42 protein-coding genes and 2 pseudogenes (1 of these 44 running past the window's edge) are annotated in these 57,671 nt (G+C 68.9%); 24 read left to right on the top strand and 20 right to left on the bottom strand.

Features of this window, described 5'->3' with window-relative positions:
• The 7 genes from P3L18_RS14500 to P3L18_RS14470 all read left to right on the top strand — a co-directional run.
• Nucleotides 1-1,224, top strand: the 3' portion of a protein-coding gene (locus P3L18_RS14500; RefSeq protein WP_276114446.1) for a hypothetical protein. 324 nt of this gene lie to the left of the window's left edge; 1,224 of the gene's 1,548 nt are visible here — the last part of the coding sequence; the start codon falls outside the window, past its left edge; the stop codon is at nucleotides 1,222-1,224.
• Nucleotides 1,224-1,625 carry a DUF6802 family protein gene (locus tag P3L18_RS14495; RefSeq protein WP_276114445.1) on the top strand — a complete coding sequence of 134 codons (402 nt, stop codon included), beginning with the start codon at nucleotides 1,224-1,226 and terminating at the stop codon, nucleotides 1,623-1,625. The genes P3L18_RS14500 and P3L18_RS14495 overlap by 1 nt, the downstream gene beginning before the upstream one ends.
• A 310-nt stretch (nucleotides 1,626-1,935) precedes the next feature.
• A complete protein-coding gene (locus tag P3L18_RS14490) occupies nucleotides 1,936-3,762 on the top strand; it encodes a phosphoenolpyruvate carboxykinase (GTP) (protein ID WP_276114444.1) in 1,827 nt (608 codons plus the stop codon).
• A 55-nt stretch (nucleotides 3,763-3,817) separates the two neighbouring features.
• Nucleotides 3,818-4,846: an esterase-like activity of phytase family protein gene (locus P3L18_RS14485; protein WP_276114443.1), complete on the top strand. Its 1,029-nt coding sequence runs from the start codon at nucleotides 3,818-3,820 to the stop codon at nucleotides 4,844-4,846.
• 94 nt (nucleotides 4,847-4,940) lie between these two features.
• Complete coding sequence (locus P3L18_RS14480) at nucleotides 4,941-5,879, top strand: ABC transporter ATP-binding protein (protein WP_276114442.1); 939 nt, start codon at nucleotides 4,941-4,943, stop codon at nucleotides 5,877-5,879.
• A gap of 3 nt (nucleotides 5,880-5,882) precedes the next feature.
• A complete protein-coding gene (locus P3L18_RS14475; protein ID WP_276114441.1) occupies nucleotides 5,883-8,435 on the top strand; it encodes an ABC transporter permease in 2,553 nt (850 codons plus the stop codon).
• Between the two features lie 49 nt (nucleotides 8,436-8,484).
• A complete protein-coding gene (locus P3L18_RS14470) occupies nucleotides 8,485-9,210 on the top strand; it encodes a hypothetical protein (protein ID WP_276114440.1) in 726 nt (241 codons plus the stop codon).
• A gap of 290 nt (nucleotides 9,211-9,500) precedes the next feature.
• On the opposite strand, the pseudogene P3L18_RS14465 reads toward P3L18_RS14470, so the two are convergent.
• Nucleotides 9,501-10,774: pseudogene (locus P3L18_RS14465) on the bottom strand (DUF222 domain-containing protein).
• Nucleotides 10,775-11,048: 274 nt separating this feature from the next.
• The gene (locus tag P3L18_RS14460) at nucleotides 11,049-11,777 is read right to left on the bottom strand and encodes a class I SAM-dependent methyltransferase (protein ID WP_276114518.1); all 729 of its coding nucleotides are present in this window, start codon (nucleotides 11,775-11,777) and stop codon (nucleotides 11,049-11,051) included.
• A gap of 73 nt (nucleotides 11,778-11,850) precedes the next feature.
• Between P3L18_RS14460 and P3L18_RS14455 the strand changes: the two genes are divergently transcribed.
• Complete coding sequence (locus P3L18_RS14455) at nucleotides 11,851-12,984, top strand: glycosyltransferase family 4 protein (RefSeq protein WP_276114439.1); 1,134 nt, start codon at nucleotides 11,851-11,853, stop codon at nucleotides 12,982-12,984.
• Here P3L18_RS14455 and P3L18_RS14450 read toward each other — a convergent pair.
• Nucleotides 12,924-14,696 carry a hypothetical protein gene (locus P3L18_RS14450; RefSeq protein WP_276114438.1) on the bottom strand — a complete coding sequence of 591 codons (1,773 nt, stop codon included), beginning with the start codon at nucleotides 14,694-14,696 and terminating at the stop codon, nucleotides 12,924-12,926. The two genes, P3L18_RS14455 and P3L18_RS14450, sit on opposite strands and share 61 nt — an antisense overlap.
• Nucleotides 14,697-14,724: 28 nt before the next feature.
• On the bottom strand, nucleotides 14,725-15,666 hold the full coding sequence (locus P3L18_RS14445; protein WP_276114517.1) for a CoA ester lyase: 942 nt from the start codon (nucleotides 15,664-15,666) through the stop codon (nucleotides 14,725-14,727).
• 146 nt (nucleotides 15,667-15,812) lie between these two features.
• On the opposite strand from P3L18_RS14445, the gene P3L18_RS14440 reads away from it, so the two are divergent.
• The gene (locus tag P3L18_RS14440; RefSeq protein WP_276114437.1) at nucleotides 15,813-17,075 is read left to right on the top strand and encodes a polysaccharide biosynthesis protein; all 1,263 of its coding nucleotides are present in this window, start codon (nucleotides 15,813-15,815) and stop codon (nucleotides 17,073-17,075) included.
• 29 nt (nucleotides 17,076-17,104) lie between these two features.
• Here P3L18_RS14440 and P3L18_RS14435 read toward each other — a convergent pair whose 3' ends face one another.
• The gene (locus P3L18_RS14435) at nucleotides 17,105-18,301 is read right to left on the bottom strand and encodes a DUF3068 domain-containing protein (protein ID WP_276114436.1); all 1,197 of its coding nucleotides are present in this window, start codon (nucleotides 18,299-18,301) and stop codon (nucleotides 17,105-17,107) included.
• Between P3L18_RS14435 and P3L18_RS14430 the strand changes: the two are divergent.
• A pseudogene (locus tag P3L18_RS14430) lies at nucleotides 18,225-19,490 on the top strand (acyltransferase); the annotation flags it as partial. The gene P3L18_RS14435 and the pseudogene P3L18_RS14430 sit on opposite strands and share 77 nt — an antisense overlap.
• Before the next feature lie 11 nt (nucleotides 19,491-19,501).
• Here the strand turns inward: P3L18_RS14430 and P3L18_RS28435 are convergent.
• From P3L18_RS28435 to P3L18_RS14405, 5 genes are all read right to left on the bottom strand, one after another.
• Nucleotides 19,502-23,824 (bottom strand): alpha-(1->3)-arabinofuranosyltransferase, encoded by a 4,323-nt coding sequence (locus tag P3L18_RS28435; RefSeq protein WP_346348432.1) that lies wholly within the window; start codon nucleotides 23,822-23,824, stop codon nucleotides 19,502-19,504.
• A 44-nt stretch (nucleotides 23,825-23,868) separates the two neighbouring features.
• Complete coding sequence (locus P3L18_RS14420; protein WP_006369416.1) at nucleotides 23,869-24,069, bottom strand: DUF2613 domain-containing protein; 201 nt, start codon at nucleotides 24,067-24,069, stop codon at nucleotides 23,869-23,871.
• A 69-nt stretch (nucleotides 24,070-24,138) separates the two neighbouring features.
• A complete protein-coding gene (locus P3L18_RS14415) occupies nucleotides 24,139-24,642 on the bottom strand; it encodes a hypothetical protein (RefSeq protein ID WP_276114434.1) in 504 nt (167 codons plus the stop codon).
• Nucleotides 24,643-24,707: 65 nt separating this feature from the next.
• Nucleotides 24,708-25,973, bottom strand: coding sequence for a DUF6745 domain-containing protein (locus tag P3L18_RS14410; RefSeq protein WP_276114433.1), 1,266 nt, complete (start codon nucleotides 25,971-25,973; stop codon nucleotides 24,708-24,710).
• Nucleotides 25,974-26,058: 85 nt separating this feature from the next.
• The gene (locus P3L18_RS14405) at nucleotides 26,059-26,655 is read right to left on the bottom strand and encodes a universal stress protein (RefSeq protein ID WP_276114432.1); all 597 of its coding nucleotides are present in this window, start codon (nucleotides 26,653-26,655) and stop codon (nucleotides 26,059-26,061) included.
• A gap of 29 nt (nucleotides 26,656-26,684) precedes the next feature.
• Between P3L18_RS14405 and P3L18_RS14400 the strand changes: the two genes are divergently transcribed.
• Both P3L18_RS14400 and P3L18_RS14395 read left to right on the top strand, forming a co-directional pair.
• Nucleotides 26,685-27,893, top strand: coding sequence for a glycoside hydrolase family 3 protein (locus P3L18_RS14400; protein WP_276114431.1), 1,209 nt, complete (start codon nucleotides 26,685-26,687; stop codon nucleotides 27,891-27,893).
• A 32-nt stretch (nucleotides 27,894-27,925) separates the two neighbouring features.
• On the top strand, nucleotides 27,926-28,480 hold the full coding sequence (locus tag P3L18_RS14395; RefSeq protein ID WP_276114430.1) for a hypothetical protein: 555 nt from the start codon (nucleotides 27,926-27,928) through the stop codon (nucleotides 28,478-28,480).
• On the opposite strand, the gene P3L18_RS14390 is transcribed toward P3L18_RS14395, so the two are convergent.
• The 3 genes from P3L18_RS14390 to P3L18_RS14380 form a co-directional block, all read right to left on the bottom strand.
• Nucleotides 28,449-30,002, bottom strand: a complete 1,554-nt coding sequence (locus tag P3L18_RS14390) for a dynamin family protein (protein WP_079931369.1) — start codon at nucleotides 30,000-30,002, stop codon at nucleotides 28,449-28,451. The genes P3L18_RS14395 and P3L18_RS14390 overlap by 32 nt on opposite strands.
• Nucleotides 30,002-31,918 carry a dynamin family protein gene (locus P3L18_RS14385; RefSeq protein WP_276114429.1) on the bottom strand — a complete coding sequence of 639 codons (1,917 nt, stop codon included), beginning with the start codon at nucleotides 31,916-31,918 and terminating at the stop codon, nucleotides 30,002-30,004. Before P3L18_RS14385 ends, P3L18_RS14390 begins: the two co-directional genes overlap by 1 nt.
• 204 nt (nucleotides 31,919-32,122) lie before the next feature.
• Entirely contained in the window at nucleotides 32,123-35,299 is a 3,177-nt protein-coding gene (locus P3L18_RS14380; protein WP_276114428.1) for an IniB N-terminal domain-containing protein, read from the bottom strand.
• Between the two features lie 281 nt (nucleotides 35,300-35,580).
• Between P3L18_RS14380 and P3L18_RS14375 the strand changes: the two genes are divergently transcribed.
• The 3 genes from P3L18_RS14375 (at nucleotide 35,581) to P3L18_RS14365 (ending at nucleotide 40,527) form a co-directional block, all read left to right on the top strand.
• The gene (locus tag P3L18_RS14375; RefSeq protein WP_276114427.1) at nucleotides 35,581-37,416 is read left to right on the top strand and encodes an Hsp70 family protein; all 1,836 of its coding nucleotides are present in this window, start codon (nucleotides 35,581-35,583) and stop codon (nucleotides 37,414-37,416) included.
• Nucleotides 37,413-39,848 (top strand): helix-turn-helix transcriptional regulator, encoded by a 2,436-nt coding sequence (locus P3L18_RS14370; protein ID WP_276114426.1) that lies wholly within the window; start codon nucleotides 37,413-37,415, stop codon nucleotides 39,846-39,848. The genes P3L18_RS14375 and P3L18_RS14370 overlap by 4 nt, the downstream gene beginning before the upstream one ends.
• A gap of 70 nt (nucleotides 39,849-39,918) precedes the next feature.
• A complete protein-coding gene (locus tag P3L18_RS14365; RefSeq protein ID WP_006369428.1) occupies nucleotides 39,919-40,527 on the top strand; it encodes a TetR/AcrR family transcriptional regulator in 609 nt (202 codons plus the stop codon).
• 7 nt (nucleotides 40,528-40,534) lie between these two features.
• Here P3L18_RS14365 and P3L18_RS14360 read toward each other — a convergent pair whose 3' ends face one another.
• The 3 genes from P3L18_RS14360 to P3L18_RS14350 all read right to left on the bottom strand — a co-directional run bounded on the left by P3L18_RS14360 (nucleotide 40,535) and on the right by P3L18_RS14350 (nucleotide 43,203).
• Nucleotides 40,535-40,759, bottom strand: coding sequence for a hypothetical protein (locus P3L18_RS14360; protein ID WP_276114425.1), 225 nt, complete (start codon nucleotides 40,757-40,759; stop codon nucleotides 40,535-40,537).
• Between the two features lie 153 nt (nucleotides 40,760-40,912).
• The gene (locus P3L18_RS14355; protein ID WP_276114424.1) at nucleotides 40,913-41,836 is read right to left on the bottom strand and encodes a MaoC/PaaZ C-terminal domain-containing protein; all 924 of its coding nucleotides are present in this window, start codon (nucleotides 41,834-41,836) and stop codon (nucleotides 40,913-40,915) included.
• Entirely contained in the window at nucleotides 41,836-43,203 is a 1,368-nt protein-coding gene (locus tag P3L18_RS14350) for a 3-oxoacyl-ACP reductase (protein ID WP_276114423.1), read from the bottom strand. The genes P3L18_RS14355 and P3L18_RS14350 overlap by 1 nt, the downstream gene beginning before the upstream one ends.
• 132 nt (nucleotides 43,204-43,335) lie before the next feature.
• Here P3L18_RS14350 and P3L18_RS14345 point away from each other — a divergent pair, with 132 nt between their 5' ends.
• The 6 genes from P3L18_RS14345 (at nucleotide 43,336) to P3L18_RS14320 (ending at nucleotide 50,838) form a co-directional block, all read left to right on the top strand.
• The gene (locus P3L18_RS14345) at nucleotides 43,336-44,631 is read left to right on the top strand and encodes an acetyl-CoA C-acetyltransferase (protein WP_006369432.1); all 1,296 of its coding nucleotides are present in this window, start codon (nucleotides 43,336-43,338) and stop codon (nucleotides 44,629-44,631) included.
• A gap of 330 nt (nucleotides 44,632-44,961) precedes the next feature.
• Nucleotides 44,962-46,560, top strand: a complete 1,599-nt coding sequence (locus P3L18_RS14340; protein ID WP_276114516.1) for a VanW family protein — start codon at nucleotides 44,962-44,964, stop codon at nucleotides 46,558-46,560.
• Between the two features lie 63 nt (nucleotides 46,561-46,623).
• Nucleotides 46,624-47,235, top strand: a complete 612-nt coding sequence (locus P3L18_RS14335) for a GntR family transcriptional regulator (protein WP_079931361.1) — start codon at nucleotides 46,624-46,626, stop codon at nucleotides 47,233-47,235.
• 147 nt (nucleotides 47,236-47,382) lie between these two features.
• A complete protein-coding gene (locus tag P3L18_RS14330) occupies nucleotides 47,383-48,864 on the top strand; it encodes an MFS transporter (RefSeq protein WP_253194128.1) in 1,482 nt (493 codons plus the stop codon).
• Nucleotides 48,865-48,916: 52 nt separating this feature from the next.
• Complete coding sequence (locus tag P3L18_RS14325) at nucleotides 48,917-49,834, top strand: ABC transporter substrate-binding protein (RefSeq protein ID WP_276114422.1); 918 nt, start codon at nucleotides 48,917-48,919, stop codon at nucleotides 49,832-49,834.
• A complete protein-coding gene (locus P3L18_RS14320) occupies nucleotides 49,834-50,838 on the top strand; it encodes a Gfo/Idh/MocA family oxidoreductase (RefSeq protein WP_276114420.1) in 1,005 nt (334 codons plus the stop codon). Before P3L18_RS14325 ends, P3L18_RS14320 begins: the two co-directional genes overlap by 1 nt.
• On the opposite strand, the gene P3L18_RS14315 is transcribed toward P3L18_RS14320, so the two are convergent.
• Nucleotides 50,810-51,202, bottom strand: a complete 393-nt coding sequence (locus tag P3L18_RS14315; protein ID WP_276114418.1) for a DUF4267 domain-containing protein — start codon at nucleotides 51,200-51,202, stop codon at nucleotides 50,810-50,812. The genes P3L18_RS14320 and P3L18_RS14315 overlap by 29 nt on opposite strands.
• A 113-nt stretch (nucleotides 51,203-51,315) precedes the next feature.
• On the opposite strand from P3L18_RS14315, the gene P3L18_RS14310 reads away from it, so the two are divergent.
• Both P3L18_RS14310 and P3L18_RS14305 read left to right on the top strand, forming a co-directional pair.
• Nucleotides 51,316-51,903, top strand: coding sequence for a TetR/AcrR family transcriptional regulator (locus P3L18_RS14310; protein WP_276114417.1), 588 nt, complete (start codon nucleotides 51,316-51,318; stop codon nucleotides 51,901-51,903).
• Between the two features lie 52 nt (nucleotides 51,904-51,955).
• The gene (locus P3L18_RS14305) at nucleotides 51,956-52,732 is read left to right on the top strand and encodes an SDR family NAD(P)-dependent oxidoreductase (RefSeq protein WP_014358650.1); all 777 of its coding nucleotides are present in this window, start codon (nucleotides 51,956-51,958) and stop codon (nucleotides 52,730-52,732) included.
• 80 nt (nucleotides 52,733-52,812) lie between these two features.
• Here the strand turns inward: P3L18_RS14305 and P3L18_RS14300 are convergent, their stop codons facing one another.
• The 3 genes from P3L18_RS14300 to P3L18_RS14290 all read right to left on the bottom strand — a co-directional run bounded on the left by P3L18_RS14300 (nucleotide 52,813) and on the right by P3L18_RS14290 (nucleotide 56,369).
• Nucleotides 52,813-53,868: a zinc-dependent alcohol dehydrogenase family protein gene (locus tag P3L18_RS14300; protein ID WP_006369437.1), complete on the bottom strand. Its 1,056-nt coding sequence runs from the start codon at nucleotides 53,866-53,868 to the stop codon at nucleotides 52,813-52,815.
• A gap of 105 nt (nucleotides 53,869-53,973) precedes the next feature.
• Complete coding sequence (locus P3L18_RS14295) at nucleotides 53,974-54,450, bottom strand: SRPBCC family protein (protein ID WP_271354796.1); 477 nt, start codon at nucleotides 54,448-54,450, stop codon at nucleotides 53,974-53,976.
• An 83-nt stretch (nucleotides 54,451-54,533) separates the two neighbouring features.
• Entirely contained in the window at nucleotides 54,534-56,369 is a 1,836-nt protein-coding gene (locus tag P3L18_RS14290; protein ID WP_006369439.1) for an acyl-CoA dehydrogenase, read from the bottom strand.
• Between the two features lie 268 nt (nucleotides 56,370-56,637).
• Between P3L18_RS14290 and P3L18_RS14285 the strand changes: the two genes are divergently transcribed.
• Nucleotides 56,638-57,579, top strand: coding sequence for an aldo/keto reductase (locus P3L18_RS14285; RefSeq protein WP_079931354.1), 942 nt, complete (start codon nucleotides 56,638-56,640; stop codon nucleotides 57,577-57,579).
• Nucleotides 57,580-57,671: the final 92 nt, after the last annotated feature.

Here is a 57,671-nt window from a genome sequence, read left to right as displayed (position 1 = left end):
CGGACCGAGGTGGGCACGGTTGCCCTGGTGTGCACCGGAATCGACGCATTCTGGGAATGGCCGCGACGGTTGCGCGCACAGCGCGCCGTTCTCGATCCCGCCGAGGAACTCCCGGTGTTCGCGGTATCGGCGGCGGCTGCGCTGGCCGGCGCGGTCGACGAGTCCGGCCTGACCGACCTGGTGGCCTGGATGCACGAGGGTCAGATGCGCCCGATCGAGCAACGCATCGAGCAGGCCCGGCTCGCGGCGTGTGTGACGGCTCTGGACCGGCGTATCCGCGACGACCATCTCTCGTCGGCCGCCACTGCGCACACCGACCCGGACGACCTGATGCGTCGCCGACGGACTCTGGTGGCCACCCGCGACCGCGGACGTACCGACCGGCTCGCGGCGGTCCGCGCGGGCGTCGCCGGGGTCCGCACGGCCACGATCGCCGACGCACAGACCGGGTTCCGGGCGCTGCTCGCCGCGGCGAACCGTCGCTGTGCGCACGCCACACCCGGCGAGCTGGCGACCCATCTGACCTGGCTCGACGCCGAGATCGCACAGGTCAATGCACGGGTGGACGCCGTTCTCGACGACCGGCTCGAGGCCGTCGGGGCCACCGCGTTGCTCGGCGTCGACGGCGACGAGCCGGGTCGCGGAGCCGGTCCGGCGGGACAGGCGGTGTCGGCGGTGCGTCGTGCCCCGCCGACCGGTCGTCGCGGCGCCGAGGACGCGCTGATGGTGCTCATCGGGGCGTCCACCGGAGTCGGCGTCGGCCGCCTGATCGTCTCGCCGATGGAGACGGTGCACACGCTGCAGTGGATCTCGATGCCGTTGACCCTGGTGATCGGCGTGGCCGTGGCGTTCTGGGTGATCCGGATTCGCCGGGCGGCTGCGCGACGCACCGATCTGCGGTCCTTCTCGGCCGAGGTCCTTACGGAGGCTCGTGGTCGGCTCGAACAACGCATCGCCTCACGGAGCACCGAGGCCGAATCACGTCTGGCCGGGCAGATCACCCGGCATCATGAACGACGGGTCCGCCAAGTCGCCGCCGACGTCGCCGACATCGACGCGTCCCTGCGCCGCTTGCGCGCCGGGCCACCGTCCGGGGCCACCGCGGAGTCGGCCCGGTTGGCCGGGTTGCGGCACACCGTTGCGGCACGGCTGGCCGAGGCGTCGCGGGCGAAGGTATGGGCCGAGACGACCACCGCACCCGCGGTCACGAGGAGTGAGCAGTGATGGAACCGTTCGTACTGGGCGAGGGTGGCGACCCGGACGACGCGGCGGCCGGGCTGTGGCACGGCGATGCGGAGATCGAGGACGCCGCCCATCTCGCCGGACTCCCCGACACCCCGCTGCCCGGTGAGGAACCCGACACCGGCGCCGACGACCACCTGTGGATGTATGAGGACGGTCGGGTGTGGGATCTCGGTCCCGCCGACGTCGACACCGACGCCGACGGCGTCGCCGACTCGTTGACCCGGACCGGCCCCGACGGCATGACCGTCTACACCGACCGCGATCACGACGGGCGGGTCGACACCGTCACCCATATCGGGTCCGACGGCGACTACGAGGCGCACCGGCTGGCCGCCGACGGGCGCACCTGGGTACCGACCGATTCGGGCAGGCTCGACTGACTCCGTGGCCGTACAACGGGTTCTTCGGAAGCCGTACAACGGACCGGCAGATGGGCTCCACAGGGGCCGCCGGAGGCGTCCACAGGGGCGGTGAATCGACTTTCGTGAGCATCTCAAGCCGCCTTTCCGGGGCGACTTCCCAGGTCACGGCGGTTTCGGGTTTGTCGGCTGTCGTAAGTGGACCTATGGAAATGTGGCATATACCGCATCTGTTAACCCCGCCACCTAGCGGACGTTCGGTGACCGTATCCTTGGGATAAGCCGCCGTACCCCGGTCACCATCGATGGTGACCAACTCCGAGGAGGAGATATGACCTCAGCAACCATTCCCGGATTGGATCCCGACAGCGCCCCGACCACACATGCGGGTTTGCTGGCATGGGTTGCCGAAGTCGCCGAGTTGACCCAGCCCGACCGGGTGGTGTGGTCCGACGGCAGCGACGAGGAGTGGGAGCGGCTGACCGCAGATCTGGTCGAGGCCGGGACGCTGGTCAAACTCAACGAGGAGCGCAAGCCCAACTCGTATCTCGCCAAGTCGGACCCCGCCGACGTAGCGCGCGTCGAGTCCCGGACCTTCATCTGCGCCAAGACCGCCGAAGAGGCGGGCCCCACCAACAACTGGGTCGATCCCGACGAGATGCGCGCAACGATGACCGAGCTGTACCGGGGCAGCATGCGCGGCCGCACCATGTTCGTGATCCCCTTCTGCATGGGGCCCCTCGGCTCCGACGACCCGAAGCTCGGTGTCGAGCTGACCGACTCCGAGTACGTCGTGCTGTCGATGCGCATCATGACCCGCGTCGGCCCGAAGGTTCTCGAGGCGCTGGGCGACGACGGCTTCTTCGTCAAGGGTCTGCACTCGGTGGGTGCCCCGCTCGAGCCCGGTCAGGCCGACGTGCCCTGGCCATGCAACCCCGAGAAGTACATCACCCACTTCCCCGAGGATCGTGAGATCTGGTCCTACGGTTCGGGTTACGGCGGTAACGCGTTGCTGGGCAAGAAGTGCTACGCGCTGCGTATCGCGTCGGTCATCGCCCGCGACGAGGGCTGGATGGCCGAGCACATGCTGATCCTGAAGCTGACCAGCCCGGAGAGCAAGGTGTATTTCGTCGCCGCGGCCTTCCCGAGCGCGTGCGGCAAGACCAACCTCGCGATGATCCAGCCCACCATCCCCGGATGGAAGGCCGAGACCGTCGGCGACGACATCGCATGGATGCGCTTCGGTGACGACGGCCGTCTCTACGCGATCAACCCCGAATTCGGGTTCTTCGGGGTCGCCCCCGGCACCAGCGAGGACTCCAACCCGAACGCGATGAAGACCATCGAGGCCGGTAACACGCTCTACACCAACGTCGCACTGACCGACGACGGTGACATCTGGTGGGAGGGCATCGGCGGCGAGACCCCTGCGCACCTGACCGACTGGCTCGGCAACGACTGGACGCCCGCGTCCGATCACAAGGCCGCACACCCGAATTCGCGATACTGCACCCCGATTTCACAGTGCCCGTCGTTGGCGCAGGAGTGGGACGATCCGCAGGGTGTGCCGATCTCGGCGATCCTGTTCGGTGGTCGTCGCAAGACCACGGTGCCGCTGGTGACCGAGGCCCGCGACTGGCAGAACGGCGTGTTCATGGGCGCCACCGTCGGTTCCGAGCAGACCGCCGCCGCCGAGGGCAAGGTCGGCACCGTCCGTCGCGACCCGATGGCGATGCTCCCGTTCATGGGCTACCACGTGGGCGACTACTTCGCGCACTGGATCAACCTCGGCAAGAACGCCGATGCGTCGAAGCTCCCGAAGGTCTTCTACGTCAACTGGTTCCGTCGTGGTGACGACGGTCGCTTCCTGTGGCCGGGCTTCGGCGAGAACAGCCGCGTGCTCAAGTGGATCATCGGGCGCATCGAAGGTGAGAACGAGGGCGTCAACACCCCGATCGGCATCGTCGCCAAGCCCGACGAGATCGACGTCGAGGGCCTCGATCTGCCTGCCGAAGACCTCGCTGCCGCACTCGATTTCGACCCCGAGGAATGGCGCCGCGAGTTGCCGCTCATCGAGGAGCTGTTCGACTTCGTCGGCGAGAAGCTGCCGACGAGCCTGTCCGATGAGCTCGACCAGCTCAAACAGCGCCTCGCGTGAAAGCCTCGATCATCCGTTGAGATGACACGGGACTCCTGAGGTATCGTTGCCCCCTATGAGACTTCGCTCGTGGGGGGCAGCGTTCGTTTCGGCGCTCGCCGTCACGCTGACCATCGGACCCGGCGTGGCGACGGCGGTGCCCGGTTCGCCGGTTCCCGACCAATCCATGGTCACCTCGCGATATGTCGACACCGAGATAGTGCCCGGCATACCGTCTTTCGGCGCTATTTCGGGAATCGACCAGACCGCCAACGGCGACTACGCGATGATCTCGACCGATGTCGGGCGTGCCGGTCCCGCCCGGTTCTACACCACCCACATCGACTACTACCCATCGGTCGGCCAGCTCGGCGTCCCGCGCTTCACCGGCGGCGGCACTGTGCTCAGCCCGCTCAATCTGCCGCTGCTGCCCGGTGATGCACAGTTCGAGGGCATCCGGTCGGTCGGTGGCGGCTACGTCGTCGTGAGCGGCGGGGCGCATCAGTTCGTTCGCCAGATCGGCCCGTTCGGTACGTTCGTCCGAGATCTCCCGTTGCCTGCTGCGTGGCGCCCGACCCGGACCGCAGGCGTCAACGGGCAGAACGGTCTCACCGGGGTGGCCGTCGGGCCGCGCGGACAGATCAGCGTGATCACCGCCGGCGGGCTGCGCCAGGACCCCGGTAACGCGGCCCGGCTGCTGACCTTCGGATCGGGTCGCGGGCAGAGCGAGTACGTCTACCGCACCGACCCGGGCAAGGTCGCCGCCGACGTCATCGCCGTCAACAACACCGATTTCCTGGTCCTCGAACGCGGTCGCGGACGCGTGACGAGCATCTACTGGGCCACCACCCGCGGCGCCGACGCGGTGACCGGCAAGGCCAAGCTCTCCGGCTCCGAGAAGGCGATGCCCAAAACCGAGGTCTTCTCGGCCAACCCGCTGCCGCAGCTGGTGACCGGCAACATGTCCGGAATGGCATGGGGCAATTGGCTTCCCGACGTCCGCGGACAGAACTATCGGGCGCGGATGCTCTACGTCGTCACCAACAACATGTTCGCCGGCCTTACCCGGGTGCACGCGATCGAGGTGCGCTTCCCGCGTCGCTGACCTAGTCGGCGGATACGGGCGGCGCCCGCTACCGGGGTGAGTTCAGGGACAACCCCGATGGCCATTCGGGCGCCGACCTGGCACCGTGGTGGCCATGACATCAGCGCACGCAGAGATGACGCAGCCGAGCGGCACGGCCGCCGCGGCCGGATCCGAGGGTCTGACCAAGGTCTACGGGTCAGGTGACACCGCCGTCCACGCGCTGCGAGGCGTGACGATCGAATTCGCGGCCGGACAGTTCACCGCGATCATGGGTCCGTCGGGGTCGGGGAAATCGACCCTGATGCACTGTCTCGCCGGCCTCGATGACGCCACCGGGGGTCGCGCCTACATCGGTGACGTCGCCCTCACCGGGCTCTCCGACAAGGAGATGACCAAGCTCCGACGCGACCGCATCGGATTCGTGTTCCAGTCGTTCAATCTGGTGCCCACCCTCACCGCGGCCGAGAACATCACCCTGCCCCTCGACATCGCCGGCCGGCCGGTGGACAAGGAATGGTTCGACACCGTCATCGGTCGCCTCGGCATCGGGGATCGGCTCGATCACCTGCCGACCGAGCTGTCCGGTGGCCAACAGCAGCGTGTTGCGTGTGCCCGCGCACTGGTGGGCAAGCCCGAGATCATCTTCGGTGACGAGCCGACCGGCAACCTCGATTCCCGCTCCTCCGGAGAGGTTCTCGCGATCCTGCGCGCGGCCACCGACGAGTTCGGGCAGACCGTCGTCATCGTCACCCACGATCCGCGCGCCGCGTCCTACGCCGACCGTGTGGTCTTTCTCGCCGACGGCAACATCGTGCGGGAGCTGACCCGACCGACTGCCGACGACGTCTTCGAGGTGATGCGCCACCTCGATGACAAGCCGGGGGATGACAAGCCCGGGGACGACAAGCCGGGGGACGACGAGACGGGGGATGCGACACCGGTCGACGGGCTCACCGGCACTACGGATTCCGGTGCAGCTGCTGCTGGGCAGACCACCGCCCCGGTCGACCCGACCGACGGAACGCCCCGTGGGCGCCACGAGGCACGCTGACTCATGGCCGCATCATCGGTGATGCGCAAGGTCTCGCTGCGAAACCTGCGTGCGCACAAGCTCCGATTGTTCCTGACCGTCTTCTCGATCGTCCTCGGCACCTCGTTCGTCGCCGGTTCGATCGTGTTCACCTCCACCATCTCCCACGCGTTCAACTCGATCTTCGAAGGTGCGGCGCAAGGCGTGGCCGTCGAGATCACGCCGCAACGATCGACCTCCGACGGGGTGCCCGACAGCGTCGTCGACCAACTCCGGGAGCGTAAGCAGGAGTTGGGGATCGACAAGATCGTCACCAACCAGCAGGGGCCGGTGACGATCGCCGGCGCCGACGGCAAGGCGCTGCAGACCGGTGGCGCCCCGAGTATCGCCACCGCCTACATCCCACCGGATCAGGCGATTTCCTCCGAGAGACTGCTGCCCGGTGGCCGGGCGCCCAATGGGCAGAACGAGATCGTCCTCAACTCCTCGGCCGCCGACAAGGGCGGCCTGAAGGTCGGATCGAAGACGAAACTCGTGATCGGACAAGGCAGTACGCAGCCGTTGGAGGTGACTGTCGTCGGCCTCGTCGACCTGCCCACCTCGACCGGCGGGTACGTCAACGTCCAGTTCGACCAGCAAACCGCGTCCGACATCTTCTCCGACGGTTCGCATGTCGCGGTGGTCGACATGTCTGCGGTGTCCGGGGTGTCCGCCGACGAACTCGCCAAGCGGGTGTCGGCTCTCGTCGACACCGATCAGTTCAAGGTCCGCACCGGCGACCAGGTGCGCGCGGACGAGAAGGCCCAGGTCAACCAGTTCCTGACCATCTTCACCGGAATCCTGTTGGCATTCGCGGCAATCGGGCTCATCGTCGGTACCTTCATCATCTACAACACCTTCTCGATGATCGTCGCGCAACGCAATCGTGAGCTCGCCCTGCTGCGCGCCATCGGTGCCAGCCGGCGTCAGGTGTCGCGTTCGGTGCTCTTCGAGGCGTTCGTGGTCGGCGTCATCGGCGGGCTGGTCGGGCTCGGTGTCGGTGTCGGGTTGGCCGCGGTGTTGAAGGCGGTGGTCGGCTCCGCCTCGGGTCTGCCGAGTGGCTCCCTGCAGGTCGGTGTGTGGGCGGTGCTCGCCGCGCTGTTCGTCGGCATCGTCGTCACGATGGTCAGCGCCTGGGTACCCGCGGTCCGGGCCGCACGGGTGTCCCCGGTGGAGGCGATGCGCGCCGGGGTCACCGAAGGTGCTGCGCCGCTGCGGAATCGGACGCTGGTCGGCGTCGTCTTCTTGCTGATCGCCATCGGTACGATCGCCTGGGGTGCGATGGGTGCAGGCCTGTTGCGCGCGGTGGTGGTCGGTATCGGCGCGGGTGCGGCGATCGTCGCGTCGGTGTTGGCCGGACCGGCATTGTCCAAACCCATCGTCGGTGGTCTCGGCCGGGTGATCGGCGCCCCGTTCGGCACGGTCGGACGGTTGGCCCGCACCAACGCGGTGCGCAATCCGCGGCGCAGCGCGGCAACCGCTTTCGCGCTGACCCTCGGTCTGATGCTGGTCGCCGTGATCGGCACGCTCGGAGCCTCGTTCAAGGGAACGGTGGATCAGGCTGTCGATGCGGGCATCCGAGCCGACTACATCGTTGCGGGCACCAACAATTCGCCGGTGCCCGAGTCGGTGGCCGGGGCGGTCACCAAGGTGCCGGGCATCTCCGACGCAGTGTCGTTCGGCATCGTGTCGGCGCGTATCGACGGTCAGGCGCGTACCGGGTTCGCCGCTCTCGGTGGCGATCTCAACGGTGTATCGGTACTGAACATGCTCGACGGCGCATCCGGCAAGCTGCCGGCCGACGGGATGTTCATCAGTGAACGCACCGCCAACGAGCGTGGCTGGAAACGCGGGCAGACCCTGACCTTCACCTCGGCGGACGGAACGCAAGTGCCGGTCACGATCGCCGGTGTGTACCAGGACAACGAGGCGCTGCAGCCGTGGATGGTCGGGTCGCAGGTGTATGAGAAGGTCATGCCGGAAACGAGCCGGATCACGTTCGGGCTGTTCGTCAAGGCGGCACCCGGTACCAACCTCGACACCCTGCGCACCGATCTCGAGAACGCGACGTCGGGGTATCTGACGGTACAGGTGGAGACCCGCGAGCAATACAAGAGCAGCATCTCCGAGCAGATCGATCAGATGCTCGCGACGTTGTACGCCATGCTCGGTCTCGCCCTGCTCATCGCGGTCCTCGGCATCATCAACACCCTCGCGCTGTCGGTGGTGGAGCGCAAACGCGAGATCGGCATGCTGCGCGCGATCGGAACCCTGCGCAGCCAGATCAGACGGACGATCTATCTGGAGTCGGTGCTGATCGCGATCTACGGGGCCGTCCTCGGCGTTGTCCTGGGTTCGGTGATCGGATGGGCTCTGGTGCGCACGCTCGCCCGGTGGGGGCTCGGTGATCCGGTGCTGCCGTGGAGCTTGATGGGCTGGACGCTGCTCGCCTCGGCCGTGGTCGGCGTGTTGGCCGCGTTGTGGCCCGCGGTGCGGGCTGCGAGGACGAAACCGCTCGAGGCGATCGCCGAAGGATGAGTTCTCCGGGTTGTCGGGGTCGGCGGCCCCGGTTTGGCACAATCGGCGCATGACTCAGCCACCGGAAGATCCGTGGGACCCGAATCGTCCGCCGCCGCACACGCGTGCGTTCGACCCTGATCAGAATCCGGCGGAGTACCCCGACTCGGGTTATCCCCAGACCGGGTATGGCCAGACGGGATATGACCAGTCGGGTTACCCGCAGGGGGCTTATACGCAGGGCTATGGTCAGGAGCCGGGCGGCCCGCCGCCCACCGGACCGTACGGTGAGCCGCCGTCCGGGGGCAGCGGAGGCGGCGGTCGGCGGACCCTGATCCTGGCGCTTGCGGTGATCGCGGCTCTGGTGTTGATCGTGGTCGTCGCAGTGCTCGTCGTCCGGAGCACTGGTGGTGGTGATTCGACGGCGTCGCCGACGACGACGAGTACGGTGTCGGCGACGTCCTCGACCACCACACCCACAACCACGACCACCACCGAGACGACAACGGAGGAGACGACCACCGCGCGGGTCCCCGCGGGAGCTGTGGTCTACCAATTGACCGGCAGCGGTGACGTTGCCGGAGTGCGCTACCGCAAGGGTTCGGAGTTCGTCATCGATCCGGTCACCGCCGCGCCGTGGTCGATGACGACGACGGTCACCGGCGGTTCGGCCGAACTCACCGCAATCGTCGTTCGCGGTCCGGTGACCTGCACCATCATGCACGGTCGCGAACAGCTGACCTCGACTACGAGCAACGGTGGCCTCCTCCGCTGCGTGGCGGATCTGCCGAACTGACCATCGCTTCAACTTGTTGTGCCGATGGGTATCCGGTCCGTGGTGGTGCGAATCCAGCACCGGCGCAGGTGGTGATGCCATCGATGGAGGCTTGCGCCTGCCCCATCCGATGGTCGAGGTGCCGAGGAGCGCCAGCGACGAGCCTCGAGACCCCCTGTGCCGAAAGGCTTCCGGGCCACGGGCACGACACCTCGACCATCGGGTGGGAACTATCTCTATGGAGTTCTCAAACAACAGATGCGGTCCCGGCCGGGCCGGGTGCAGGGAATTAGGTTGTGGGGCAGCGTGGGTCAGGCTGCGGTGTCGTCGAGTCGCATGGTGCGTCGGTGATAGGACGGCACGGGTCGTCGTTTCGGATCCACGCTGGCGGGTGGGATCAGCCAGGGGTGTCGGTCGAAGCCCATGATGATGTCCCAGCCGTGGTGGTGCACATCGTCATGACAGCTGGTGCAGAGTAGGCAGCCGTTGTCGAGGTCGGTGGGACCACTCTTGCTCCAGTGGACGAGGTGGTGTCCTTGGCAGCGTCCGGCGTGTGCTCCGCATTTGATGCACCCGCGATCGCGGACGAGTAGTGCTTTGCGTTGTCCTGGGGTGAACAGCCGTTCTTTGAGTCCGACATCGAGGGGTACGCCGTCGGTGTTGAGGATGATCTTGGTGATGGTGGTATCGCACGACAACATTTTCGCGGTGCCTTCGGTGATGGCACCCATATTCTGCAAATCCCCACCGAGCGCGGGGTTGTCCGCCGACCAGGTCCACAACAGTCCGTTGGTCGGTTTCGCCGAGAAGGTGGTGTCCGCCAATCCTTGTGCCGCCAACTCCACGATCGTCTCGAACGCGGCAGCACAGATCTGTTCGGGTGTCCGCGGATCGGGGGATCCGTCGTGTTGCGGCTTGGGCGCCGACAAGGTTTCCATCAGAGTTCTGGTCTTCTCCCCGGCGACGATGTCGAGGTTCGCTGAGATTTCCAACCGGCCGTCGTCGGTGATGCGGTCGGTGTAGGAGTTGATCGACTTGTCCTCCGCGGCCGGTAACCCGCCAGGCGTTTCGGCCGCCAACTCGTTCCCCAACTGCCTTGCGTAGAGGTTGATCTCGGCGGGAGTGAAACCGGCAAATAGTGCGACAAGAGTTTCCGCAGGTATTCACAGCGCTGCGCGGTGTCCAAAGGTTCGGGGCAACGCGTGTCGATGTGCGCCAGTCCGCGGACGATGGCATCGGTGTGTTCGGAGGAGATGGACCCGTCCGCGGCATGCGCGAGCAGCAGATCCACATCGGTGGTGGCGGCGATCCGCACGTATCGACTTGCGACGGCGGGTGCGCAACCCATGCTGATCAACAACTCCCGGAGCCGGGTGGTCTTATGATCGGCGACGCCCAAGCGATCCATCTCGCCGGTGAGGGTGGTGGCGTGGTGATCAACCAGATTCCGCAACAACAGGACTTGCTTCATCGCGCCGAAAGCCTGGGGCCCGGTCATCTCCGGATCCCATTGCAGGTCGCTGAGTTGGCTGACGATCGCGGCGAAAACCGCTTCGGCGTCAAGAGCTTCGGTGGTGTCGACCATGGGCCCCTCCCCGGTGGCTGATCGGTGCGATGACTCCAGTGTACATCGCCAGGGTGTTCGACGCAAGGGGTGTTCGGTCAATTCTGCTTGTGGACAACGTGTTTCGGCGCCGATTTTCTGTCGGTGGGGTGTAGTACGGGGGTTGGGTTTCGTTTGTCTTGCTTTCGATGTGGTTGGGAGGCTGGTCATATCACCAGGGTCTCGAGGCTCGCCGCACGCGGCTCGCACCTCGACCATCGGGGGATGGCCTTGACCATCGGGGAGTCGAGTAGTGCTAGTTCTTGCGCAGTACCACAACGAGATTGGTGGCGAGGATCTCGCGGAGTACCGGTACGCGCAGCACCCACCAGGACAGTGCCGGGAGGTAGCGGGGGAAGGCGGCGATGACCGTCGTGGCGTCCAATCGCCTGCGGGCCCAACGCAGTCCGGCCGCGGCGGTGACCGCGAAAAGGGAAGTGCCGTAGAGGTTCTTGGGCGGATGTCCGTGTCGGCGGGTGTACCAGTGAGCGGCGCGGTGGCCGCCCGCGTAGTGGGTCAGGCCCATCTCGTGACCGCCGAAGGGGCCCCACCACAAGGTGTAGCTGACGATGACGAGCCCGCCGGGGCGGGTCACGCGGATCATCTCGTCGCACATCTGCCACGGCCGTGAGGTGTGCTCGACGACGTTGGACGACAGTGTCACGTCCATCGAGTCGTCGGCGAAGGGGAGTGCCTGGCCGGAGGCGCGCACGGTGCCGCGATGTTCGAGTCCGCCCGCGTGCATCTCCGTCGGATCGGGTTCGACCGCCAGGTAGTGGGCGCCACACGCGCCGAACGCGTCGGCGAAGTAGCCCGGGCCGCCGCCGACGTCGAGGATGACCGAATCGTCGAGGTCCGCGAACGCACCGACCATGGCCGCGGTGTCGCGGGCAAGGGCGCCGTAGAAGCGTGCGGGATCGGTCTGTTCGTACCGAAAGTCCGACAAGAGTCCGACCGCGCGACGGAGCGTTGCGAGTCGGCGCATCTTCGCGGTCGGTGCGGGCACAGGCGGGATGCTACCGCTACGCCGACCTCGCGGTCGGTACCCTGGTGAGACGATGACACCTCCCACCCATGTGCTGCTCCTGTGCTGGCGAGATACCGGCCACCCGCAAGGCGGTGGCAGCGAGACCTATCTCGAGCGGGTGGGCGCGGAATTGGCGCGACGAGGTGTCGAGGTGACCTATCTGACCGCGGCGTACCCCGGTGCTCCCGACGACGAGCGTCGCGACGGCATCCGATTCGTACGCGCCGGTGGCCGGATCTCGGTGTATCCCCGAGCGCTCGGTCTCCTGCTGGCCGCCCGGATGGGTCGCGGGCGGCTGGCCGGCCGCGTTCCCGATGTGGTCGTCGACACCCAGAACGGCGTGCCCTTCTTCGCCGCGCTGACCCGCATCGCACCGACGGTCGTGCTGGTCCATCACTGCCACCGCGAACAGTGGCCGGTCGCCGGCCGGGCGCTCGGGCGGCTCGGTTGGTTCATCGAGTCCCGACTGTCGCCGTGGGTACACCGGCGCAGCCGCTATGTGACGGTGTCCGCGCCCTCGCGGCGTGAACTGGTCGGCCTCGGTGTGGACGAAGCCCGCATCGACGTGATCCGCAATGGCCTCGATCCCGTTCCGGCCGACGTGAAAGCGCCGGGCGCAAGCACATCGACGCCACGCCTGTGCGTGTTGTCCCGGCTGGTTCCGCACAAGCAGGTCGAGCATGCGCTGACCGTGATCGCCGATCTCCGCCGGGCCGGAGTCGACGCGGCGCTCGACGTCATCGGCGACGGCTGGTGGTCCGACGAATTACGCAGCACTGCAGAGACTCTCGGCGTGAGTGAAGCGGTCACGTTCCACGGTCACGTGGGCGAGGTGCGAAAACACGAGATCCTCGCGCAGGCGCGTGTCCACCTCATGCCGTCGCGCAAGGAAGGGTGGGGGCTTGCCGTGATGGAAGCCGCACAACACGGCGTGCCCACGATCGGGTATCGGAGTTCGGCCGGGTTGGCCGAATCCATCGACGATGGGCGGACCGGTCTGCTGGTCGATGGGATCGACGAATTCCTCAGCGCCACTCGAAAACTCGTCGACAACCCGGACGAGGCGCGTCGGCTCGGCCGCGCGGCGCAGTGCAAGTCCCAGCGCTACTCGTGGTCGACGACGTGCGACGAGATGCTCCGCGTCCTGCGCGACGCCTGTCGCTGAACGACTTTCACCAACCTAGCGGTGCCCGCGGCGAGAGCGCCGATGACCATCAGCAACGCCCAGATCACGTGGGCCGCCCACGCCCAGCCCCGCGACATCGAGGATGCCTGCGGCGTCACCGCTCCACCGATATCGAACAGCATCAGATCGGGTCCCGCGACCACCGGCGTCAGATCGGCGAGCTCCGCCGGGACGGAGGTTTCGGGGCCGCGCTCGACGAGTACCCAGCCGACGCCGAGATCGGACAGCGCGCGCGGATTGCCTCCGCTACGAAGGACGCGATTCACCTGTGCCGCCGTGTGATCGGCGTGATCGACCACGACGCCGTCGACCTGCAGTTCACCCGATTCGATGACCGGCGCGCGCACCATCCGGGCCGTCGGGTCCAGTGATGGTCCGTCGGCGAAGGAATACCGGCGCACCGTGCCCGGCGGCCACAACGCCACCGCCCCGCGGTCGGCGGGCACCATTGCGGCCGCCTTCCTCCAGTCGTCGGGGTAGTGCACCGGCGTGATCCGGCCACCGACCCCCCACGCCAGATCCGGCAACGGGGCGATCACCAGCAGAGCAATGGCCGCGAGGGCGAAACCCACAGGGACATAACGCCTCAGCGCCACCACAGCGGCTGCCGAAGCCAGTGCCACGAACGGCATCGCGAGGGCCAAGAACTTGTGGGTGTCGCGCACCAACCCCGCACCGGGAACAGCATCGATGACCGCCCCCAGCGCGGTCTGTCCCGGACCCGCGGCGGTCACCGCAACCACCACAACGACAGCGGCGGCCACGCCTGCCAGACCGCGTAACAATCCCGGCGCCGGCGACGCGGAACGACTGCGCCACAACCACACCGACCCGATGATGATCACCACCAGCAAGCACGCGGTGGCGATCGCGGCCCACCAGATCGTGCGGCTCGTCGGCACGGCATCGGAGTTCCAGATCCCACCCAATCCCAGAGCGGTGCCGAGCGGGCCCAACAACGGCTCCGACCGCAGCGAGAAGGCGCGCACCCCGGCCGGCCCGTCGGAGGCGATCGATCCACCACCGATCGCCGCGGACATTAGCCACGGCAACGCCGAACACACCCACAGCGCACCGAGTCCGGCGAGCACGCGCCACCGTCGGATACCGGCGCAGGACACCGCGGTCACCCCGGCGCTCACCAACGCCATCACCGACCCCGTCGGCGTCAACCCGGCCACCGCGAGCAGCCCACCCACCTGCGCCCACCCGACCCACCGCCCGCGTGCGCGACCCATGGCGACATCGGCGACGGCCACGATGATCCACCCGAGCGCGGCGTATCCGACGAGCAGACTCCAGTTTCCCTGCAGCAGGCGTTCGGCGACAAAGGGATTCCATACCGTGACCACGGCCGCGGCAACCGCTCCCGAGCGTCCGCCCCCGGGGACCAGCCGAAAGGCCAAGCGCCCGAACCCTACCGCCGCGAACAGGATTGCGGCGGCGAGGGCCCCCAGAACCACCACGCCGCCGCCGACGACCGAGCCGGCCACCGCCACGAACCAATCCTGGGGAACCGCACGGGGTGCGAGCGGACCGATCCCGAGCGCGGCATCGGTGACGAAGGACCGCGGCGTCGACACCGCGTCCCGGTAGAGCAGATACCCGCCGCCGAACAGGGGCCCGACGATCACCGCCGACAGCACCGCACCGACCCCGTAGAGGATCGGTAGCAGCCGCGGGTTGGTCACGGGCGCAACGTCTTCCCTCGCCCGCGGCTCAGTAGTGGTAGGTGTCGGAGGGAGCCGACGCGTGTCCGGGATCGACGTCGTAGTCCGATTCGGTGACGGCGTAGGCGCGCGCGAGATCGAGGATCTTGGTGGCGCGGGCGATGCGCGGCAGATCCGAACCGTTGCGGATCTCGCCGCCGTCTCGCTCGAAATCGGCGAAGAACTCACGCGCCCAACTGATGTCATCGGGCGACGGCGACAACCCCTCGTTGACCGGGGCACACTGGTCGGGGGTCAGGCAGATCTTGCCGGTCATACCGAACTCCACACTCACCGCGGTCGCCTCCGACAACTTCAGCGCCCCCGACCCCACCGTCGGGCCGTCGATGGCGCTGGGCAGGTGGGCGGCCTTGGCGGCGATGGTGAATCGCGAACGCGCGTAGGCCAGGGTGGCCGGGTTGTCGCCGAAGCCGGTGTCCCGACGAAAATCGCCGATGCCGAATGCGAGACGGAAAGTGCCTTTCGCCGTGGCGATCTCGCTGATCCGCTCCAGTCCGCGGGCGGTCTCCACCAGCGCGACGATCGGCACGTCGGGCAGACGCTTCGCGGTCTCGGTGACGTGGTCGACCGACTCCACCATCGCCAGCATCACCCCGCCGACCGACGTCGTGGCCAGCGCGTCGAGATCGTCGGCCCACCACGGAGTGCCGAAACCGTTGACGCGCACCCAGTCTCCCGGTCCGCCCGGATGGTCGTCGGACTCGGTGGCCAGCCACCGCAGCACGTTCTCGCGGGCGGCGACCTTGTCCTTGGGTGCGACGGCGTCCTCGATGTCGAGAACGACGATGTCGGCGCGCGAACGGGCGGCCGGGGCGAACCGCTCGTACTGAGCACCGTTGACGAGCAGCCAGCTGCGCGCGAGTACCGGGTCGATCCGCGAACCGATGTCGCTCGTGTCGGGGTCGACGGTGGTGTTCTGCTGGTCGTACATCCTGGCCTTCTCGAGTGGTGATCGACGATGAATCCGTTCCATCGTTTCACACCCTGCCCTGGTGTTCGCCGGCGCCGACGACCCCGCAGACCGACGACCCTGCAGCGCGAACACTCGGCACGAGCCGGTGCGGCACACTTGGTCGCATGGCGACAGCGATCCGGATGCGCGGCATGGTGGGCGCGCTGGGATCGGTGGCCGCCGGGTCGATGGCGGCGAATCTCGCGGCATATGTCGTCTATGTCGGGGCCGGGCGGTGGCTCGCGCCCGGTGATTACGGGCAGTTCGCGCGGCTGCTGTCGGCGATGCTCATCCTCGGTGTCCCTGCTTTGGCGTTGCAGTCGGTGATCGCCCGCGAGGTCGTCCGCGGACGCGGCTCCGGGCTCGGCCGGGTCACCGCGACGACGGTTGCGGCCGTGGTCGTGCTCGCGCTCGTTGCCGTCCCGGTGGTTGTCGCGGTGGCCCGGACCGGTGCGCCCGCCACTTCTGCTGCCCTCGCCGCTGCGCCGCTGCTCGTGGTGATCGCCGCCGGTCAGGGCGTCCTTCAGGGGCTCGGTGAGTTCCGCGCGCTGGCGTGGGTACTCGGGGCGGTCGGCATCGCGCGGTCGGTGCCGATGCTGGTGGCGTTCGCGCTCGGCGCGGGCCCGACGTGGGGGCTCGCCGTCGGCACCCTCGGCACGGCCGTCGCCGCGGCCGTCGTGTGGTCTGCGGTCGGGGTGGTGCGCCGCGCCGATGCCGGCCGCACCCGGCGACTCCCCGGAGCAAGCGGAGCCAACCCGGACACCACCGCCGGGGGGAGTGCCGCGGGGGTGCTGCGCGCCTCGCAAGTGCAGTTGGTGTTGATCGTGGCGGTCTCGATCGACCTGCTGCTGTCGGGAACCGTGCTGCACGCCGACGACGCCGGGGTGTACGCCCTCGGCGCGGTCGCGACCAAGGCCGCCTTCTGGCTGCCGCAGGCCATCGGCGTCGTCTTCTATCCGCGGCTCGCCGATCCGGCGCGCTCGCGGACCGCCCTGCGTCAGGCGGTGACGGTGGTCGCGTCGATCGGGGCGATCCTCACGGTGGCAGCGGCCGCGCTCGGGCCGCTGGTGCCGCTCGTCGTCGGCGACGCCTACCGCCCGCTGGTGGGACTGCTGTGGTTGTTCGCCTACACCGGCTCGGCGATGGCCGTGCTGCAGGTCCTGCTGTTGTCGGCAATCGCGGCCGATCGCACCCGCGCCTCCGCGGTGACCTGGCTGGTCGTCGGGATCGAGGTGATCGTGATCGTCTGCGTCGTCGATTCCGTCGTTGCGCTCGCGGTCACGGCCGCCGTGGCCGTGACCGCGGCCGCCGTGGCGACCGGCATCGACTGCATGCGGGCAATGAGCCGCACGCCCATGCAAGCGGACGAGGTGCGCCGGCCGGCGTGACGATCGTTGGGCTGCTTCGGGTTAGCGGGTTACTCGCCCGCCCGACGCGACCCGATCGTCAGCACCAGCCCGCCGACCACCGCGACGACGCCGAGGACCGCGGCGACGATCGGTACGACCCGACCCCAGATCACCAGCGGCGTCGACAGACTCCCGGCCAGATCGGACAACCGGTTCCGGGTGGCGTCGTCGTAGGCGAAGGTCGCCTGCAGATTCGTCAGGCGGAAGTCGGCGAACGCCGGGTCGGGGAGACGATAGGCCTGATCGATGGTGACCCGTTCGTCGAGGATCGTGCCGGTCGAGGTGTCGACCGACAGTTCCCACCGGGAGCTCTGATGCAGGGTCGCGGTGAGTCGCCGCGCCGGATCGCCGCCGACACCGAACCACGACGCCGGACGCGTGATCCGGGTCGGCGGCACGCCGTCGGGCACCCCGGAACGGGTGGCGTCGAGGTCGGTGTCGGGGACCTCGGCGACGAAGCGTTGCGCGCTGCGGCCGTCGACCTGCGCGTCGCCCTGCGGTGTCAGCGGCACCGACCGCCGGGTCGTCGGATCGAAGAAGGTGTGCTCGGCGACGCTCACCCCGAACGGTAGGACGTAGGTGTAGCCGGTGCGATCCGGCGCCGCGACCGGCACCGCGTTGCTGTCGTACTGGATCTCCGAATTGCCCTGCGCCCCGGTGCTGTTGGCGCCCAGATCGGGTGTCGCTGAGCGGCGCGAGAGGGTCACGCGATCCTTGAACGCCGACAACGTCGGATCGGTGCACGCCGACTCACCCGACGCGGGCGGCACCTCGGATCCGGGGCGGGCGGCATCGGCGTCGGCGATGCGGCCGTCGAGCCAGATGCGGTCGCCCTGCACCGACGTGCCCGCCTGCAGGGTGATCACCCGTTTGTCGGCCGGGCGGACCGCGACCACGCGTTGCTGCCGGACCAGCGTGGCCGGCAGCGTACGGGCGGCCGGGGTGTTCAGCGAGCAGCGATCCAGGACGGTGGCAGTCGGAGCGGGCGACCCCGATTCGCTCTCGTCACCGGTCGGGACGCTGGTGGCGACAGTGGTCACGTCGGTCGAGAGCGGGATGAGCTCGAGCTGGCCCACCAGCAGCGTCGGCAGCGCCAGCGCGGCCGCCAGGAGGAATCCGCCGAGGAAGATGATGGTCGGCCCGAGCAGGTCGCGCGTCGACCAGCGGCTCGGGCGGGGGCGGTCGTCGGCGCCGGGCTCGGGCATAACGGCGAGAGTACGCGGTCACCACACCCGCCTCAGGACGGCTACGGTGTTCTCCAGAATGTCCACCCAGCCCACGCCCGATGCCACCACAGTCACCACCCGCATCCCCGAATACCGGCGATTCTTCCCGCAACTCGAGGGCATGCGCGCGGTGGCGGCGTTGGGCGTGTTGACCACCCACGTCGCCTTCCAGACCGGTGTGGTGAGCACGCCGGTGATCGGCCCGATCCTGGGCCGGCTCGATCTCGCCGTCGCCCTGTTCTTCGCGTTGTCAGGGTTTCTGCTGTGGCGCAACTGGGTGGCCGCGGCGCATCGGCAGGCTCGCCCGCCGTCGGTGCGGCGATATCTGCGGCACCGTGTGGTACGCATCTGGCCGGCATACGTGGTGGTCGTCGTCGTGGTGCTGACGCTGCTGCCCGAGGCGCGCGGCGCCGACCTCACCGTCTGGCTCGCCAATCTGACGCTCACCCAGGTGTTCGTGCCGCTGTCGCTGACCGCCGGACTGACCCAAATGTGGAGCCTGTCGGTCGAGGTGGCCTTCTACCTGCTGCTGCCGATCCTCGGGGCCGCGTTGACGTGGTTGCGCGGAGCGCGGGTGAGCGCCCGGGTACCGGCACTGCTGGGTCTCGGCGTGATCAGCCTCGGCTGGGCCTGGGTGGCCCAGGCACTGCCGCTTCCCGACGGAACCGAGCCGACGAACTGGGTGTTCGGCCACCTGCCGTGGTTCGTCGCAGGCCTGGTCATCGCCGAGGTGGCCGGAGCCGCCGACTTCGGTGAGCACTCGAGGATTACTCGCGTCATCGAGCGCATCGGTGCCCGCCGATGGCCGATGCTGGCGCTGTTCGTCGTCTCCTACGGTCTGGCATGCACGCCGATCGCCGGACCCACCGGGCTCGGCGTCCTCGCGCCGTGGCAGTTCGCCGTGAAGATGGCACTCGGCGCGCTGTGCGCATTCGCCCTGCTCGCACCCCTGGTGTGCGAGAAGCCATTCGGGAACTCGCCGCGGGTGCGGGCGCGGTTCCGATTCCTCACCTCACCGGTCATGGCCGCGTTGGGCCGCTGGTCCTACGGCATCTTCATCTGGCACGTCGCGGTGCTCGCCGTGGTGTTCCCGCTCTTCGGGATCGTGCCGTTCTCCGGCAACACGATCCTGGTGTGGTGCCTCACCGCGGTGCTCTCGATCGGGATCTCGGCGGCGAGCTACGCCTTCGTGGAGGAACCGACCCGGGACTGGTTGCGCCGCCGCGAAAGTGCGCGGCGTGCACGCAGTCGCGACACCCAGCGCCGCACCGAGGCCGGCATCGCCGAGGAGATCAGCAGCGACACCGCGACGAACGCCGGCAACTGAACCCACCACGAGAAGCCGTGGTACCCGGTCGTCGCATGCCAGGGCCCCGACGCCAATCCCACCGTGGCGAGCATCATCGCGACGAAGCAGGCGACCACGATCACCCGCGACCGGGCGAGTACGACCGCCGCCCCGGCGAGCACGCTGATCAGCACCGCCCACCATCCGGCGAGCAGCCACGACGCGGCCAGCCAACCGAGCGCGCCCGCACAGCCCACCACCGTACCGCCCACCGGCGCAACGAGAACCGGAGCCGGGGCCGGATGCGCCCGCCGTCGCCACGGAACGAACGCTGCCGCGAAAAGCAGTGCGAGCAAGACGAATCCGACGATCAGCGACCATCGGTAGACGCTGTCCCACCGGAACCTCAACGTCACCGCGCCGGATGCGCCGGCCGGCACCTGCCACCCCTGCTGCCAGCCGTCCACGACGACGGGATCGAGTGTGCGACCGCCCAATTCGGCCACCCACCCGGGATTGGTGCTCTCCGGCACCGACAGAATCCGGGCGGTCGGCGCGGCATCGACGCGCACGCTCCGTGCGGTCGACTGCCACTGCTCGACCCTCGGACGGGTCACGGCACCGGCGGCCGGCGCACCGGGCATCGCGGTGTTGCCCAACCAGGTGGTGTCGACGGTGAACGCCTGCCCCGGATTCACCGACAACTCCTGCTCACCCGCGGGCAGACGGATCGGGGCCGACGAGCACGGGCGGGCCACCACCGGCTCCCCGTCCCGCAACGCGGCGGCGGTGGTGTGTACCGACAGGCCGATCACCTGGCCCGACACCGTGATCCCGATGCCTGCATCGCAGCCGATGTCGATGGGCCTGCTCAGTGGTGGCGCGGCGGGCGGGGCGGGGGAGATCGTGATGTCGGCGATGCCGACCGGTGCGCGACTGGCGAATCCGAGACTGTTGACGTCGAGGAGGTCGGTGCGGTCGAGTATCGTGAGCGTGATGCGATCGGTGACGGCGGGCCGCAGACGGATGACGCCGTCGGCGCCGACGTGGACCCGTTGAGGACCGGTGCCGAGATCCACCGCCACCTCGGTCGGCGCGGCCGGATAGCCGCCGGCGGGCGCGACGATCCGCAGACTCTGCACCTCCTGCGGTGCCGGCAGGGTCAGGGTCAGCGTGGGTTTGTCACCCTTCTTGGTGGGTTCGGCTGCGGTCCATACGGTTCCGGGGTCGCCATCGACGGCGGCCTGGCTCGACCCGCGCGGATCGTTGACCTCCGACGCCCCGGTCGCCCGCACCGTCGTCGGCGTGCGCAGCAACGCGTCGAGTCCGTCCCCGGGTTTGGGTCGCAGCACCACCGCGGGCGTGACGTCGACGCCGTCGGGGACCGAGAGTGCGCGCGTCATCACCCCCGGTGTTTCGGGACTCAACCCCAGACCCGACGCGCACAGCACCCGCGCCGCGGGTGAGCCGTCGTCGGCGCCACCGGGTTGGGTCACACATGTGGAGCGCCCGGAGAGTTCTTGGGTGAGAAGCCATCCCGCCACCGGCGTGCCCGGCGCGACCCGGGGTAGGACGACGCGGTGGCGGATGGTCAGCGGCAGCCCGGACGCCAGATCGATCACCCCGACCTCGCCGAGCGCGAACTGGTTTCCGGCGCTGCCGTCGTCGGTGGCCGAGGCGCGGATCTGCACCCACCGGGTCGGTCCGCTGGGTGCGGTGACCGTCACGGGCTTGCCGGGTTCGAGTCCGGAGGCCACCGTCGACCCGGCCTCGGTGGTCACCACGATCGACGAGACGTCCGGGCCGAGTGCCTTCGCTGTTGTCAGCCGCAGGGCGAGATCGCTTCGCGGACGATCGAAGTCCAGACGCATCCACTGCCCGACCGCCGAGGTGAGACCCGCCGACACCCATGCCGTGGCCGGGTCGCCGTCGAAGGCGGCGGCCGCGGAGTTCGCCGGTGAGGTCTGTCCGGGCTGGATGGCATCGGACGCCGACCCCGATGTCGAGACCCGCACCCCGTTCGGCTGGTTGTCGAGAAGCCACTGCCCTTCGGTGAGTGGTTGTCCGGCAACGGGATAATCCGGAGCCGCGTTCTGCGTCCGGCGCGGATCCCCGGGCGCACGGATGGCCGAGCTATGGTCGTCGACGCGGCCGAAATCGGTCTCGCGGTCGGCCGGGGTGTCGGTGAGGATCACCGGCGCCGACGGCAGGTCTGCGCGTTGCGCGTCGGCCTGCATCAGTGTGGGGCCGGCGGGGGGTTCTCCCAACCGTGCGCGCAGATCCGCCAGTGCGGCAATCGCTTCGGGTCCTCCGGCGACACGCGGCATCGACGCGGTATCGGTCAGTGACGGACCCGTGCCGCCCGCCGCGTCGACCCGGTAGATCTGAATCGCGCGCATCGGTGGGCGTAAACCGTTGTCGCGCAAGACACCCTTGGCGCTGGGTTGGCTCACCAGCGGACCGAACGACGCGGCGCGGGTCAGGCCGGGTGACCCGTCGAGGGCCTGCTGGGCCAGCAACGGACGCGCCGACCGCGAGGTGTCGGGGTCGAGATCGGCGCGTAACACGACGAAGCCGATCCCCTGATCGGCCAGTGTCGCAGCGAGCCCCGGTGACGCCCGCCCGTCGGCCAGATCGCGCTGGACCGAGTCGAGAGCCCGGATCGCTCCCGGCGGCGTCAGCGGGATCGCGTCACGGATGGCCCACGGGGAGTCGGCAAGGGGTTGCAGCGGCTCGTCACGCGTCAGTCCCCACAACTGATCGGCCGATGGTGCGCCCGGAACGACAAGCGCCCGTTGTTCGACGCCGTTCTGGGAGACACCGCCCTGGGATACACCCTCGTGGGCGTGCGCACCGAGCCACGACGCCGTCTGTGTCCAATAGTCCGGGATGGCGCGATACGCGCCGTCGGGGGCGAGTTGACCGGTCCACATCAGCGAGCCGGCGCCGGCCGAGGCGACGAGGACGACCAGCGCCGCGGCCACCGGCCGTGATCGTTGCGGATGTGCGAACGCCCGCAACCACTTTCGGGTCGGCGCCGACCCCGGAAGGGGCACGCGCGCCAACAGGTGCGCGACACCGAGCACCAACGGCAGCCGGACGAACGGCTCGAACTTGTGGACGTTGCGCAGGAATGCGCCCGGGCCGTCGAGGAAGACCCGGACCGGCTCGGCGATCGGTGACCCGAGCCCGCCCGCGTAACCGGTGCACATGAGCAGCAGCCCGATCGTCAGGATCGCGATCCATCGTCGCCGATACGGCATGTGCCGCATGCACAATCCGGCCAATCCGGCGGCGGCCAGGGTGCCGGTAGCCAGAACCGCGGCGGGTTGGGTCACCAGCACGGCGCCCGCCACGCGTTCGGTGGAGACGAACGGTGTCCACGAGCTCGTGCCGCGCAGGACCTCGGTCAGCGACGTCCACTCGGTGGTCACCCTGGAGGATTCGATGAAATCCAGGAACGGTGGCGACACCCGCGACAGGATGAGCAGTGGCACGATCCACCACGCGCACCCCAGTGCCAGCCCGGCCGCCCAGGCAACCCCGAAGCGCCACCACCGGCGCACGTCGGTGCGTACGCACAGCAGAAACCACACGACCGCGACGCCCAATGCCGCGAGCGTGGCGACCGCGTTGACCGCTCCCATCAGCGCGACGGCCACCGCCGAGCGCATCGCGTGCCGCCACACGGGCGCGTCGTCGCGGCGATCCAGCGCACGCACCACCGGCAGCAGCACCCAGGGGGCCAGCATCATCGGCAGTGTTTCCGACGAGATGGAGCCGATCGTCGTCAACACCCGCGGCGACAACACGAAGATCGCCCCGGCCAGCAGCCGTGAGCCCATCGATCCCACGGCCAGCGCCTCGGCGAGACGGACGAGACCGACGAAGCCCACGAACAGGAGCACCGCCCACCAGAGCCGCTGGGTCACCCACGGCGCAAGACCGATCAGCTCACCAGCGGCGTAGAACGCACCGTGCGGGAAGAAATAGCCGTAGGCCTGGTTCTGCACCTGCCCCAGCGGGGCCTGTGGCGTCCACAGGTGCGCGGCCCGCGCGAGGAAGCCGAGCGGGTTGGCGGTGAGGTCGAGCTTGGTGTCGGCGGCGGTCAGGCCTGGCGACTGCAGGAACGAGACGACCAGCGCGACGAGCGCGGCGACCGCCACACCGCGGCGGTCGAGCGTGCGCTGCGCGGCCGGGTCGCTCGAGCTCACTGCGGCCGGGTCGCTCGAGCTCACTGCGGCCGGGTCGCTCGAGGTCACTGGCTGTCGCCGGAGCCACCCCGTGATCCGTAGTCCACCGAGCCCTGCACGAAGCCGCTGTTCGGATTGATGTTGTTCAGGTCCGTCGACGGGCTCGTCTGCGCCGACAGGACCCCGCCGAGGAGCACCGCGCCGAGTCCGACCAGGATGCCGGCAACTCCGGCGACGGCTCCGGCAATCAGGCGGTTGTTGCGCATGGTGGCCAAACTACCATCGGCGCGCAGAGCGCTCGCGTGAGCGCGCGGGACGCCTCGCCGTGCCCGCGTTCAGTCGGCAACCAGCCGGGACCCGTCCAAGCGACTGAATCGGCCGAACCGCCGGGCCAGTCCGTAGAGCTCGTCGGCCGCCTCGCGTTGGCGGCGGATGACGTACCGGCCGGGGGCGATCCCGCTCGCGCCGTGCTCGGGATGCAGCAGGTAGGCGACCGACGACGCGTCGACGACGCCGAGGGTCAAGCCGTCGCCATCGATGAACCATCGCCCGGTCCAGGTGAACTCTCCGTCGGCGAGCAGGGTGTGCGGGTTGCCGCCGCCGGCGCCACGGAGGATCTCGATGCCTGTCGGCGGCACTGGTGTGGGCGTCGTCGGCGCCCCCGACCGCGTCTCGGCGGCGGCGACCATGCGCCACGGGACCACGAGGAGGTCACCCTGCGCCTGCAGCCCGGCGGTGACCGGGATGGTGAGTGCGGTGTCGAGGTGATCGAGGACGCCGAGACCACTCTGCTCGGTGAGTTCGGCGAGGGTGGTGGTGGCCGATGCTGTCGAAGTCATGTGTGTGTCTCCCATGTGTTCTGGTGCGGTGGTGTGTTCCGGTGCGGTGGTATGCGGGATGCGCCTCAGGTTCGGCGGACGAGTTGGGCGTAGTCGTCGGCGTCGAGGCCGTAGGTCCAGGCCGCGGCGGTCAGAGCGGTGGGCACCCAGCCGGGCACGTGGATGCCGTAGCGTCGGCGCCGGCCATCGCGTTCCCGGGAACCATTGGTCACCAACAGGATTCGTTGATTGGTCCGCCATTGGCGGGGGCTGGCGTACAGCGCGAGGGTGGCCGCCTCGTTACCGGGATCGTCGGATTCGTCGATCAGTCGCATCCCGGCATCGTCGATCCATCGATCCCAGCCGATGCGTTCGATCGCGGTGCGGCGGATCTCGATGTTGCGTTCGGCGGCGATGCGTTCGGGTGTCGGATCGTCGATCACCCAGTGCGGCACGATCGTTCCGTGAACGGCATGCACAGCACAGCCGTCGGCGTAGGCGACGGCGGGACCGTCGTCGCGATGGAGGCGCCGTGTGCCGTGCGGGCTGTGCGGGATGGGTTCGGTGTCGACGGAGATCGGCCGTTCGGCCAGGACGCAGACGTCGTCGAATGCCCACCACCATCCGGCGGAAACCGCCAGCGCCGTGGTGATCTCGAGGAGTTCGACCTCGTCCGGCGGCAGCCGCGCCAACCCCAATCGATAGGCGACGAGCCCGAACGCGCTGCGATGCGCCTCATGCTGACCGAACCACGTGCCGACGCCGGGCATCACCGGCAGCGTCGACTTGATGGGACGGCCGATGTTGTCGAAGAGGCTGGTGCGCAACGAGTCCCGGATGGCTGCCCGGACGACGTCGGGCACCTCGGCCCCGCCCTCGAGTGCCTCCGCCGGGCTCAGGGTCTGTGTGCGTCCGGCCTGTGCGCGTCCGGGGGTCACGCGCCGATTCGGAAAGACGGGTGACAGCCGGTCGAGACGCTTCTCGACGGCGTCGCGTGAGCGTGCCAGCATCGCGGCGATCCGATTGGGGGCGTCGTCACGTCCGGGTGCGGTCGTGGTGTCGAACTTCTCGATCTGGATACACCGCACCGCCGCGTGTGGCGAGGCCATCCAGATGAATTGAGGGGGAGGGTGTTTGGCGATCCGGTACAGTTCCGAGATCGCGGCTTCGGTAGTGGTGCGATCGGCCCGCCGGCTGTCGAGTCCGTGCTCGAGCCAGGCCTCGCGGGTATCGGTCAGGTAGCCGGCGATCGCCGACGAATCCGAGCCGTCAGGTGGTGGCGGTGGAAAACGATTGCTGGACAGTATCGTTCGGTGGTCGACGCCGACGGGGTCGACCGGCACGGGGCTCACGCGAGGGAGGCGGTGGCCGCCTTTCCGGTAGTCATGACCATCAAGGATGGCACCATCGGCGCGCGAGCGCAAGGCGTACGTCGGGTCACGGCGACACCGGAGGTTGCTTGTCGCACTTGGCCGGAACGATGAACACCGGTCGGTGGCAGTGCTTCAGCACGCGGCCGGCCACGCTGGATCGCAGTAGTGCCTTGAGTCCGGAGTCGCCGCGGGTACCCGTCACCAACAGGTCGACGTCGAGGGCATCGGCGGCGGCGACCAGCGCACCCCACACCGTCGACTCCACCTCCACCAGGGTCCCGGTCGCATCGAGGCCCGCGTCCCGCGCCATCTCGACGCCCCGCGTGTTGATCTCGGCGGCTTCCGCGCGCAGGGCGTCGTCGACGTCGAGTTCGAGGGGCGAGGTGTCGACGAAGGGCTGGATGCCGGCCGAGAGACTCGACAGCCGGGCCGGATTGAGCGTGCCCGGCTGCCAGGCCGTGACCACGTGCGCGGTCGTCGCCCGCAGGAAGTGGGCGGCGTAGGTGATGGCCCGCTCGGAGTTGGCGCCGCCGTCGAACGCGATCATCACCGACTGGGGGACCGGACCGGAATGGGACTGGGACACCGAAGAGGACGGGGACACGGATTCAGCGGGGGCGGAGTCGATCCGCGCACCCTGCTCCCGGTGTCGAGAGTCCATTGCCCAAGAGTACATGCAACACTCGTGCCATGGGCCCAACTCGACGACGCCGTTTTCGCCAGGTTCGTGACCTGATCGCGCTGGTGGCGGTGACCAGTATCGCCGTGGTCGGCTGCGGCACCGATTCCTCCTCGTCGGCCGCGCAGACATCGTCGAGCGCGCCCTCGTCGGCGTCGACCCGCTCGTCCCCGCCGGCGTCGACGAGTGCCGCGGCGCCCATCGGCTGCGGTGCGGCGACGCTGGCGAAGATGTCGCTGCGACAGAAGTTGGGACAGTCGATCGTCGTCGGCGTGACCGGAACCGACGACGCGCTGTCGTTGGTCAAACGGGAGCCGGTGGGCGGCATCTTCATCGGCAGTTGGACCGACAAATCGCTCCTCACCGACCAGGGCGCCCTCGAGAAGGTCACCGCAGCCTCGTCGATCCCGCTGATGGTCAGCGTCGACCAGGAAGGCGGTCGCGTCTCCCGGTTGTCCTCGCTCGGTATCGACAGCCCGTCGGCGCGTGAACTCGCGCGCACCAAGACACCCGAGCAGGTCCGTGCCCTCGCGGCGAGTGAGGGCAAGAAGATGCGGGCGTTGGGTATCACCGTGGACTTCGCCCCCGACGCCGACGTCAGCGACGAACCCGACGACGCGGTCATCGGTGACCGCTCGTTCTCCGACGACCCGGCCACGGTGGCCCGATACGCCCAGGCGTTCGCCGAGGGACTTCAATCCGCCGGAGTCATGCCGGTGTTCAAACACTTCCCGGGGCACGGGCACGGTTCGGGTGACTCCCACCTCGGTGTCGTGCGCACACCGCCGCTCACGCAACTCGAGCGCAGCGACCTCGTCCCCTACAAGACGCTGCTGGCGAATCCGGGGAATGCGGCGGTGATGGTCGGGCATCTGATCGTGCCCGGACTGACCGTCGGTGACACGCCGGCGAGCCTGAGCGTCAACGCCATGCGCATGCTGCGGACCGGACAACCGTACGGCGGTCCGGCCTTCGACGGCGTCGTCTTCTCCGACGACCTGTCCGGGATGGGCGCCATCACCCAGCGCTACCCGCTGCCGCAGGCGGTGCAACGCTTCCTCGTCGCCGGCGGCGACATCGCCCTGTGGATCACCACCGACAAGGTGACCGCCGTCCTCAACAGCCTCGAGTCCGCCGTCCGGTCCGGACAACTGAGCCAGTCGCGCGTCGACGAGTCGGTCGTCCGCATCCTCAAGGCCAAGGGGCAGCTACGGTGCTGATGACCCGTCGGAGGAGAGCGGGGTGAATCCGCATGACTGATCCCCACCCGCCGCATCGGCCACCGCCACCACGTCCGCGCGTTGCCGTCACCCCGTTGGCGCAGCCTCCGGTCGCACGCACGCGTCGCACGCATCTGGTCGTCGGGCTCGCCGTGCTCGAGGTGGTCTTGCTGGTCGCCACGGCGGTGGTGGTGATGATGTCGCGTGACGCGCTGACCGCTGCCCTGCGCGCCGATCTCGCGGCCGACAATCAGGGGGCCAGTGCCGCCGACATCTCCACCACGGTGTCCGTTGCGCTGCTGGTCGCCGCGGGTGTGGCGGCGCTGGCCGTCATCGCGGCGGTCCTCGGTGTACTGCTGCTGCGCCAGGGCGGCAAAGCAGCTCGGCCCCTGCTACTCGGTTCGGCGGTCCTCGTGACGGTGCTGGCGGTCGCGTGGATCGTGACGACGAATTCGCTGCCCGCCGATACCGATACGGTTCTGCCGATGGCGTGGGTGTCGCGCTATCTGCCGTCGGCGGCGGCGCTCGCCGGAGTTCTGGCCGGTGTGCTGGCCCTCATTCCGGACGGCGGTGCGACCCTGCGTTGAGCGTCGCGCCGGTGGCCCGGCTGATGGGCGGGCCGATCGACGGGTCCGGCCGTCCGAGGTCGGCCAGGATGCCCTCGGCGCTGCGCACTGCCACCGTGGCCGCGTCGACGACCTGCGGGTCGGCCAGCGGATGTGCCGCCCGTGTCCGCCACCGGGCGGCCGCGGCAATTGCCGCCTCGCGCACCTCATTCGGGGTGGCGTCGTGCGCAAGTCCCAGGCGCACAGTCGGATACACGCCGCGGTCGCCGACGAGTCGGCTCAACTCGTCGAGTGTCTCGGGGGGCAGACCGATCTGTCCGGCCCGCACGGCCCCGATCAACCGCAATTCGCGGAAGCCGTGGGTGTCGGCGAGTGCCCGGCGCACCGACGAACGCAGTTGGGCCGCTACCGGTCCCGGGGTGCCTGCGAGGATTCCGTCGAGGGTGCGCAGCGCCGAATGCGACTTGAGCTGCCAGGCCCGCTGACCGAATTGCACGGTGATCAGGGAACTGAGGTCCGAGAGACCGCTGCGCGCGAGCAACTCCGCCGACAGCGCCGACGACGTCGTCGTCCCGAACCGGATCAAGGTCACCGCCAGCCGGATACCGAAGACCCCCAGCCGGTCGGCCAGGGCCTGCCGCGCCTGCGGGTCGATGGTGGGCAGGATGTCCGGGCGGGTGAATCGGTCCATGCTCAGTAGTGCTGACTCCAGATCGTCGGCGGACACCGAGGCCAGTGCGAGCAGCGCCCGGAACTCCCTCTCCCGCAACGTCTGTGCCCCCAGCGCCAGCAGCCCGGACACCGGCAGGACCGAGTGGCACAGGCCGGTGCGGGTGAGTTCGCCGGTCAGCCGTGCGGCGATCTCCTGCGCCGACAGCATCGCATCCACCCGCCCGGCGCCGAGCTCGTCGGCACGGGACACCACCCCGACGACCCCGAGCGGGCCGGCCGAGGAGCCCATGGCCGCGGTGATCCGCCGCAGCATGGCGGAGTCGGCGGCGGTGAGGGTGCGCAGCAGATAGATGACCGCATCCACCCGAGGTCGCCCGTCCTCGGGCGCGAGAAGACGTTCGGTGGACGCCGACAGGTCCGACGACAACGACGCCAGCCCCGGGGTGTCGACCAGGGCGCGATGCTCCAGCGCCCGGGTCGGCCAGGTGACCTCGATGCGATCGATGCGATCGGCGGTCAACGTCCCGAGGTCGAAGCCGAGCCGGCCGTCGATGCGGGTCACCGGAACCGCAACGGCGGCACCGTCATCGACGCACGCGGTGACCGACGCCGTACGGCCCCGGCGATACCAGGTGACCACTCGCGTGCACTCGGTGGCGTCGGTCGGTGCGATGTCCTGCCCGACCAGCGCATTGAGCAGCGTGGACTTGCCCGCCTTCAGTGATCCGGTGAGTGCGATCCGCAAGGGCGCGTGGAGTTGTCGTTCACACTCCTCGATCCGATCGAGGGCGCGTCGATCGCCGGCCACGGTCGTGCGTGCGGCCGCGATGAGGTCGGGGGCCGCCGGAGTGCGGCCGGGTACGGGACTCATCAGGCGGCCGGTCCGGTGATCTGGTTTCCGATGATCTCCTCGGCCGCGCGCCGCAGCGCCGCCACCGCCGACAACTCGCTCTCCAGCGTCGCCACCCGGGCGGCGCGCTCGGAATCCTCCAGTGCCGCCGCCGATTGCGCGGCGCTCAGCGACTCGTTGATCGAGCGGGCCGCCTGTTCGGCGATCTCGGCGAAGTGATCGCGCAGGATGCGCTGCATCGTGCGCAGCCGATCACGGGACTCCTTGCCGACCTGGAAGCTGACGTCGTCGGTGAACGAGCGCACCACCACCTTGGCCTTGTTGCGGCGATCGGCGAGTCGCGCCTGCTTGTCGTCACGATAGGCCTTGCTGCCCAACAACAGTCCCGCACCCACCGACACGGGATTGATCAGCGCCATCCCCATCATGGTGGAGATCAGTCCGAACATCAGCACACCGCCGTAGGAGCCACGCATCCCGACGATCAGCTTCTGGGTGATCGACATCGACGACGTGTTGGGTGCGCTGAGCTCGGTGACGGAATCGAGGATGCCGTCGACGCCGGCGATGTCGATGGCCGGCAGATCGGCGTACCCGGCCTCGGCGAAGTGCTCGGCGAGCCGCTCGGCCAGCCACACCGAGCGTTCGTGTGCCCACACGAAATTGTCGCCGACCGCGGTCGCGGTCTGGTCGATCAGCCACTCCGACAACCGGTCCCAGTCCTTCTCCGGATCGCCGTCGTCGATGGCGCGCTCGGCCTCCCGGGTCACCGCGCGCAGCCGGTCCCGCAGATCGTGATCGATGTCGGCGGCCAGGTCGGAGATCCCGTCGGTGAGGGTCTGCTGCCAGTGCGAGGACGACCGGCGCAGTCCCTCGGCCTTGGCCCGGGCCTCCCGCAGGCCTCGCACCGCGCGGTCGGCGGTCTCCGGATTCTTCAGTGCCGCAAGCTCACTGCCCAAGGTGAGCGCCAGGTGCTCGGAGACGGTCCGCAGGTCGGTGCCGGCGGCGGCGCGTGCAGATCGGCGCGCCGAGGGCACCACGGTTTCCCGGAGATACCGATAGAGGTCGGCGAAACCCGCCTCGGCGTTGAGTTGTTCGTCGCCGAGACGCAGGGCATGGGCGCGCATCGTCGACGAGACGGGAAGAAGTGGGATGTCGATGTCGGCGGCCCGCAGGTGGGCGCGGTCGGCGTCGGCGATCCGACGCCAATGCGGGTAGAGGTCGGTCTTGGTGAGCAGACAGGCCACGGTCGGGCACAGATCGACCACCTGACGCAGAAAGGCCATCTCGGGTGCGGTGAACTCCTGGCTGGCGTCGGTCACCATGAACACCGCGTCGGCGGCCGCGACCATGCCGAGAGTCGTTGCCGCGTACGGGTGTCCATGACCCCCGACGCCCGGGGTATCGATCACGACGAGTCCGTCGGCCAGCAGTGGTCCGGGCGCGGTGATCTCCAGCCGCATCACCTCGCGTCCCTGGGTGTGGGCGCTGGTGGGGGTGACGGAGGTGACCTCGTCGAAGGGAATCGGGATCGGCTGGTCGGTGCCGGCGACCACCAGGTGGGCGGCGGGCTGCTCGGCGTGGGAGATCAGCGTGGGCACGGCGGTGCTCTCGTCGTCGCCCACCGCGCAGACGCCCAGGTTCAGCAGCGCGTTGACGAACTGGCTCTTGCCCTGTTTGAGGTTGCCCACGACGACGATGCGCAATCGGGGATCGGAGAGTCGGGCGTGGGCGCCCTGGAGGCGGGCGGTCAGGTCGTCGCGCTGTGTCTGTGCCGCCAGGGTCGCGGCCCGAGCGATGAGATCGGAGATCGTCGATCCGGTGGGGCGAAGATCGGAGGAAGCGGGCGCGGCGCTCTGCGGCGTGGGTGCTTTCGGCGTGTTGTCTTGTGGCGCGGCCGGATACATGGCCTGTTGCTCGGCGGATGTGTGCGACATGGTGCTCCCACGGTAGCCCGACCGGTGCCGCTGGGTCGCGGCATCGCGGTGAGAAAGCGAAGACCCTTTCCCTGCCCGCGGCTCCGGTCACGCGGGCAGGGAAAGGGCAGGGGGGATGTGGTCGGCGATCCCCGAGGGAATCACCGACCACCATCTCCTCGGCGGCGCGAGCCGTGAGGCCACGCGCGACGGTGGACGTCGTCGTCAGCCGCCGAGAAGTCCTTCGTGGCCCCCGATGCCGTGACCGGCATCGGGATGCGGGGTCGTGGAGTCGGTGCCGGGGTCCGCGCCGGTCAGGCCACCGCCGAGGCCGCTCTCGAGGCCTCCCGTCAGGCCCGAGGTGAGATCGCCGGTGGCGTGGGTGGTGGCGTCGAGGGTGTGGCCGAGCGAGTTGCCCGCGCCTGCGGAACCCGTTGCGCCGGAATCGGTTGCACCGGTGCCCAAGCCACCGGCCGCCAGGCCCGTCGAGCCCGGTTCGGTGGTGCCCGGATCGGCGCCCGTTCCCACGCCCAGACCGTTGGCGCCGACCTGGGCGATCGATCCGAGTGCGCCATGGCCGCTCTCGGTGACGGTGCCCTCGGTGGTCGTCGTGTTCTGCAGGCCGGAGAGTGCGGTACCGACGAGACCGTGGCCGCCGATCGAACCGCCGGCGTCCCCGCCGGTCAGGTCGCCGAGGTGGGAGTCGATCTCGCCACCGAGCCCGCCTGCGGCCGCGCCGCCTCCGCCGAGGCCCAGTCCACCGGTCAGGTCATTGCCGACGTGGGTGAGTTCGGTTCCGAGGTGGTGACCCGCGTCGGGTGCGGTCGTCAGGCCCAGTCCGAGGTCGGGCGTGTGGGTCAGGTCGGTCGAGAGCCCCAGACCGCCGGTTAGATCCGAGCCGGCGCCGGCAAGGCCGTCGGCGATCGCCGCGGTCTGCAGGGCAGCGCTGCCGCCGGCAGTGATCGCGCCGCTGCCGACGATGCCGTTCTGGCCGAGTGCCAGGGCGGGTTGGGCGACGGTGACGAGGTCGGCGTCGACAATCCGATCGATACCGCCGCCGGCCTCGAGCGTCGAGGTGAGGCCCGCGGTGATCGACCCGGCCTGGCCGGTGTCGAGGTTCAGGGCACCGCCGAGCGCGGAGGTCAGCGAGGTACCGAGATCGGCGCCGTCGACGAGCGAGCCGGCGACGGCGCCGCCGAGGTCACCACCGAGGGCCGAACCGAGGACGGCGCCGAACGATCCGCCGAGTGCCGAGCCGATCTCGCCGCCACCGCCGAGTGCGGAGGACAGCGCGCCGGACAGCTCGCCGGTCGTCGCGGTGAGCGCCGCGGAGTCGAGGCCCCCGATCAGTCCACCCCCGATCGCTCCGCCCCCGGCGAGTTGCCCACCGAGAGCGGCGTCGAGGGCGCCCCCGAGTTGCCCGATCAGTGCGCCGTCGACGCCGAGAGCGGTGCCCAGGTCGGCCGCGAGGACCTGCCCCAGCGTGGCTTGTGCTGCACCACTGAGGCTTCCGTCGATGCCGGTGGCCGCGGCGAGCATCCCGCCGAGTGACCCGCCGAGCGCGGCGGCGAGGTCGCCGCCGAGTCCGCCGACCGCGCCGAGTTCGGTCGCCAGCCCACCGGCCAGCCCCCCGGCAAGTCCGCCGTCGAGCAACGCCGACAGCTGCGCGCCGCCCAGCCCGGCAGTGTCGAGCACGCCGGCCAGAGCGCCGCCGAGATCGAGAGCGGTGGACGCGCCGAGCGCCGAGCCGATCGTGGCGCCGAGAGTCGAGTTCAGGGTGGCACCGAGAGCGGTGTCGAGGCCCGCGCCGGTGGCGAGGAGACCGCTCAAGGTTCCGTCGGCGTCGATTCCACCGGCGAGCGCGGCTCCCAACGCGGCACCGAGGTCACCGGCGACGGCACCGCCTGTGCCCAGGGTCGAGGCCAGGCTCGCTCCGAGAGCGGCGCCCAGGTCGGTGTGAGCCTCGAGAGCTGTCGCGAGTCCACCGGAGAGGGCCGTGGAGATGCCGCCGGAAAGGGCGGAGTCGAGTGCGGCCGTCAGTCCGGCGCCGCCCGCGCCACCGATCCCGAGTGCCGCGGTCAGTGCTGCCGATATCGCGGTGCCTGCCCCGGCGCCCGCGGTCAACGCGATGCCACCGGCGGCGGCCGCACTGCCGGCCAGCGCGGCGCCCAGCGCACCGCCGAGCCCGGCGGCCACCGAGCCGCCGGCGGCCAGGCCGGTCGCGAGCGCACCAGACAGCGTGGTGGTCAGCTCGCCGGCGAGGGAGGCGACGGCGCCGGCGTCGAGAAGTCCGGTCAGTTCGGCACCGACCCCGCCCGCTGCGGCGAATGTGCCGGTCAGTGCGGTGCTCAGGGCGGCCGACGCGCCTGCACCGAGGTCCAGGACGCCCGAGAGACTCGCACCGAGTGCGGTGGCGGCGTCCAGGCCTGCGGTCAGTCCGGCCGCGAAGTCGGCTCCGAGGGCTCCGCCCGCGCCGAGTGCGGCACCGAGGGTGGCACCCAGTGAGGCGGCGAACGCTCCGGCGACCTGGCCGCCCGCGGAGAGGCCGGCCGACAGCACGGCGCCGAGTTCGGCCCCGCCGGCGCCCGCGAGTCCGGCACCGACGGACAGCACCGCCGAGAGCGAGGACGACAATTGGGCGGCGAGCTCGCCGCCGAAGCCCAGCGAACCGATCAGCGCCGCGGCCAGTTGGCCGCCGATCTCGGCCCCGCCGCCGAGTGCGCCCCCGACCAGTGCATCACCGCCGAGCAGGAGATCGAATGCGCCGCCGAGTGCGGCACCCAGTTGTCCGGCCACCGCGCCGCCCGCTCCGACCCCTGCGGCCAGCGTCGCCGCGAGCCCGACCGCGAGTTGTCCGGCAAGGTCGAGCTCGGCGAACGCGATGCCACCGAGATCGACTGCGGTCAAGGCGAATCCGGACAGATCGGCACCGACGATCCCGATGCCGCCGAGGACGCTGCCGAAGTCGATGGAGCCGAGCGAGAACCCGCCGACGTTCACACCGCCCAGTCCGACACCGCCCAGCCCGACACCGCCCAGCCCGACACCGCCCAGCCCGATACCGCCCAGTGCTGCGCCGCCGAGGCCCAGTCCGGCGAGCGCCCCGCCGCCGAGGCCCAGGCCCCCGAGTGCCCCGCCGCCGATACCCAGTCCGCCGAGCGCCCCGCCGCCCACAACACCGCCGGCGCCGACCGCGCCGCCGGCACCGGCGATCGCGCCGAGTGCTCCACCGGCGCCGCCGCCGGCAACCAGCGGCGCCGCAGCGGCGACCTCGGCCGGGGTGACCCCGCTCAATCCGGCCGCGGCGAGCACGGTCTGCGGCGATCGGCAATACCCCTCAAGGGCTTCGTCGTCGCGCAACAGCCCCAGGATGAAGTCGAGAACGGCATTGTTGCTGCTCATGGGAAGTCTCCTCAAATGACATGCGGTGGATGATGACCACGCTATGGGGGCCGCCGGGCCGGCACATCGGGGAAAAATCCCCCCTTCGCCGCCGTGCCCCGTCACGTTCCCCGAGGGGGCATTTCCCCCTGCGGGCCGTGAGCCGGGCGCGGGTTACGGGGAAATTCCCCCATCTTTGCTCCGTCGGCTAACGACACGCCCGGGAGTCGCGACATGATGAGCAGCGTGACCTGCGGGTCACCCGGCGCGTCCACGCCGGTTAGAGGAGACGAGGAGAGACGATGACCGTCGACATCCGGCATGACGCGACACCCGAGCCGGCCGGGGGTGTGGGCGACCATGAGGCGGCTCCCGCGTTGGCGATCGGCATCAAGATCGGCACCGACGTCTCCATCGCCGTCGGTGCGCACGCCGACGGCTGGGCGGGTACGGTCACCCGCCCGACGCTCGAACTCGCCGGACGCGACGACTTCCTACCTCGCATCGGCGATCCGGTCGGTCTCGTCGACGCCGCAGGTGATCCGGTGTTCGCCGAGGCGCTTTACGCGCAGGCCGTCCATCGGCTGCTCACCGAGACACTGGAGGCGACCGGCGCAGACCCTCGGGCCGTCCAGGTGACGTTCGCCGTCCCGGACGGGTGGTCGCCGGCGGTGATCGCCGACGTCGCCCGCGCGGTGCAGGCGGCCACCGGGCTCACCGCGGACCGGTGCGCCTGGACGAGCGCAGCGGTCACCGCGGTGACCGCCGTCGAACACGCCACCGGCGCCTTCGCCGACGGCGATCCCGTTGTCGTCTACGACTTCGGTGCGTCCGCCACCACGGTGACGGTGCTCGCCGCCGGCGCCGATCCGACCCCGTTGACGCGACCACTGACCTCGACGTTGGTGAGTGGGCGTGACATCGACCGGCTGCTGCTCGATCACACCCTCGAGGCCACCGGGCTGGGCCAGGCGTTGGGCGCCCGGATCGACGATCCCTCGATCCTCGCCGACCTGACCGAACTACGCAGGCGTTGCCGTACCGCCAAGGAGACCCTGTCGACGGATACCGGTACCGCCGTGGATATCTCGGTCGGACCGCATCGCACCGAGGCCCGTCTCGTGCGTGAGGACGTCGATGAGCTGGTGCGTGGGCCGGTGCTGGAATCGGTGAGCCTCGTCCGCGACGCGCTCGCCGCCGCAGCCATCGATCCGCGTCGGGTGGCGGCGATCGTCGCCGTCGGTGGCGGCTCGACGGTCCCGATCGTCTCCGAACTGCTGGAATCCGCCCTGCACATCCCGGTGATCCTCGACCCCGATCCGGCGGGCGCCGCCGCGGTCGGGGCGGCGTTGATCTCCGCCGACCGTCTTGCCGGCGCCGGTGCCGCCGACGACGCCACCGCGCTGCTCGCCGCAGCCGCGGCCGCGCCCCTGCCCGCACCTGCCCCGGTCCACGCCGTCGAACCGGCCCCGGTCTCCGAAAGTGCTCCCGCGCAAAGCCTCTCGAATCGCAAACGCGGTGTTCTGGTCGCGCTCGGCGTGGCGGTCATCGCGGTGTTCACCGCCGCCGGATTGTCGGTGGGCACCGGGCTCGTCGGCTCGACCAAGCCGACGACACCCGCGCCGGCCGAAGGGGCGGTGCCCAGCGGATCGCACGGGGCATCCACTGCCGCGCGGTCGACGCCGGCCTCCGCGCAGGCCGGTGGTTCGGCGCCGTCGGGGTCGGGTCGCGGCGTACCGGCGGGGACGGCCGGGCGCAACGCCACCACCGGTGCGCCCTCCTCGGCGGCCGCCGGCGTACCGGCGGCCTCCACCGCCCCGCAGGCCGGGCAACCGGCCGGGTCCACCGCGGCACCACAACCGTCGGCCTCCAACGGCGGTGCGACCAACGGGGGTGCGACGAACGGCGGTACGACGGGCGGGGGCACCGGCAGCGGGAGTGACGGCGGCAGCGGGAACACCGACGCCGGCGGCACCGACGACGGCTCGGGCGGTGGCGCGCCGTCCGGCGGCTCGGGCAACAGCGGTTCGGGTTCGGGCGGTGGAATCGGTGGCGCGGTGCGCCAGTTGCCGGGCGACGTCCTCGGCGGCGTGGGTCAGATCACCTGCGGCCTCGTCGGACTGCCGGCGTGCCCGTGAGCGAGGGCCTCGCGGCTCCCGCCGCCGTGGCACCGTTGCCCGGCGACGAGTCCGATCCCTGGGCGATCCGCGTCATCGACGAACTCGGACAACCCAATTGCGGTCTCGATCTCGCCGTTCTGGTCGGCCCGCCCGGCAGCGGTCGGTCGCGGGCGCTGTCGACCCTCGCCGACCGCTTACGCGGGGGCGGTGCACGGGTCGTCGTCGGCATCCCGCGGGACGCCCAGTGGCCCGACGCCCACGGTCGCCGGCCCGTCGTGATCGCCGACGACGTCCATGCCTGGCCGGTCGCGAGCATCGTCCGATTGCGCTCGGCACTCGACGACGGCCACGTCGCGGTTCTCGCCGCGACCGAGAACAGGGTGCGCGACACCATGATCACCGGCCTCGTCCAACGGTCCCGTCCCGGCGGCGGAGTCCGGGTGTGCGCCCCGGTGTCGACCGCGTGGGTACTCGATCGGGCCTTGCTGCGGCGCGTCGACCTCGATCCGACACAGGCCTCCCACATCCGACGCGCGTGTGCGGGTGCACCGGGCCTCATCGACGAAATCCTGGTGACGCTGACGTCTGATATGGTTGCAGCACAACATGATTCGCGACCAACGGACGCCGTCGAGCATGCTGCTCTGCTCGCGCGGACGGCGTACCGGCGTCGTGTGGAGCATCTCGACGACGCCACCCTCGCCGTTCTCGCGATCGCCGACGAGGGCAACGGGCTCGACACCTCGATGGTCGCCGAGGTCCTCGACATCGACGAGCAGAGCGCGATCACCGCGATCGACCGAGCGCGGGGCAGCGGTCTGCTCCTGAGCGCCGACACCCTGGTGTCGGCTGCGCGGGGGCCGCTGGTGGAAACGCTGGGTTCGGGTCGGGTCACGCAGGTCAGGCGTGCGAGTGTGGTGCGCCGCATGGGAACCGGCTCGATCTCGCCGCGTGATGCGATGGCCGCCGCAGAACTGGGTATTCGCGAGCCCCGGGTGAGTGCGGCGCTGCTCGAGGCGGCCGCCCAGGCGTCGGCGTCGGAGGCGGAGGTGCTCCTGACCGCAGCCGCCGGTGCCGGGGGTGATGCCTTCGAAATCGCGCTGCGCCGAGCGCATGTGGCGCTGGCCGCCGGTGACGTCCACCGCGCATCGCAAATCGTCGACGAGATCATCGGGGCCGCAACGAGTCCCGCAGCCGAGATCGTGGCCCCGACCATGCTGTCGGCGCGGATCGCGCTCGCTGCCGGCCGACCGTCCCACGCCGCCGACCTCATTCGCTGGCTGGGTCCGGAGTATGCTGCGACGCAACCGATCACGGCGGTCCGCGCGCTGCTCGACGTTGGCGATCGCGACGCCGCCGCCCGATATCTGACCGACACCGGTGCGGCGCCGACGGCCGTGCGCACAGCACAGCGTGACGTCCTGCGAGCCCTGTTCGGCGAGCCGATCGGCGGACCGACGCTCGACGGTCTGTTGCGGGCGCTGCCGATGCTGGTCGATCACGACGACATCGCCTGGCCGGCACTGATGCTTGCCGTGCAGTCCGGAGACATCCTCGCCGCCCGGATGGTGGCCGACGAGGTCTTCGACGCCGACCGCCGTGATCTCGCACTGCAGTGGATCGCGCTGCTTCTCGATCCACACCCCGCACCCGGCGTGCCGACGCCCGTGCCGGTCGCGCGTACGCCCGCCGATCGGGTGCGTGCGGAGGTCGCCGCGCTCGGGCGGGTTCCGACTCCCAACGCCGGTCGTGGACAGGCTCTGCGGGCTGCGGCCGCCATCGAGTTCGGGCTCGTCGACGCGCTCACCCTCGGCGAGCTATGGCTATCACTCGCCGCGGCCGGCGAACAGGTGCGTGTGCGCGGTCAGGTCGCCGCATTCGACGAGATCGTCGCCGGGGTCGGTCTCGCAAGCGGCTGGGCGGTGACGTGGAACTGGTATGCGGTCCGCGCGTGCGCCGCCGTCGGCGACCGGACGGGTGCCGGGAACCGGCTCGCCCGCCTCGAGACGGCGCTGTCGGCACATCCCGGGGACGAGCGCACCGCAACTCTGGTGGCGGCCGCGCGTGTCGTGCACGATCTGGCCTTCGCCGCAACGCCGGTCGACGATCGGCGGGTGGTGCAGGCCCGGGCCGGACTGGTCGCCATCGGCGCACCGACAGACGCCGCCCGTCTGTGCGCCGACACCGCCGCACCCGACCTGCCGAGCCCGCGTCCGACACGCGCCGAAGTGTCATCCCCGCAGGTCAGCCCACCATCGGGACCGTTGACCGAACGTGAGGCGCAGGTGGCCCACGAGCTTCTCGCCGGCTGCACGTATGCCGAGATCGGCGCCCGGTTGTTCATCTCGGCGAAGACCGTCGAGCACCACGTCGCCCGTATTCGCCGGCGCTTCGGGGGCGGGTCACGGTCGGAGATCCTCGCCGCGTTGCGCGCAGCCGGTTACCGCTGAATCTTACTGAACGGTAAGATGATCTGATCCCTGCCGCGCGGTGGGGGTGTGGCGAGTGTGAGGAGCCATCATGGTCGGCGGGACCAAACGACTGCCCCGCGCGGTGCGCGAGCAGCAGATGCTCGACGCCGCGGTCTCGGTGTTCGCCGAGAACGGCTTCCGGGACACGTCCATGGATTCGATCGCAGCCCAGGCGAAGATTAGCAAACCGATGCTGTATCTGTACTACGGGTCCAAAGAAGAGCTGTTCAGTGCGTGTATCGCCCGAGAGGGCGGTCGGTTCATCGACGCGATGTCGGTCGGCTTCGACCCCAAGCTGCGCCAGAGCGAACAGGCCCGCACGGTGGTGCGGGAATTCCTCCGCTATGTCGACGAGAACCGCGAGTCCTGGCGGGTGCTCTACCGGGTTGCCGTCGGATCGGCGGCCTTCGCCGACACCGTCAGCACCAGCCGTCGCCACATCGTCGACATGGTCTCCGACCTGATCCGCCGCGGTACCACCGTCGAGGGCGCGCTCGACATCGATTTCGAGCTCACCGCTATCGCGCTCGTCGGGGCCGGTGAGGCCGTTGCCGACCGGATGAGCGAGGGCGACGTCGACCTCGAGACCGCCACCGATCTCCTGGTCGGCATCACCTGGCGCGGCCTGAAGGGCGTCGGTATCCACACGCCGTCCTGACGCGGATTCACCGGTGCCGACGCAACGTCACCGAACCCAGCCACACCAGCACCGCCACCGCGAGTAGCCCCGGCATCATGTGGACGGCGAGCACACCGACGAGACTCGGCCCGCCCCAGTCGTTCTGGTAATCGTTGCCGACGGCGAACGGTTCGGCCGCCGCACGGCCGATGAAGAACACACACAGCACAACCACGAGCGTCAGACCCCAGATCCGGGCGAGCTTTCTCATGCTGCCGACGCTACGACTCGCCGGTGGTGGCGACATCGGGGATGACCCCGAGATCGTCCCGGACTTCGAGCGGCCTCGTGTTGCGGGCAGCAGCCAAACGCAGAACTCCCGCCCGGCATTGCCGGACGGGAGTTCGGGGACCTGGTGGTCGCCTCAGTTGGTACGAGTGGTCGCCGTCAGGTGCGGATACCCCTTGCGCCGGTTCAGAATCGAGATGTCGAAACTCCCGGCGCCGAAATTGTTCGGCCCGCTCGCTGCGCTCCCGGCGCCGTCGAGTTTATGGGTGTAGACGTTCACCTTGGCCGGCAACAGGATCGGCTTACCCCACCGCACCGTGTAGGTGACCGCGTCGGGCAGTTGCGCCTCGACGTTGGCGACAGCGGCTGCCGCACTCCACATTCCGTGCGCGATGGCCTTCGGGAAGCCGAACGCCTTGGCGGTCAGATCGCCCATGTGGATCGGATTGCGATCCCCCGACGCCGCCGCGTACTCGCGGATCTTCGCCAGATCCACTGCGAGCACCGCATCCGGTGGTGGCGGCGCCTGATCCCGCGGAGCCGGCCCGCGCGGTTCGTCGGAGAGGCTGGTGCGTTGCTGCTTGAGGAACGTCGCCACCTGCCGGGTCACCAGCTCGGTGCCGACGCTGATCTCCGAGACCATGTCGACGAGCATGCCCTTGCGGTGTTCCCGCAGGTTCTCGGCGTGATTCTCGATGGTCAGCGGCTCGTCGATCCCGATCGGTCGCAGTCGCGTGATGGTGTTCTCCAGATGCACCGAACCGACTGCGCCGAAAGGGAAGTCGCCGTCGGTCATGATCTTCATGGCCAGCGGGAACTGCAACACGAACGGGTAGGTGATCGGCAGCGTCGGGCCGAACTGTTGACCCGTCGCGCGGGTGTAGGCCAGCAGCCGGTCCGGATCGATGCGGATGTTCTCGAGCCGGTAGCGCCGGTCCGGGATTGTCGCGTCGGCGCGAATCCGGGCGGGCTTGCCGATCACCGGAAGCATCGCGGTGACCGCCTTGGAGTAGACGTCGGCGGTGCTCGGCGGCGACGAGAGGGTGATGGTCTTGCTCATCACGCCCCCAGGAATCCCTGGCCGCAGACCCGGACCACGTTGCCGGTGATGGCGTTGGAGGCCGGATTGGCAAAGTAGGCAACGGTTTCGGCGACGTCGATGGTCTGACCGCCCTGCTGCAGCGAACTCATCAGGCGGCCGGCCTCGCGGGTGGCCAGCGGGATCGCGGCGGTCATCTTGGTCTCGATGAAACCGGGGGCGACGGCGTTGATCGTGATGCCCTTCTCGGCGAGCAGCGGGGCGTAGGTGTCGACGAGACCGATCACGCCGGCCTTGGAGGCGCCGTAGTTGGTCTGGCCGCGGTTGCCCGCGATACCCGCGATCGACGACACGTCGATCACCGCGCCGCCGGGCTTCAACGCGTCCTTCTCGACGAGGGCGTTGACCAACTGCTGTGGCGCGATCAGATTGACCGAGATCACCGAATTCCAGCGCGCCGCATCCATGTTGGCGAGCAGCTTGTCGCGGGTGATGCCGGCGTTGTTGACGATGATGTCGATGCCGCCATGGCGCGCGAGCGCATGCTCGGCGAGCTTCTCGCCGGCGTCGGGTGCGCTGACGTCGAGCGGCAACGAGGTGCCGCCGACCTTGTTGGCGGTCTCGGCCAGGGCCTCGCCGGCAGCCGGGATGTCGGCGCAGATGACGTGGGCGCCATCGCGGGCCAGCACCTCGGCGATCGTCGCGCCGATACCGCGGGCGGCACCGGTCACCACGGCCACCTTGCCCTCGAGCGGCTTGTCCCAACTCGCGGGCGCGGTGGCGTCGTCGGCGCCGACGCGGATCACCTGGGCGTCGACGAAGGCCGACTTGGCCGACAGCACGAAGCGCAGCGTCGACTCCAGGCCGGTGAGCCCGGTCTTGGCGTCGGGGGAGACGTAGACGAGCTGCACGGTCGACCCCTTGAGGAGTTCCTTGCCGAGCGAGCGGGTGAATCCCTCGAGGGCGCGCTGGGCGACATGCTCATCAGGATCGATGACGAGTTCGGGGGTGGTGCCGAGCACGACGAAGCGCGCACAGGCCGCCGTCGAGCGCATGACCGGCTGGAAGAACTCGAAGAGCTGCTCGAGCTCGGCGGGGGAGGTGATCCCGGTGGCGTCGAAGACCAGACCGCCGTACTTGTCGGCGCTGCGACCGGTGGTGGCGTTCTCGATCAGCGTGTAGTCGGGACCCGAGAGCAGCTCACGCAGCGGCTCGACGAGACGGCCGGACCCGCCGAGCAGCACCGGTCCCGGCAGCGGCGGCTCGGAGGCCTTGTAGCGCCGCAGAGGCGGTGGGACGGGCAGTCCGGCCTGCTTGGCGATGAACGCACCCGGCCCGGAGTGCACGAAACTCGAGTACAGGCCTGCGGTCGTGGAGTTGGCAGCCACGTGAATCTCCTCTGAATTGTTCTCACGCTCGGTGTGATCGAGGACGCTGCTGGGTGGAGCGCCGTTCGACATCTAACTTACTCTGGAGTAAGAATACGTTAAAGGTACCAATCGACACCTGGGAGATCTCTCGTGGCCAACACACCCAAGACCCGCACCGAGCGCCCGGTCGCGATCCTCGGCGGCAACCGCATTCCGTTCGCGCGGCAGGACAAGGCATATGCCAAGGTCAGCAACCAAGACATGTTCACCGCGGCCCTCGACGGCCTCGTCAGTCGCTACAGCCTCCAGGGCGAACGACTCGGCATGGTGGCCGGTGGCGCCGTCCTGAAACTGTCGCGTGATTTCAATCTCATCCGCGAATCCGTGCTGGGATCGGCCCTGTCGCCCTACACCCCGGCCTTCGACATCCAGCAGGCGTGCGGCACCGGTCTGCAGGCGATCACCGCCGTCGCCGACGGCATCGCGCGCGGACGCTACGACGTCGCCGTCGGAGGTGGCGTCGACACCACCTCCGACGCGCCGATCGGCGTCTCCGAGGGTTTCCGTCGCGGCCTGCTCGAGGTGAACCGGGCCCGCAGCACCCAGGACCAGGTCCTCGGACTCCTCAAGGCGCTGCCCAAGCTCGGCATCGAGATCCCGCGCAACGGCGAGCCCCGCACCGGGATGTCGATGGGTGAGCACGCCGCGATCACCGCCAAGGAGTTCGGTATCAAGCGTGCCGACCAGGACGCGCTCGCCGCGGCCAGCCACCAGAAGATGGCCGCCGCCTACGACGCCGGCTTCTTCGACGATCTGGTTACCCCGTTCCTCGGCCTGACCCGCGATCAGAACCTGCGCGGCGACTCCAGCGTCGAGAAGCTCGCCAAGCTCAAGCCGGTCTTCGGGGTGTCGCTGGGCGACGCCACCATGACCGCGGGCAATTCGACGCCGCTGACCGACGGTGCGTCGACGGTCCTGCTCGCCAGCGACGAGTGGGCACAGGACAAGGGCATCCCGGTCCTGGCGTACTTCGTCGACTCCGAGTCCGCGGCGGTCGATTACGTCAACGGCCCCGACGGCCTGCTGATGGCACCCACCTACGCCGTCCCGCGTCTGCTCGAGCGCAACGGCCTCACCTTGCAGGACTTCGACTTCTACGAGATCCACGAGGCGTTCGCCTCGGTGGTGCTCGCGACCCTGCAGGCATGGGAGTCCGAGGAGTACTGCAAGGAGCGGCTGGGCCTGGACAAGGCGCTCGGCGCGATCGACCGCAGCAAGCTCAACGTCAACGGATCGTCGCTGGCCGCGGGACACCCGTTCGCCGCCACCGGTGGACGTATCGTGGCCCAGGCGGCCAAGCAGATCAAGGAGAACGGCGGCGGGCGCGCGCTGATCTCGATCTGCGCCGCGGGCGGCCAGGGTGTCACCGCGATCATCGAAGGCTGAGCGGGATTCCTCCGGCGCAGGATTCCTCCGATGAATGGACACCCCGTGTTGTAACGAAGACGAAAGTCCCGTAGATATACGGGGTAGCTTCGGTTGAGCTGTCAGACCCCCGACCCGACAGCTCAACCGGAGCGCCTCTCACAGAGGGCCTGGCCAGCGTGTATTCGCCGGTCAGGCCCTCGATTGCGTTGTGGGGAGAAGCCGCCGGGGTCGCATTGGCCGGATTTGTTCGGTATGAGTGACAGCGTGAGTTCAGTGCGGCGACGTCGATGGCGGGTGGGCGCACGAATCACCACAGGTGTGATCTCCGTCATACTCCTGACGTTGTCCATGGATCTTCTGGTCACCTCGGGGCACACCGCCCGCGGTGCGGTCACCGCCGGCCGCGACGTCGGCAACCTGTCCCCGGTGCGCCTGGACCATCGGCTCGACGAGCTGATGCAACAGGCGGGCGAACCGGTGCGACTGCGCACCGAATCCGGCTCGGCGACCGTCGACCCCGCGGCGTTGGGCGTGATGTTCGACGCCGACGCGACCGCGGCGGCCCTGCAACGTCAGCCGCGTAGTCCGCTCACCCGGTTGCTGGCCCTCTTCGGCCGCACACACGACGTCGCGCCGGTGGTCCGGGTCGACGCCGCACGCTTCGACGAGGCGATCGCCGGTCATCACCGCGATCTCGAACGGTCGGCGGTGGACGGTGGGGTGCACTACGACGGGGTCACCCCGGTCGCCGATCTGCCCGCCGCCGGTCGCCGCGTCGACCGGGATGCGGCGCGCGCGGTACTGGCCCGCGAATGGCTCGACGGAGACGTCGTGGACCTGCCGATGGAACCGTTCGCGCCGAGCGTGAGTGCCGAGGTGGTGCGCGCGACCGTCGCGGGTCCGGCGACGCGGGCGGTGTCCGACGACGTCGAGATCTCCGGCCGAGGTGGCGTTCGGGTCAGCCTGTCTCCCAGGCAGATCGGCGCGATCCTCACTTTCGTCCCCGACGGTCGGGGAGGGCTCGTCGCACACGTCGACCGCCAACGCGGTCGTACGGCGCTGGCCGCGCTGCGCGACTCCGAGACCCCGCCCGCCGATGCGAGATTCTCGCTGGCGACGGGACGCCCGCGGGTCGTGCCCGCCCGCGACGGCGCACGCGTCGACTGGGACAAGACCTTCGCCGCACTCGAACGCGCCGTCGTCGGCACCGGGCCGCGCACCGTCGCAGCCGCCTACCGGACGGTGCCGCCCGCGTTGTCCACCGAGAAGGCCCGCTCGCTCGGGGTCACCGAGGTGATCGGCGAGTTCACCACCGGCGGTTTCTCGTCGGCGTCCGGTGAGAACATCCGGCTGGTCGCGGCCGAGGTCGACGGGGCGCTGATCCTGCCGGGCAAGAACTTCTCCCTCAACACCCACACCGGGCCGCGGGGCTCCGCGCAGGGCTACGTCAGCTCGACGATCATCGATCACGGCCGTGCGTCGAACGCGGTGGGCGGCGGCATCTCCCAATTCGCCACCACGCTCTACAACGCCGCGTACTTCGCCGGCCTCGCCGACGTCGACCACACCGAACACGCCTACTACATCTCGCGGTATCCCGAGGCGCGGGAGGCGACGGTGTTCGAGGGCGCCATCGACCTCGTCATCGGCAACACCTCGCGCCACGGCGTCCTGATCGAGACCCTGTGGAGTCCGTCGTCGGTGACGGTTCGGCTGTGGGGCACGACAAGTGTCGAGGTCCAGTCGATCACCGGGGAGCGACACGCCTACACCATGCCAGAGGTGCGCCGGGTGCCCCGCGGGCCCGACTGCATCGCGAGCCGTGGCAGCCGCGGATTCACCACCAGCGACACCCGGGTCATCACCGACGCCCGCTCCGGCGCACTGATCAGCAGGCACACCCGAACCGTGCGCTACGCGCCGGAGCCGATCGTGCGGTGCATCTGACGCCGACTGCGCTCTGCAGTTCGCCGACAGCGCCCCACATATCGGCGCCCTAAACTGCAGTGCGTGGATGTGGCCCAGAGAACCGACGATCGTTCCCCCAAAGACCTGATCGCCGAGACGCTGCGCGAGGAAATTCTCGGCGGGGGCCTTCCTGCCGGGCAGCGTCTGATCGAAGAATCCATCGCCCGGCGGTTCGGAGTCTCGCGGGTCCCGGTTCGAGAAGCGCTGGCGCAGTTGGAGTCCGAGGGATTTGTTCTCACGGTTCGGTATCGCGGGGCCACGGTGGCCCAGGCGCCCCGCACTGACGGTCTCGGGCTGCTTCAGGTGCGCCGAGGCCTCGAGGTGCTCGCCGCGCAGTTGGCTGCCGAGCGGCGTGGCGGCGCGAGCGTCGACGAATTGGCTGCGGTCGCACGCTCGGAACGACCCGTACGCGCAAGTGACGGACCCTCGTTCCACGAACTGGTCGTGACCGGTGCCGGCAACTCGCAGCTCGCGACGATGCTCGCCGACGTCAATCGCCGCGTGGCGTGGGCGCTCGGCGATGATCGACACGGAGCGACCCTCGATCACATGGCCATCGCACACGCGATCGTCAGTGGCGCCGTGGTGCAGGCCGGCTTCTTGATGGAGGAGCACCTTCGCAAGGACGAGGAACGGTTCGCAGAGCAAGAGTGAAGAATTCGTATACAAAACTCGCATAGGCTTGGCGATTTTACGCAAATGACGCGGTAGTTCATCGGTTGGCAACACTGTTTGTATACAACTTTAGAGGTCGCGGTGCTGCGGCAATCCACTTCCACCTCTCATCTGGAGCACGCGCCCATGTCCACCACCTCACCGTCGGCCGCGCCGAAAGACCACTCCTCCACACCCGAGCCCACCCCGTCGGCAGGCGATTCCCCTCAGAAGGGTCGCGATGCCGCGGCGACGGGATCGCTCGCCGCAGCCCTGGACCGCATCGGATTCACCCGCGCCCAGGGCTGGGTGATCGTTCTGCTGATGGCCGGGCTGTTCTTCGACAGCCTCGAACAGAACTCCACCGGTTCCATGGGTCCACTGATCAAGGACTCACTGGGGATCGGCAACGCCCAACTCACCGCGATCAACACAGCGACCGTCATCGGCGGGCTCGTCGGACGACTGATCGGCGGCTATGCCGCCGACCGGTGGGGCCGGCGGTTCGCACTCAGCTTCAACTTGCTGATCTACACCCTCGGCGGGCTGATCAGTGCAGTGGCCGTCAACTACGAGATGCTGCTCTGCAGCCGGTTCATCGTCGGTGTCGGGCTGGGTGGTGAGTTCACCGTCGGTCTCGCGTTGCTCGCGGAAGTCGTGGCCACCCGCTATCGCGGGTCGGTACTGGCGAGTCTGAACATCTCTTCCGGGGGGATCGGCAACATCGCCTCCTTCGGTTTCTTCGCGCTGGTCCTCGGACCGCTCGGCGGCCTCCTGGGCGGCGACGCGCACTCCTGGCGTTGGACCTACGTCATTCTCGCGGTGCCCGCGTTGCTGGTCGTCGCGTTCCGCCGCTACCTTCCGGAGTCGCCCCGCTTCCTGGTGGACAAGGGGCGTGTCGAGGAAGCCAACGAGAGCCTGAACCGTCTTGGTGGAAAACGCCTTTCGGATCTCCGCCGTAAGGGTTCACCGACGTCGTTCGTGGCCACCACCGACATCCCGGTGGTGGCGCAACGGGTGTCGATCGTAGAGGTCTTCCGTGGCAACAACCTCCGCCGCACCGCGGCCGTCGGGACGGCGTCATGGATGTCGTTCGGAGCGCAGGTCACGCTGCTGTTCCTGATGCCGATCCTGTTGGTGTCGCGCGGATACTCGCTGACCGACTCGCTCGTGTTCACCATGATCATGAACATCGGCAGCCTTGTCGGTGCTTGCGCTGCAGCAGTTCTCGCAGGTCGCGTGCCGCGGAGGATCACCGTCATGTCGGCGGCCACGCTAGGCTGTGCCTCGGCGATCTGTTTTGCCGCCTTCGCCAATTCGGTGGCCACCATCCTCATCCTCGGCGCGGTGTTCCAGTTCTTCACGATGCTGCTCAACACCATGCTCTCGGTGTGGTCGCCGGAGCTCTTCCCGACGTCGGTGCGGGCGATGGGTGCGTCGGTGGTCAACGGCATCGGCAACGTGGCCGGTGCGGTCATGCCGTTCGCCGCGTTGTATTTCTTCGGCCTCGCAGGCGTCGCCGGTGTCTTCCTGATGATTGCCGCGATGTACGCACTCCTCGTTGTCGCTGCCCGATTCGGGCCCGAGACCTTCGGGCGGTCCCTGGAAGAGATTCACGCCGAGTCCTAGGTCAAACCCTCCCGCGCGTTGATGATCCATCCACCCACCGAAAGGTTTCGCAATGCAATGCCTGACCATCAGTGCGACCTCCCATGCACTGAACTATCTGCCCGCCTACCTCGCCGAGTCCGATGGGCTCTTCGCACAGCGCGGCTTCGACGTCGAGTTCATCGCGCGCGACCCGTGGACCGGGGTCCTCGATGATCTCGCAGTCGGCACCGCCGAGGTCGCCCTGGGTGGACTGTGGGTACCGGCGATGTACGCCGGTACCGCAACGGAATTCACCACCTTCGCCCAGCTCAATCACCAGTTCCCCAAGGCCCTGGTCGTGCGCACGGAGGCCCTTGTCGGCGAGTTCGCCTGGACCGACATGGAGGGGACCACGATCCTCGCGCCCGGCATCGGCGGCAGCGCACCGTATGCGTTCACCGCCGGACTGATGCGAGAGGCCGGAGCCGACCCGCGATCGGTCACCTTCCTGCGCGATCTGTCGACGCCGATGTTCCTCGACCTGTTCCGCAGCGGACTGGGGGATGCGATCGTGCTCGATCTGCCCAACGCGCTGGCGACACAACGCCGGGGCGACGGACACATCGCGATCGACTACACGGTCTCGGGGGGACTCGGGCCCAACAGCGTCTTCTACTGTCGCCGTGACCGTTTCGACGAGCTCGTGCCGGCGCTCGCCGGCTTCGTCGACGCCATCGGCGAGGCGATGGATCTGTTGGCGACCGCGCGGGTCGAGGATCTGGCGCCGCTGATGGCCGAGCACTGGCCCACTGCCGACCCGGCCCACCTGGCGCTGTCCTGCGTCCGGCTGCAGGCGTCGAGGACCTGGGAGACCCCGCGCATCGACCCGGCCGGCACCGATCGGTGGCTCCGAGTCCTTCTTGACGAGAGGATGATCCGCACGCCGTTGGCTTATGGCGATCTCGTCGACGAGTCGGCGCTGATCGTCTCAGCCGCCCACCGGGCGTGATGACCGGTCAGTGTGTCGAGGGGGTGGCCGTCGACGACGAGACGATCGACCGCCTCCTCGACCCACTGCGTCTGATGGTTGCGGTGGAGCAGGTACACGTCGATCTGCATCGTGGCATCGTCGTCAACCCGGTGGCCGCCGACATCGCGGTGCCGGGAACGCAGGCGGCAGTGCATCCGATGCTTGCGGTGTCGGCGATCGACGGTGTGTGCGTCGCCAAGATCATGACGGACTCACCGGAGCGGGCCAACCGCGGTGCACCACGCCAACTCTCGACGATCCTGGTCACCGACCTCGACTCGGGTCGGGTGCGGGCGATACTGGCCGGTGGCCGTGTGACGGCCGCACGTACCGCGGCGGCGAGCGCGGTGGCATCGAGTCATCTCGCGTCCGCGGGCGCCCGTGTTCTCGGGGTGATCGGTGCGGGCCGGCTGGCCTTCGAGCACGTCCGATTTTTGACCGCGCGGATCGAGAGCCTCGACACCGTCGTCGTTTGGACCCGATCCGCGCAGCGGGCACGGGAGTTTGCCGGTGCTGTTGGTGACTTCGGTTGCGACGTCCAGGTGGTCGACGATCTTGCGGAACTCTGTCGTCGTGCCGACATCGTCTGCACACTGACGCCGTCACCGACGCCGATCCTGCGCGGCGAATGGCTGCGCGCCGGAACGCATCTGAATGTCGTCGGGGCGCCGCCCCGGCCGGATCATCGAGAGGTCGACGCCGAGGCGCTCCGTCGGTCGCGGGTGATCGTCGACGATGTGGCGACCGCCAGGACAACTTCCGGTGCTGTCGTCGCGGCATTGCGGCACGGCGTCGTCGACCTCGACGATGTTGGCACCGACCTGGGGGCGGTCATCAGCGGAGACGCGATCGGCCGTACCGGGGACGACGAGATCACGATGTTCGTCTCCGTGGGCCTCGGTGCCCAGGACCTCGCGGCGGTACGCGTTCTCCTCGACCTCGACCTCGAAACGGTCACCACGGCGCCTGCCCGACCGCGGTGAGTACACAGGCGCCGAGCAGAACCACCGCCGTGACCCCGTGGATTCCGAGTGCGCGGGATCGGCTGCCTTGTTGCCCGAGCACGATCAGCATGTCGCCGAGCGGGATCAGCGCCAGCACGCCGAGGAGCAGGGGCAGTCGATCGGTGCCGGCAACGAGGAATGCGAGTACCAGAACACCGGTCGTCACATCACGGATGCCCTTGACCTGCCACCATCCACGGTCGTGGGGCGACAGCGACGTCGGCAGGCCGAAACCGGCGGCGTTGGTGGCGTTGCGGGCCAGGTAGGCGGCGCCGATCACGATGATGCCCAGCGCGATCACCACACCGATCGACACCCCGGTCCACCACAGGATGCTGGTCACGGTTGGTCCTCAGGGCGGGTGAAGCTCGTTGTCATCGTCCGCACCTTCCTGTTGTTATCGATGGAAAGAAATCTAACACCGATAAAAAGATCTATCAATGGTAGGTTTCGACCATGGGCACACAGGATCGGCGCGCGCGAGAGCGCGCCGAACGCCGGGATCGGGTGGTCGAGGCGGCGCGCGATTTGGCGGAGCGTGACGGATGGTCCGCGGTGACCACCCGCCGGCTGGCCGACGAGATCGAATACACGCCGCCAGTCCTCTATCAGCATTTTCCCGGCGGGCGCGACGAGATCGTGACGGCGGTGGCGTTGCTCGGATTCGCGGAGTTCGTCGCGTCGGTGTCCGGCGACACGGAGACCGAAGGCGGGGTCGGCGGCCTCATCGATGCGTATCTTGCTTTCGCGCAACGCAATCCGGCTACGTACGAGGCGATGTTCGCCATGCCGATCGCCGCGCGGTTCGCTCACGACGAGACTCCTGAGATCATGCGTCGCGCATTCTCGATCTTCGTCGAGGCGCTCGGTGGCGGGGATGCCCTCGGTGAGGACGTCGGTGTTCAGGCGCGCGCGGAACTGCTGTGGAGCGCGCTGCACGGGGTGTGTGAGTTGCGCAGGTGCGGGCGGCTGGACCCCTCGATGGAGTCTGCGAGGCGGGCTGAGCTCGTCGCAGTGTTCGAAGGCCGGTCACTTACCGACTGATCGCTCGGCCCCGGGTTGTTAGACCAGTCACACGGCGTCGTAGTCTGTCGACGTGGATATCAACGGAGCAAGTGCAATCGTGACGGGTGGGGCGTCGGGCATCGGCGCCGCGGTGGTTCGCCAGCTGGCGGCCAAGGGGGCGAAGGTCATCATCGCCGACCTCAACGCAGAAAAGGGTGGTGAGCTCGCCAAGGAGATCGACGGCAAGTTCGTCGCTGTGGACGTGACCAAGACCGAGGATCTCGAGAACGCGGTCAACCAGGCGACCGAGCTGGGCCCGCTGCGGGTGCTGGTGAACTCGGCCGGTATCGGCTGGGCGCAGCGCACCATCGGCAAGGACGGTGACTTCGCTTCCGCGCACAACCTCGACGCGTACAAGAAGGTCATCGCGATCAACCTGATCGGCACCTTCGATGCCATCCGGCTGGCCGCCACCGCGATGAGCCGCAACGAGCCGCTGGAATCGAACGAGCGGGGCGCGATCGTCAACATGGCGAGCGTCGCGGCATTCGACGGCCAGATCGGCCAGGCGTCGTACTCGTCGTCCAAGGGCGGCGTCGTTGGCATGACCCTGCCGGTCGCGCGTGACCTCGCGGCCGTGGGCGTGCGCGTCAACACCGTCGCCCCCGGCCTGATCGACACCCCGATCTACGGTGAGGGCGAGGCCGCCGAGGCATTCAAGGCCAAGCTCGGCGAGTCGGTGCTGTTTCCGCGTCGTCTCGGCGTGCCCGACGAACTCGCGTCGATGGTCGTCGAGCTCGTCACCAACTCCTACATGAACGCCGAGGTCGTCCGCGTCGACGGCGGCATCCGGATGCCACCGAAGTAGTTCTGGCACAAGTCCTCTCACGGTCACGGCCGCGTCAGACCCTCGGGTCCGACGCGGCCGTGGTGGTTTCTCGGGGAATCTCAGGCGCTCATGATCACCTTGAGCGCCTTGGTTTCTGCCGCACGGGAGAACACGTCGTAGGCGTCGATGATCTCGCCGAGCCCGAATCGGTGGCTGATGAACGGCTCCGGGTCGATACGGCGCTGTGCCACCAACTTCAGAAGTGTGCCAAGGGTATTGGTGTTCACCAGGCCCATCGACATCACGATGTTGGAGATCCAGAGGTCCTGGATGGGCAACTCGACGGGTTTGCCGTGCACACCGACATTGGCGACATGGCCTGCGGGGCGGACGATGTCGAGGCACATCTGGAACGTGTCGGGAATGCCGACGGCCTCGATCGCGACATCGACGCCGAGTCCGTCGGTCATCGCCAGGATCTCTTCGCGCCAACCCGACGAGGTCGACACGACCCCGTCGGTCGCCCCGAACCGGCGGGCCTGCTCGACCCGGTTGGCGTCGATGTCGACGGCGATGACCCGGCTGGGCCCGTAGAGGCCGGCGGTGGCGATGGCGGCGAGCCCGACCGGGCCGGTCCCGATCACCGCGACCACATCACCGGGTTTCACCGCCCCGTGGCGGACGCCGATCTCGTGGCCGGTGGGCAGGATGTCGGAGAGTAACGTGCCCTGCTCGGGGCTGACCGCCGACGGCAGTTTGTGGACCGAGTTCTCGGCGTAGGGCACCCGAACGTACTCGGCCTGGGTGCCGTCGATGAGATGGCCGAAGATCCAGCCGATGCCCGACGTGCCCTCGCTACCGAGGCAGTGCGAGTAGACGCCCTGTTTGCAGAACGAGCATTTCCCGCATGAGGAGATGCAGGACAGGATCACCTGGTCGCCGACGGCCAGCGTGGTCACGGCGTCGCCGACCTCGGTGATCGTACCGACGCCCTCGTGTCCGAGAATGCGGCCGGGAGTGACCGCGGGAACGTCACCCTTGAGGATGTGCAGGTCGGTGCCGCAGATCGTCGTCGTATCCATCTTGACGATGACGTCGGTGGGTTCGCTGAGCTTCGGGTCGGGGACGTCCTCCCAGGCCTTCTGGCCGGGACCGTGGAAAACGAGTGCCTTCATCTGGTGTCACCTCACGTGGTCGGGTCCCCCGTGTCTCACGCCCCCGCAATTCACGCTACGTATGCGCGCCCGGCCATGGGTGCCGATCGGTGCCTGCGATGCGTGTCAATATGAGAATTCGCCCCTGATCCGCGCGCAGTTCAGATGCCGGATCAGACCGCGCCTACCCGACCACATCATGAACCGGTGGTTCGCGTGCAAGATCGGACGGCCGACGCGGATGAGGGGGAGCGGCAGCGGTGTGGTGAGGTCGACGACCTGACGGAACTCGGCCCGACAGCCGTCGGCGGGAGTACCTGGGTGAATGGTCCACCGCGTCCACCCCGTCAGGTCGCCGTCCACGCGCGCCTGCAGGACGCCGGCCGCGGGGTCGACGATGTCCTCACGCACGTGCACCCGAAGCGATATCGGCAGCAATGACCGCAGCACCGCATCGCCGGAGGTGTCGTCGACCCTTGTCGCCTCGCGGACCTGCGGCCACCAGGTGGGGTAGGAGTCGGCGTCGGCGAGCGCGGCCAGCACGATGTGGTGGTCGAAGGGCAGGTGCCAGACGGAGTGCATCCGGAAGGTCCGTGCGCTCACGTCGTCCAGTATGCGCCGGATCGCCGAGGGGCCGGGATCTCGACGGAGATCCCGGCCCCTCGGCTCGTGCGGTGTTCTGTGTGTCAGAAGGCGGCTTCGTCGAGCTCCATGATCTCGCCGTCGATGTTCTCGACGGTGGTGCGGATCGAGGTGAGCAGCGGGAGCATGTTCTTGGCGAAGAAGCTCGCGACGGCGACCTTGCCCTCGTAGAAAGACTTGTCGTCGCCGGTCACGCCCTCATCGAGCTTGGCCAGCGCGATCTCGGACTGACGCAGGAGCAACCAGCCGATGAGCAGATCGCCGACCGACATCAGGAAGCGCACCGAGCCCAGCCCCACCTTGTAGAGGTCCTTCGGGTTCTCCTGCGCGCCCATCAGATCGCCCGTCAGGGAGGCGGCCATGGCCTGGACGTCCTCGAGAGCGGTCTTGAGCAACGCGCGTTCGGCCTTGAGGCGACCGTTGCCGGCCTCGGTGTCGATGAACGACTGGATCTGTCCGGCAACATGCGCGAGGGCCTGCCCCTTGTCGCGAATGATCTTGCGGAAGAAGAAGTCCTGCGCCTGGATGGCGGTCGTGCCCTCGTAGAGCGAGTCGATCTTCGAGTCACGGATGTACTGCTCGATCGGGTAGTCCTGCAGGAAGCCCGAGCCACCGAAGGTCTGCAGCGACTCGTGGCCGAGGTTGGCGTAGGCACGCTCGGAGCCGACACCCTTGACGATCGGCAGCAGCAGGTCGTTGACTCGGTGCGCCATCTCGGGATCGGCGCCGGAGACGATCTGTGCGGCAACGGAATCCTGGTGCGATGCGGTGTAGAGGTAGATCGCGCGCAGACCCTCGGCATATGCCTTCTGGGTCATCAGCGAACGCCGGACGTCGGGGTGATGGGTGATGGTGACCCGCGGTGCGGCCTTGTCGGTCATCTGCACCATGTCGGCGCCCTGCACACGCTCCTTGGCGTAGTCGAGAGCGTTGAGGTAACCGGTCGACAGCGTCGAAATCGCCTTGGTGCCCACCATCATTCGCGCATGCTCGATCACCTGGAACATCTGCGCGATGCCCTTGTGAACCTCGCCGACGAGCCAGCCCTTGGCCGGGACGCCGTGCTGGCCGAAGGTGACCTCACAGGTGGCCGACGCCTTGATGCCCATCTTGTGCTCGACGTTGGTGACGAAAACGCCGTTGCGCTCGCCGAGTTCACCTGTCTCGAAGTCGAAATGGAACTTCGGTACGAAGAACAGCGACAGCCCCTTGGTGCCCGGGCCTGCGCCCTCGGGGCGGGCGAGCACCAGGTGGAAGATGTTCTCGGTCATGTCCTGGTCGGCAGAGGTGATGAAGCGCTTCACACCGTCGATGTGCCAGGAGCCGTCCTCCTGCTGAACAGCCTTGGTACGTCCGGCGCCCACATCGGAGCCGGCGTCGGGCTCGGTGAGCACCATCGTGGCGCCCCAGCCGCGCTCGGAGCAGATGGCGGCCCACTTCTTCTGCTCGTCGGTTCCGTTGTCGTAGAAGATGTTCGCGAAGCCCGAGCCTGCTGCGTACATGAACACCGGCGGGTTGGCGCCGAGGATCATCTCACCGATTGCCCAGTACAGCGATCGGGGCGCCGGCATGCCGCCGAGCTCCTCGTTGACGCCGACCTTGTCCCAGCCACCCTCGACGAGGGCGTTGTAGGACTTCTTGAAGCTTTCCGGGATGGTGACGCTGTGGGTCTCCGGGTCGAAGACCGGCGGGTTGCGGTCGGCCTCGGCGAAGGATTCCGCGATCGGGCCCTCGGCCAGAGTCCGGACCTCGCGGAGCATGTCCACGGCGGTCTCATGATCCAGATCGCCGAACTCCCCCGACTCGAGCACCTTGTCCAGTTCGAAGACCTCGAAGAGGTTGAACTGCAGGTCGCGCATGTTGCTCTTGTAGTGGCCCATTTGGATTCCTATCTGACGCGGGCTGAATCCCTCGCGGGTGGTCGCTGGATGTGTCGGCAGGTGAACTCGTGCAAACGCCCGGTGGATGCTCTGAAGGGAACACGACCGAACGACCGCTAAGTTACTCGCCGGTAACCCCAGGATACAACTCGTTCGCAGGGTCGACAAGCCGAGATTTCTGTGACCTCCGCTAACTTCTGCAAGCGCAATGTCCTGTATCGCGAATCGTCACCTCGTTATCGCGAAACCCGGCGACTAGCCTGTCTGCATGTCCACTGATTCCCTGGTCCTCGGATGTATGTACTTCGGCACGCGCACCGACGACGCCACTTCCCGCGCGCTGGTCGAACGATTCCTGGAACGTGGCGGAACAACGCTTGACACCGCGGACTGCTATGCGTTCTGGGCGTCGGGGACGGGATCGGGCGGACAGAGCGAGGAGATGCTCGGCCGGTGGTTCGCCGACAACCCGGGTGTCCGGGAGCGAGTGACGCTGGCGACGAAGGTTGGGCCGGAGCCCGTTCCCGGACGGCCGGGTGAGGTCGTCGGTCTCGGTCACGAGGTCGTCATGCGTTCGATCGAGGCCAGCCTCGCGCGGCTCCAGGTCGATCACATCGATCTGTACTGGGCGCATCTGGAGGACCGACGGACGCCGATGGCCGAAGTGGTCTCGACGTTCGGCCGACTCGTCGACGACGGCGTGGTCGGACGGATCGGTATCTCGAACCATCCGACGTGGCGCGTGGAGCAGGCGCGCGCCCTGGCGTCGGTCGCCGGCACCGAACCGTTCACCGCATTGCAACTGTCGACGTCGTACGTCCGGCCACGCCCGGACACCGTGGTGCCGGGCAAGGATCACCGCTTCGGGTTCGTCACCGACGAGACCATTGACTACCTCACCACCCATCCCGAGATCGAACTGTGGGCGTACAGCCCGCTGATCCAGGGCAGTTTCGACCGCGCCGATCGACCGTTCCCCGAGGCCTACGACCACCCGGGAACAACCCGACGCCTGGCCGAATTGCGCAGCGTCGCAGCCGAGCTGGACGCCACGCCCGGGCAGGTGGTCCTTGCCTGGCTACTTGGTGGTTCCCCGGTGATCCGGCCGATCGTCGGCGTCAGCACGTTGGCCCAACTCGACGCAGCCCTCGACGCCGCCGAGCTGACCCTCACCGCCGAGCAACGCGCGAGGCTCGACGCCGCGGTCTGATAGCCGGCCTTCGATCCGGTGGTCAGCCCTTCCCCGGTGGTCGAGGTGCGAGCCGCGTGCGGCGAGCCTCGAGACCGCTTGCGCCGGTGCTG

Source organism: Gordonia sp. N1V (assembly GCF_029269935.1).
Taxonomy (GTDB): domain Bacteria; phylum Actinomycetota; class Actinomycetes; order Mycobacteriales; family Mycobacteriaceae; genus Gordonia; species Gordonia polyisoprenivorans.
The sequence above is the reverse complement of the archived record's forward strand: the minus strand, read 5'-3'. Positions and strand labels throughout refer to the sequence as shown.

Excerpts from the sequence above, each read along its gene's own strand:
- P3L18_RS14495 (WP_276114445.1), top strand. The coding sequence starts at position 1,224 with ATGGAACCGTTCGTACTGGGCGAGGGTGGCGACCCGGACGACGCGGCG.
- P3L18_RS14490 (WP_276114444.1), top strand. The coding sequence starts at position 1,936 with ATGACCTCAGCAACCATTCCCGGATTGGATCCCGACAGCGCCCCGACC.
- P3L18_RS14485 (WP_276114443.1), top strand. The coding sequence starts at position 3,818 with ATGAGACTTCGCTCGTGGGGGGCAGCGTTCGTTTCGGCGCTCGCCGTC.
- P3L18_RS14480 (WP_276114442.1), top strand. The coding sequence starts at position 4,941 with ATGACATCAGCGCACGCAGAGATGACGCAGCCGAGCGGCACGGCCGCC.
- P3L18_RS14475 (WP_276114441.1), top strand. The coding sequence starts at position 5,883 with ATGGCCGCATCATCGGTGATGCGCAAGGTCTCGCTGCGAAACCTGCGT.
- P3L18_RS14470 (WP_276114440.1), top strand. The coding sequence starts at position 8,485 with ATGACTCAGCCACCGGAAGATCCGTGGGACCCGAATCGTCCGCCGCCG.
- P3L18_RS14460 (WP_276114518.1), bottom strand. The coding sequence starts at position 11,777 with ATGCGCCGACTCGCAACGCTCCGTCGCGCGGTCGGACTCTTGTCGGAC.
- P3L18_RS14455 (WP_276114439.1), top strand. The coding sequence starts at position 11,851 with ATGACACCTCCCACCCATGTGCTGCTCCTGTGCTGGCGAGATACCGGC.
- P3L18_RS14445 (WP_276114517.1), bottom strand. The coding sequence starts at position 15,666 with ATGTACGACCAGCAGAACACCACCGTCGACCCCGACACGAGCGACATC.
- P3L18_RS14440 (WP_276114437.1), top strand. The coding sequence starts at position 15,813 with ATGGCGACAGCGATCCGGATGCGCGGCATGGTGGGCGCGCTGGGATCG.
- P3L18_RS14435 (WP_276114436.1), bottom strand. The coding sequence starts at position 18,301 with ATGCCCGAGCCCGGCGCCGACGACCGCCCCCGCCCGAGCCGCTGGTCG.
- P3L18_RS14420 (WP_006369416.1), bottom strand. The coding sequence starts at position 24,069 with ATGCGCAACAACCGCCTGATTGCCGGAGCCGTCGCCGGAGTTGCCGGC.
- P3L18_RS14415 (WP_276114434.1), bottom strand. The coding sequence starts at position 24,642 with ATGACTTCGACAGCATCGGCCACCACCACCCTCGCCGAACTCACCGAG.
- P3L18_RS14405 (WP_276114432.1), bottom strand. The coding sequence starts at position 26,655 with ATGGACTCTCGACACCGGGAGCAGGGTGCGCGGATCGACTCCGCCCCC.
- P3L18_RS14400 (WP_276114431.1), top strand. The coding sequence starts at position 26,685 with ATGGGCCCAACTCGACGACGCCGTTTTCGCCAGGTTCGTGACCTGATC.
- P3L18_RS14395 (WP_276114430.1), top strand. The coding sequence starts at position 27,926 with ATGACTGATCCCCACCCGCCGCATCGGCCACCGCCACCACGTCCGCGC.
- P3L18_RS14390 (WP_079931369.1), bottom strand. The coding sequence starts at position 30,002 with ATGAGTCCCGTACCCGGCCGCACTCCGGCGGCCCCCGACCTCATCGCG.
- P3L18_RS14385 (WP_276114429.1), bottom strand. The coding sequence starts at position 31,918 with ATGTCGCACACATCCGCCGAGCAACAGGCCATGTATCCGGCCGCGCCA.
- P3L18_RS14380 (WP_276114428.1), bottom strand. The coding sequence starts at position 35,299 with ATGAGCAGCAACAATGCCGTTCTCGACTTCATCCTGGGGCTGTTGCGC.
- P3L18_RS14375 (WP_276114427.1), top strand. The coding sequence starts at position 35,581 with ATGACCGTCGACATCCGGCATGACGCGACACCCGAGCCGGCCGGGGGT.
- P3L18_RS14365 (WP_006369428.1), top strand. The coding sequence starts at position 39,919 with ATGGTCGGCGGGACCAAACGACTGCCCCGCGCGGTGCGCGAGCAGCAG.
- P3L18_RS14360 (WP_276114425.1), bottom strand. The coding sequence starts at position 40,759 with ATGAGAAAGCTCGCCCGGATCTGGGGTCTGACGCTCGTGGTTGTGCTG.
- P3L18_RS14355 (WP_276114424.1), bottom strand. The coding sequence starts at position 41,836 with ATGAGCAAGACCATCACCCTCTCGTCGCCGCCGAGCACCGCCGACGTC.
- P3L18_RS14340 (WP_276114516.1), top strand. The coding sequence starts at position 44,962 with ATGGATCTTCTGGTCACCTCGGGGCACACCGCCCGCGGTGCGGTCACC.
- P3L18_RS14330 (WP_253194128.1), top strand. The coding sequence starts at position 47,383 with ATGTCCACCACCTCACCGTCGGCCGCGCCGAAAGACCACTCCTCCACA.
- P3L18_RS14325 (WP_276114422.1), top strand. The coding sequence starts at position 48,917 with ATGCAATGCCTGACCATCAGTGCGACCTCCCATGCACTGAACTATCTG.
- P3L18_RS14320 (WP_276114420.1), top strand. The coding sequence starts at position 49,834 with ATGACCGGTCAGTGTGTCGAGGGGGTGGCCGTCGACGACGAGACGATC.
- P3L18_RS14310 (WP_276114417.1), top strand. The coding sequence starts at position 51,316 with ATGGGCACACAGGATCGGCGCGCGCGAGAGCGCGCCGAACGCCGGGAT.
- P3L18_RS14300 (WP_006369437.1), bottom strand. The coding sequence starts at position 53,868 with ATGAAGGCACTCGTTTTCCACGGTCCCGGCCAGAAGGCCTGGGAGGAC.
- P3L18_RS14290 (WP_006369439.1), bottom strand. The coding sequence starts at position 56,369 with ATGGGCCACTACAAGAGCAACATGCGCGACCTGCAGTTCAACCTCTTC.
- P3L18_RS14285 (WP_079931354.1), top strand. The coding sequence starts at position 56,638 with ATGTCCACTGATTCCCTGGTCCTCGGATGTATGTACTTCGGCACGCGC.